We start from the raw sequence: 56,525 nt of genomic DNA, 5'->3' as shown, positions 1-56,525 counted from the left end.
GGCTGGTGCACCAGCAGGTGGGCGTGGAGCTGAAGTGGTACCTGGGCGCCTATCGGCTGTACCTGGAGCACATGCTCGACGAGCTGCTGGGCGATGCTCCGGAAGCGGCGAGCTTCAGCAGCCTGCTCAAGCGAGTGTTCTTCGACATGTCACTGGCCATCGACACCTACGGCGCGGCGCAGCGCCAGGCTCTGGAGGACAGCGAGGCGCGCTTCGCCCGGGCCCTGCGCGGGGCCAATGACGGCATCTGGGACTGGGACCTGGGCAACGACCGCCTCTACGTCTCCGAACGCTGGGCGCGCATGCTCGGCCTCTCCCGCGACAACCTGGGCGAGAGCAGCACCAGCTGGTTCGCCCGCGTGCATCCGGACGACCTGCCCGGCCTGCGCCAGGCCATCGATGCGCACCTGCGCGGCAGCAGCCCGCTGCTCAATCACGAGTACCGCATCCGCCAGCGCGACGGCGGCTATCTCTGGGTGCAGGCGCGCGGGGTGATCACCGACGGGCGCATGGCCGGATCGCAGACCGACATCAGCCAGCGCAAGGCCAGCGAGCACCAGCTCAGCCACGCGGCGCGCCACGACCCACTGACCGGCCTGGCCAACCGCCTGCGCCTGGACGAGTTGCTGCAGCAGGCGCTGATGCGCCAGCGCCGCCCCGGTGCGCGCGAATCCGCGCTGCTGTTCATCGACCTGGACCGCTTCAAGCTGATCAACGACAGCCTCGGTCACGCGGTGGGCGACCGGGTGCTGGTGGAGGTCGCCCAGCGTCTGCTGCGCTGCCTGCGCCTGGGCGATCACCTGGCGCGCTTCGGCGGCGACGAGTTCGTGGTACTGCTGGACGACCTGGCCAGCCTGAACGATGCCGAGCAGGTCGCCCAGCGCATGCTCGATTACCTGCACCTGCCGCTGAACGTGGACGGCCGGACGCTGGTGGTCAGCGCCAGCATCGGCATCACCGGCCTGATCACCGACGGCCAGGCCATCGACACGTTGCAGGCCGCGGACCTGGCGCTGTACCGCGCCAAGGAGGCCGGCAAGGCGCAGTACGCGCGCTTCAGCCAGGAACTGCAGGCTGAGGCGCAGCGCCGGCTCGATCTGGAGAGCGCGCTGGCCCAGGCGCTGCGCAACGAAGAGTTCAGCCTGAACTACCAGCCCATCGTGCGCCTGGACGGCGACGAGGTCCGCTGGGTGGCGGTGGAGGTGCTGCTACGCTGGAGCCGAAATGGCGAGGCGGTGTCGCCGCTGCAGTTCATCCCGGTGCTGGAGGAGTCCGGGGAGATCGTCCGGGTCGGCGACTGGGTGCTGCGCCAGGCCTGCCGGCAGACGGCGCTCTGGCAGCGCGAGGGGCGCAAGGACCTGTACTGCTCGGTGAACCTGTCGAGCCGCCAGCTGCAGCAGCCGGGGTTCGCCGCGCGGGTCCGGCAGATCCTCGCGGAAAGCGGTCTGTCGCCATGCAGCCTGGTGCTGGAAATCACCGAGAGCCTGCTGATGCAGGACGGCGCGGAGACCCTCGCCTGCCTGCGCGAACTGGCCGCCCAGGGCGTGCGCCTGGCGCTGGATGACTTCGGCACCGGCTATTCGTCGCTGGGCTATCTCAAGCGCTACCCGCTGCACATCCTGAAGGTGGACCGCAGCTTCATCACCCGCGTGCCCGACGACCCGGAGCTGAGCGCCATCTGCCGGGCGATCATCGGCCTCGGCCATAGCCTGGGGCTGGAGGTGGTGGCCGAAGGCGTCGAGCGCCAGGCGCACCTGGACTTCCTGCACCAGGAGGGTTGCCGCTATGCCCAGGGCTTCCTGTTCGGCCGGCCGCAGGCGCCGGAAGCACTGTTCGAGAACAGCCCGGAGCTGCCGCGATGAAGCTGAACCTGCCGGTCACCGGACGCCAGGTCGAGGTCCCGGAACACGCCAACATTCTCTCCACCACCGACCTCAAGGGCGCGGTGAGCCACGTCAACCCGGACTTCCTCGCCATCAGCGGCTTCAGCGCCGAGGAGCTGCTGGGGTTCAACCACAACCGCGTACGCCACCCGGACATGCCACCGGCCGCCTTCGCCCACCTGTGGCAGACGCTGCAGGCCGGGCGCAGCTGGATGGGGCTGGTGAAGAACCGCTGCAAGAATGGCGATCACTACTGGGTCAGCGCCTTCGTCACGCCGATCCACCGCAATGGCCGGGTGGTGGAGTACCAGTCGGTGCGCACGCGGCCCAGCGCCGCGCAGGTCGAGGCTGCCGAACAGCTGTACGCGGAGTTGCGGGAGGGCGCGAGCGTGTCCCGGCCGCGTTTGCCGCTGCTGGCGCAGTTGTTGATCGGAATGGGTGTAGCCCAGGGTGTCGGGGGCTTGCTGGCGCTCTTCTCGCCACAGTTGACACTGCCAGGGACCCTGCTCGCGCTGGGGCTCACCGGCGGCTGGGTGTGGCTGCGTCTGCGCCCGCTCGATGCGTTGCTCAAACGCGCCCGGAGCATCGCCGACAACCCGCTGAGCCAGCGTCTGTACTCAGGCCGCGACGATGAGTTCGGCGAACTGGATTTCGCCCTGCGCATGCTGGAAGCGGAAACCGCCGCCGTGGTCGGGCGCATGGCGGATGCCTCGCAGCAACTGGCCGAACATGCCACGGCGCTGGCCGACGCCATGGCCGGCGGCAGCGCGGCCACGCAGTTGCAGCAACGCGAGACCGAGCAGGTGGCCAACGCCATGCACGAGCTCGCGCAGAGCGTGCAGGAGGTGGCCCGTCATGCGCAGCACAGCGCCGTGGCCGCGCAGTGCAGCGAGCGCATCACCCAGTCCGGACATGACGACGTGCGCAGTACCCGTGGCCAGCTCGCCGAACTGGAAGCCGGCGTGCGCCAGGCCTGCGCCGCGGTGGAGGCGCAGCAGACGCACAGCGAGGCGATCTCGCGGATGCTGGAGGTGATCCGCGACGTGGCTGGGCAGACCAACCTGCTGGCGCTCAATGCCGCCATCGAGGCGGCGCGAGCGGGCGACAGCGGGCGCGGCTTCGCGGTGGTCGCCGACGAGGTACGCGCCCTCGCCTCGCGGACCGAGGAGTCCGCGCGGGATATCCAGGGGCTGATCGGCAATCTGCAGCGCGGCGCCGAGGATTCGGTGCGCGCCCTGTGGCACTGCTGCGAGCAGGCGCTGGCCAGCCTGGAGCAGGCCGGCCAGGCCACAGGCACGCTGGAGCGGATCAGCGAGCAGGTGTCGTCGATCCAGCGCATGAGCCTGGAGATCGCCACTGCCATCGAGCAGCAGGGCGCGGCCAGCGAGGAGGTGCAGCGCAGCCTGCAGGCGATTCGTGGATCGGCCGACAGCAATGCAGCCAACGCCGGCACCTGCCAGCGCAGTGCGACGCGCATGGCGGAGCTGGCTGGGGAGTTGCGGCTGCTGGCGGAGCATTTCTGGGAGGGAAGCCAGGCGGGTTAGCGCTTGGCGATGATGTACACGGCGTGGACGATGCCGGGGATGTAACCGAGCAGCGTCAGCAGGATGTTGAGCCAGAACGCGCCGCCGAAACCGACCTGGAGGAACACGCCCAGCGGCGGCAGAAGGATGGCGATGAGGATTCGGATGAGGTCCATGCGATGGCTCCTTGTAAGATTGCCTCGTGCATGGAATGGACCGCCGGCGCGCTGAGCGGGTTCAGAGAATCTGGCTGGCTACGGCGCTCGCCTGTAGGGGCGCCCCATGGGCGCGAATCGCGGACGAAGTCCGCTCCTACAGGTCGAATCCGTGCGTGAACTTCCCTCACCCCAGCCCTCTCCCAGGGGGAGAGGGCGCCGTCCGTACCGGCTGACACCATGGTGTCAGCCTGCACCGAATGGACCCTCTCCCGCGTGCGGGAGAGGGTCAGGGTGAGGGGCCTTTGACCCTCAGAGGAACCAGCGATACTCCCGCGCGCTGACTTCGTTCATGAAGTCCAGGTGGTCGTGGCGCTTGTTCTCGCAGTAGACGAAGACGAACTCACTACCCAGGCCATCCTTCACCACCGGATGGTCTTCCATGGCGGAAACGGCGCCGAGCATGTCGCGGGGGAAGTCGATGCCGCTGGTGCGATCTTCGTTGAGCGGGGCGATGGGTTCACGCTTGGCTTCCAGGCCGTGCTCCATGCCGGTGAGGATCGCCGCCAGCACCAGGTAGGGGTTGGCGTCGGCGCCGGCCAGGCGGTGCTCGATGCGCAGGTTCTTGCCGTCGGACTCGGGGATGCGGATGCATGCATCGCGGTCCTCGAAGCCCCAGCTGGCCTTGCTCGCCGCGTTCACGCGGGAGCCGTAGCGGCGGTAGGCATTGTGGTTGGCGGCGAAGATCGGCATGCAGTGCGGCAGCAGTTCCAGGCAGCCGGCCACGGCGTGACGCAGGGCCTGCTGGTTGTCACCCTCGAGCAGGTTGTTGCCGTCGCGGTCGTAGAGGCTGACGTGCACGTGCATGCCGCTGCCCGGCGCGTGCAGGTAGGGCTTGCTCATGAAGCTGGCGCGGTAGCCGTGCTTGAGCGCCACACCACGGGTGGCGCGGGCGAACAGCGCGGCCTGGTCGGCGGCATGCAGGCCGTCGTCGCAGTGGGCGAAGTTGATCTCGAACTGGCCCGGGCCGATCTCGGCGGTGATCACGTTGGCATCCACGCCCTGCTCGCGGGAGGCCTCGACGATCTCATGGAGCACGTCGGAGAAGCGCGACAGGCGCTCGATGTGCATGTTCGGCTGGTCGTCCTCGTCATCGCACAGCGGGTCGCGCGGGTACTGCGGCAGCCCGGCGTCGAGCTTCTTGTCGAACAGGTAGAACTCCAGCTCGAAGGCCACCACCGGGCGGATGCCCTTGGATTCCAGGCGCTGCATGACGCGGGCGAGCACTTCGCGCGGTTCGAACTCGATGGGCGCGTGGGTGCCGTCGGAACTGATCAGCATCTGGCCCAGCGGCTGGTTCTCCCAGCGCACCGGTTTGAGCGAGCCGGGGATCAGGCGGCGCGGCGCATCCGGGTCGCCGTCGTTGAAGCAGTAGTCGCCGATCGGGTGCAGGCCGCCCTGCGCGCCCAGCAGCACGCAGTTCTGCGGCAGTTTCAGCGGACTGCCGGCAGCGACCTTTTCCAGCATGTCCACGGGGTAGCGCTTGCCGTAGAAGTGGCCGGGAATGTCCAGGCAGATCAGGTCGACATAGCGGATGTCCGGGTATTGCTGGCGGAAGGCGCGGACTTCGCTGAGCAGGTCGGGATAGGTTGGGCGGTTCATTGGGATTGCCTTTTGTTCTCGGGAGCCTGGAGTAATTTCGAGGTGGGACCGTCGCGAGCGAAGGCCAGGCAAGGCGGAAGTCGGCTCGGATGCGGAGTTTAGGCCGCTAAATGAGCAATCCGAGCCGACTTCCAACGCAGCATGGGCGAGCGCAGCAGGTACCGGTCGAAATTCAGGTGAAGATCCAGAGCACCCTTGTCGGTTGGTCGGTGAGGTTGCCGTAGCGGAACTGGCTGTGCGGCGGCAACTGGAAACTGTCGTTGGCATGCAGGGTGACGGTGTCGCCCTCGTACCAGATGGTCAGCTCGCCTTCGAGGACGAAACCGCCCTGCTCCGAACTGTCGTTCAGGTGCCCCTCGCCACTGGTGGCGCCAGGGGCGAGGATGCTGTCGAGCATGGAGAAGCCGCCGGACATGTTCGGCGAAGCGAGGATGTCGGTGACGCCGCCGGCGTAGTACAGGGTGCGGCGATCGGCCGGGCGGGTGACCCAGTCGAGCTCGCGACGGGTGTCGCCGGCATAGAAGTAGGTGGTTGGCACCCCGAGGGCTTCGCTGATGGCGGTGAGGTCGGCCACGGTGGGCTGCGACAGGCCGCGCTCGACCTGGGAGAGGAAGCCCACCGAGCGGCCGATCTGTTCGGCCAGCGCGCCCAGGGTGAGGTTCTTGTGCTTGCGCAGGTCGCGGATCAGCGTGGCAAGGTGTTCGTTGGTGACCGTCTGGGTCATGGCGAAATCCGATTCAGAAAAAGTCGCGCAATCGATACCAGGCCTTGCCGACGGCTTCCAGTGGCGCAGCGAATCGCTGACCGCCGGGGAACCCGGGATTGCGGATGCGTTGATAGAGGTCAAGCTCGTCGCCGCGTCCCAGCATCGCCTCGCTCACCGCGCGGGCGGCGGCCAGGCTCGGCAGCACGCCGTGGCCGGAATAGCCCTGCAGCCAGTACAGCTCGCCGCGCCGGCCGATGTCCGGAGTACGGCGCAGGGTGCAGTCGATGTGGCCGCCCCAGGCGTACTCCAGCTCCACGCCCTTGAGCTGCGGGAATACCCGCTCGATGTAGGGGCGCGTGGCGGCGCGGATATCGCTGGGCATGCCGCCCAGGTAGGTGCAGCCGCCGCCGAACAGCAGGCGGTGGTCGGGGGTCAGGCGGAAGTAGTCGAGGACGAACTGGTTGTCGGTGACGCAGCAGTTCTTCGGCAGCAGCGAGCGTGCCAGCTCTTCGCCCAGGGGCGCGGTGGCGACCTGGTAGGTACCCACCGGCAGGATGCGTTCGGAGACGTCGCGGTCCAGCCCGTCGATATAGGCGTTGCAGGCCAGCACCAGGGAGGCGCAGCGCACGCTGCCATGCTCCGTAGTCACCTCATAGCCGCTGCCGTTCTCGCGGAAGCTCAGGGCGCGGGTCTGCTCGAAGATGCGTCCGCCGGCACGCTCGAAGGCACCCGCCAGGCCGTAGGCCAGCTTGAGCGGGTTCAGGTGGGCGGAATTGGGGTCGTAGAGACCGGCCTGGTAGCGGTCGCTGGCGATCCACTCCGGCAGTTCCTCGCGCGGCACGAAGCGCAAGCCTTCATAGCCCCAGCGGCGGTTGGCCTCGGCCTGCCAGTCGTAGAGCGAGCCGACGCGGCGCTTGAGCACCGCGGTCCACAGGTGGCCGATGCGGTAGTCGCAGTCGAAGCCGTGGCGTTGCGGCAGGTCGCGCAGTTCGTGGGCGGCCCAGAGCATGCCCTGCCAGAGGCGCAGCGCGCCTTCGTGGCCGAGGTCGGCCTCGATCGGACCCAGGTCGCTGGACCAGCCCGGCAGGGCCTGGCCGCCGTTGCGCCCGGAGGCGGCCCAGGCGATGCGGCTGGCTTCGATCATGCAGACCTGGCGTCCGCCTTCGGCGAGTTGCAGGGCCGTGTGCAGGCCACTGAAACCGGCGCCGATCACCAGCACTTCGCACTCCAGCGGCTCGCGCAGGGCCTCGCGCGGCTGGATCAGCTCGGGGTTGGCGCCGGCATAGTAAGTGCCGACCGGCTCGGTCGAACGCAGGAACATGGCCACCTCGTGAAATTGTTTTGTTTATTTTTCATGAAAAATAACAGAACAAATTTCACAAGGCTAGCCCAGCGCATCCCTCATCGACGGAAAGCGGCGTCGAGTATCAGGACGCCAGCACCGCCGTGCTGGATTCCTCTTCACGCTTCTGCCGCATGCTGACCACGATCACCAGCGCCACCAGGATGCCGGCGAGGATCGCCGAGGAGCCGATGGTGCCGAAGTCCAGGCCGCCCTTCTCGTGGGACTTAGTCAGCACGTCGCCCAGGGTCGCGCCGAACGGGCGGGTGAGGACGAAGGCGACCCAGAACAGCAGCACCGAGGACAATCTGGTGAAATAGTGCAGCAGGACCACGACCGCGATCAGGCTGCCGATCAGCAGCGCGCCGCCGGCGAAGCCCAGGCCGGAATCGTCGGCGAGGAAGTCGCCCAGCGCGGTGCCCAGGGTGTTGGAGAAGAGGATCGCCACCCAGTAGAACATCTCGCCCTTGAAGCTGCGGATGTTGTCCACCGACAGCGAGGTGCCGCTGAAGCGCCAGGCTGCGAAGATCGCCACCAGGATGCTCACCAGGATCGCCGAGCCGCTGGCGTAGCCCAGCTCCAGGGTGCGGTCCATGAAGTCCGACATGGTGGTGCCGGCGGTGCTGGTGGAGAGGATCACCAGCCAGTACAGCCAGGGCACATAGCGTTTGCTGGCGAGCTGGCCGATCAGGGTGACGAGGAAGACGCTGATGAGGATCAGCGAGCTGATCGCATAGCCGACGTTCAGTGTCATCGACAGCAGGTCGCCGGCGGTTTCCCCCAGGGTGGTGGCGCAGATTTTCATCACCCAGAAGGCCAGGGTGATCTGTGGCAGTTTGTTCACGGGCAAGACTCCGGAAGTGGGCGGAATGGACGCGCGCCCTTCCCGCCGGCCGCGTCACCGGCACCCGGAGTAACTGTGGGCTCCCCCCAACGACCCCATGGTGCACGGTGGAGAAGACTGAGGTCCGCGCAGTCAAGAAAGGGTCAAGCCGGAATGAAAAATCCATTCGATGCAGGCTTTTCCCGGCCTCCCACAAGTGACAGATGGCCGTCTGTTGCTATGGTTTGAAGGGGGCGATACGCCCGAGAATGCTGTGCTACGCGTATGGGCCGGCGCATGGGGATAGGGATGAATCAGATGATCAAAGCGCAACCGTACTGCAAGAACTGCCGGCTGGCGCCGCCGACCTTGAGCGATGACAAGATCCAGGAGCTGGAGGCGATCATCAAGCCGGGCCACCTGCTCAACAAGGGCGATTTCGTGTTCCGCCAGGGCGACCCGTTCCACAACGTGTACCTGGTCCGCTCCGGCTCGATCAAGACCTTCACCACCAACGAGCAGGGCCTGGAGAAGATCACCGGATTCTATTTCGCCACCGAGATCTTCGGCTTCTCCGGCATGGGCGAAGGCAGCTACCCGGTATCGGCGCAGGCGCTGGAAAGCACGCTGTGCAGCGAGATTCCCTTCAGCCAGCTGGAAGCGCTGTCGAACCAGATTCCGGGGCTTTCGCACCAGATCATGCTGATGATGAGCCGCAAGATCCGTGAGGATCAGCAGATGAAACTGCTGCTCTCAAGGCTGAACTCGGACTCGCGCATTGCCGCCTTCCTGCTGAACATTTCCGCGCACTTCCGCGACCGGGGCTTCTCGGCCACGCGCTTCCGACTGAGCATGTCGCGCAACGAGATCGGCGACTATCTGGGGCTGGCGGTGGAGACCGTGTCGCGCAGCTTCACCCGCCTGCAGAAGCACGGGTTGGTGCGGGTGGACGGGCGGGAGACGGAGATTCTCGATTTCACCGAGCTGTGCGCCCTGGCGGGGGGTGAGGTCGAGCTCTGAGTTCACGGCGAGATTCGTTCGCGAGCAAGCTCGCTCCTACAAGAACAGCCCGCGCAGAACTGGCTTTCGTAGGAGCGGAGCTTCTCCGCGATCACCGCGATAGCGGTGCCATCTCAAACACCGAGCGGCCGGCTGGATTCGCGGACAAGGTCCGCTCCTACGGGAGCGTACCCTGCCAGACTTGAACGCTGGAATTACGTCCCGATCACACCCCCATCATCCTTGGTGATCACCAGCGTCGTGGAGCGCGGGATGCTCTTGCCGTCGCTGGCCGGGAAGCTGATACCCGGATGCTGGATGTTCACCCACATAGTCCTGCCATCCGGGCTCTGGGTGATGCCGGTCAGCTCGCAGCCGCGCGGGCCGACCAGGAAGCGGCGCACCTCGCGGCTGTGCGGGTCGGCGCAGAGCAGCTGGTTGCAGCCCATGACATGCATGGGCTTCTCGGCGTCGTCGTAGTCGGTCTCGATCCACAGGCGGCCGGCGGTGTCGAAGTACAGGCCATCCGGCGAGGAGAAGATGTCGCCGTTGATGCTGCCGACCAGGTTCTCCGGCGCGCCGGAGCCCTTCTGCTCACCGGCCAGCAGGAAGACTTCCCACTGGAAGCGGGTCGCCGTCGGGTCGCCACCGGCCTCGTTCCAGCGCAGGATCTGCCCGTGCAGGTTTTCCTTGCGCGGGTTGGCCGCGTCCACCGGCTGCTTCCTGCCGCGGCCGTCGTTGTTGGTGAGGCTGACGTAGACCTCGCGGGTGCTCTGCTGCACAGCGACCCACTCGGGACGGTCCATCGGGGTGGCGCCCAGCTTGTCGGCGGCGGCGCGGGCGTTGACCAGCACCTCGGCCTGGCTGGCGAAGCCGTTCTCGGCGGTCAGGCCGTTCTGGCCATGCACCAGCGGCAGCCACTGGCCGCTGCCATCGGCGTTGAAGCGGGCGACATAAAGGGTGCCTTCGTCCAGCAGGTCACGGTTGGCGGCGCGGTTGTCCGGGTCGTACGTGCCGGCCGGGACGAACTTGTAGATGTACTCGCCCTTGGTGTCGTCGCCATAGTAGAAGGCCATGCGGTTGTCCGCGCCCAGCGACAGGGTCGAGCACTCGCGGCAGAAGCGGCCGACGGCGGTGCGCTTCTTCGGCGTGGATTTGGGATCGAACGGGTCGATCTCCACCACCCAGCCGAAGCGGTTCGGCTCGTTGACGTGGCCGCCGTGGGCCTGGTCGGCCCTGGGGGTGGCGTCGAAGCGCGCGTCCACCGCCTCCCAGGCGTAGTAGTTGCTGAACTGGCCGTTGGACAGGCCGTAGCGCTTGTGCGAGACGCGCTTGGCGTAGTCGTCCTTGTCGCGGTTGACGAAGTACTGGTGCCAGTTCTCCTCGCAGGCGAGGTAGGTACCCCAGGGCGTGACACCCATGGAGCAGTTGTTCAGGGTGCCGAGCACCTGCCTGGCGTCCGGATCGCTGGCGGTACGCAGCAGGTCGTTGCCGGCCAGCGGGCCGGACAGTTCCAGCGGCGAGCTGCCGGTGATGCGGCGGTTGTAGCTCGAACCCTCGACGCGCTGCCACTGGCCGCTGGCGTTCTTCTTCACCTCGATCACGCTCAGGCCGTGGGCGGCGATTTCCTTGCGCACCTCGCCTTCCGGGCGGCCACGGGAGCCATCGGGGCGGTCTTCGAAGGTCTGGCCCTTGGCGTGCAGCGTCGGGTTGATGTACTCGTGGTTGATCACCAGCAGGCCATGGCTGTCCGGCGCATCCGGGAAAGGGAAGTAGTGCATGCCGTCATGGTTGTCGCCGGCCTGCAGTTCCTGGGCTTTCCAGTCCTCGCTGGCGTCGCCCTTCCAGGCCGGGGAGCCGCTGACCACCGGGTCGCCCCAGGAGAAGAACGGCCGGGCGGTATAGCCTTCGGCGACGATCACCCGGTCGAACTTCGGGTCCTGCTGCACCGGCACGCCCTTGAAGCCCAGCAGCGCGGACGGCACCGGAGCATCGGCGGCGAACAGCGAGCGGCCGGGGAACAGTCCGCCACCGAGAAAGCCGACCGCGCCGAGCACCAGGCTGTTCTTCAGCAGGCGGCGCCGGGCCGGGTCGATCAGCTCGCTCATCGGCACGTTGCCGGAGGGGTTGACCGCCTGGTCATCGAAGGCGGCCAGTCGATCGTGAAAGTCCTGGAATCGTTCGCTCATGGAGGGGTTCCTTCCGCGCGGCCGTCGGCGGGACGGCTCGGGTTGTCAGTAAAAGATATGCGCGGAAGGTTAGGAACGCGGTGTTACGACGGGATGACAGCGCCGCCGGCCCCATCGAGGGAGCCGGCGGCGGGAAGAAAAGCCGCCCCACAGGACCAAGACGACGTCCGGAGGCGGGCGCGAGGGCATTTGCGAAGCAGCGCGGCTCAGGTTTGCAGGCCGCCCTGCTCCGAACATTCGGGGCCCGCCAGGCGGGCCGTCCAGTCTTCCAGCACGCCACTGGTGAGGCGTTGCGCGGCGGTCTTGCGCCAGCGCAGGGAGAGCGCGTCGCAGGCCATCATCAGGCGCAGTCCGGTACGTTCCAGCGGGTGACCGAAGTACCAGTCCAGCAGGCTCGCCACGGAGAGCTGCGGGTAGTGCCGTTGCACCAGTTCCAGCGGTGCGTCGGGTGCAACCATGCCGGCACGACGGACCCGGTAGAACCAGCCGCAGCGCCCCTGCTCCTGCACCTCGAAGGGCAGCTCGGGCAGGTTCCAGCGCCGCGCCAGGCGATAGCTGGGCGAACGCGGCTGGCTCACTTCGATCAGCGCCTCGCCCCAGCGGAACAGGTCGCCGATGCACACCTCGTGTTCATTGAGGCCGAAGGTCGACAGGTTCTCGCCGAAGGCCGGCTGTCGCCAGCGCGTCTGCGGGTGCTGCTTGCGCCAGTGGCGGTAGTGCTCGGCCGGATAGTGGTGCAGCGCGCGGTCCAGGCCGCCATCGCGGCGCAGGTCGGCCCGTGCGTCCCCCGGCAGCCCCTCGGCGCCGAGCCAGACTTCCTGATGCGCTTCCAGCTTGTCGATGTCGCTGAGCAAACCGCCCCAGCTCTCTTCGACTTTGCCTATGAAAACGCCCTGGATGACGATGCCTTCCACCTTTGTCTACCCATCTGAGACAGCGGACAAGCGCTAGAGTAGAGGTCTGGATAGGTGACTATCCATTTCGATTTTCCAGTTTCGTTGATAAGCAGACCTTATGGATTTTCGCCAGCTCCGCTATTTCGTCGCGCTCTATGAGGAAGGCCATGTCGGGCGTTCCGCCGAACGCCTGGCGATTTCCCAGCCGGCGCTGTCGCAGCAGATCCGCCAGTTGGAGCAGAACCTCGACGTGGCGCTGTTCCAGCGCAGCGGCAAGCGCCTGCTGCCCACCGCCGCCGCGCACACGCTGTACAACCACGCGGTGCCGCTGCTGGACGGCCTGGAACGCGCCCGCGAGTCCCTGCGGGCTTATCGCGGGCAGAGCGCGCGGAGCCTGAGCATCGGCGTGTTGCAGACGGTCAACGCCAACCTGGTGCCGCACCTGGTGGAGCGCCTGCACAGCGCGCAGCCGCACGTGCAGGTACGCATCTATGAACTCTCGGGCGTGGAGATCGAGCGACGCCTGCTGGCCGGTCAGCTGGACATCGGCATCGGCTTCCTGCCACCGCGCCAACCGGCGCTGCACGGCGTGGAGCTGTACCCGGACGAGCTGCAACTGGTGATCGCGGCGGACCATCCGCTGAAGGATTTCAAGAAAGTCTCCCTGGCCCAGGCGGCGGAATTGCCGATGCTGTTGCTGGGCGAGGAATTCCGCGCCCGGCAGATCTGGCAGGAGCAACTGGCGGCCATCGGCCGGCGACCACGGGTGCAGGCGGAGCTGAACCATATGAGCGGCATCCTCGACAGCCTGCCGCAGAGCCGCTTCGCCACCGTGCTACCGGGGCGCGCACGACAGATGCACGGCAATCCGAACCTGCTGTGGAAGCCGTTGAGCGAGCCGCGCATTCCGCTGAGCGTGGGGCTGGTGTATCGCGACGCGCAGCGCCAGCAGCCGACGGTGGAGCTGTTGCGGTCGTTGCTCGACGGGGCGGTGTAACGGGGCAGGAGCTCCGGCTCTCGTAGGAGCGGAGCTTCTCCGCGATCACCGCGACAGCGGTGCAATCTCCTGCCACCGGCCTATCGGCCGGATTCGCGGATAAGATCCGCTCCTACGAAAGCAGGCGCATCGCGACACAAAAATCCCAGGCAAGAAAAAACCCCGCTTCTTTCGAAGCGGGGTTTTGCAGACCGATATCCTGACGTCCGTGCTGGCCACCATCCGTGGTGGATTCCCTTGTTTCCGTATTGTCGTTGGCGCTTCCTGCGCAATGTCCTGACTGAGGAAAAGGTTAACCGCGTAAGGACATTTCAGACAGACGCTGATCACCACCAGCGTTTGTAAGCCTAGGCTTACACGTTATCGTGATACCCCGGTTACCAAACCGTATAAAAAAGCCCCGCCGAAGCGGGGCTTTTGCGTAGCGCTTAGAACTGCGCGGCGTCCAGCAGGTACAGCGACTCGCTGCCGGCCTTCACCGAGGCGGTCAGGGAGTGGATGCGCGGCAGCAGGCGGGCGAAGTAGAAGCGCGCGGTGCCCAGCTTGCTGGCGTAGAACTCGTCCTGGCCTTCCTTGCCCAGCGCGGCGCGCGCCATCAGGGCCCACATGTACGCATAGGCGGTGTAGCCGAAGGCGTGCAGGTACTCGACCGAGGCGGCGCCGATCTCGTTCGGGTTGCCCTTGGCACGGTCCAGGACCCAGGCGGTCAGCTCGTCCAGATTCTGCACGGCGGCGTTCAGCGGGCCGGTGAACTCGGAAAGCTCAGCCGACGCCGAAGCGGTGAAGGCGCGAATCTCATCGGTGAACAGCTTGGCGTAGGCGCCGCCGCTGCCGACGATCTTGCGGCCCATCAGGTCCAGCGCCTGGATGCCGTTGGTGCCTTCGTAGATCTGGGTGATGCGGCAGTCGCGCACCAGCTGCTCCTGGCCCCACTCGCGGATGAAGCCGTGGCCGCCGAAGATCTGCTGGCCATGAATGGTGGTTTCCAGGCCCATGTCGGTGAGGAAGGCCTTGGCCACCGGGGTCAGCAGGGCAACCAGTTCCTCGGCGCGCTTGCGGGTGGCCGGCTCTTCGCTGTACTTGGCGGTGTCCAGCTGCATCGCGACGTAGCTGGAGAAGGCGCGGCCGCCCTCGTTCAACGCCTTCATGGTCAGCAGCATGCGGCGCACGTCCGGGTGCACGATGATCGGGTCGGCGGCCTTGTCCTGGGCCACCGGGCCGGTCGGCGCGCGGCTCTGGATGCGCTCACGGGCGTACTCCACGGCGCTCTGGTAGGAGCGCTCGCCAGTGGCCAGGCCCTGGATGCCGACGCCCAGGCGCTCGTAGTTCATCATGGTGAACATGGCGGCCAGGCCCTTGTTCGGCGCATCGACGATCCAGCCGGTGGCGCCGTCGAAGTTCATCACGCAGGTGGCGGAGGCCTTGATGCCCATCTTGTGCTCGATGGAGCCACAGGACACGGCGTTGCGCCCGGCCAGGGAGCCGTCTTCGTTGACCATCACCTTCGGCACCAGGAACAGCGAGATGCCCTTGGAGCCGGCCGGCGCGTCGGGCAGCTTGGCCAGCACCAGGTGGATGATGTTCTCGGTGAGGTCGTGCTCGCCGCCGGTGATGAAGATCTTGGTGCCGGAAATCTTGAAGCTGCCGTCAGCCTGCGGTTCGGCCTTGGTGCGGATCATGCCCAGGTCGGTGCCGGCGTGCGGTTCGGTCAGGCACATGGAACCCGCCCAGGTGCCGGCGTACATGTTCGGCAGGTACTTGGCTTTCAATTCTTCGCTGGCGTGGTTGAGCAGCGACAGGCAGGCGCCGGCGGTCAGCATCGGGTACAGGCCGAAGGACAGGTTGGCCGAGTTGACCATTTCCTCGACCTGGGCGCCGATCACCTTGGGCATGCCCATGCCGCCGAATTCCGGCGCGCCGCCCACGCCCACCCAGCCGCCTTCGGCGTAGGTGCGGTAGGCCTCGGGGAAGCCGGCCGGGGTCTTCACGCCCTCGGCGCTCCAGCTGCAGCCTTCCTCGTCGCCGCTGCGGTTCAGCGGGGCGATCACGCCGCCGGTGACCTTGCCGGCTTCTTCGAGGATCGCGCTGGCGGTCTCGGCGTCGACGGTCTCGGCCAGCGCCGGCAGTTCTGCCCAGAGCTTGGCAACCTCGAAGACCTCATTGAGGACGAATTGCATGTCACGCAGGGGAGCTTTGTAGTCAGCCATGATAAATCCTCGAACGAAAACGACGGCTGATCAGCCAGCCAGCGGTATCAGAATAGGAGGTACGCGAAGGTACGCCGCCGGAGTTTACTCCAACAACTTTTCAGACTTTAAGCGTCATGTTGTGACCAAACAACAATAGATTGGTCACGAAATGTAGCTGTGACGAAAAGGCCCGCACACGGCGGGCCTTCTCGTCTGGCGCGCGATTTACAGGGCGAACTGTTCGGCCGACAGGCGCATCAGTACGTCGGAACCGGCCTCCGCCGCCGCCACGTGAGCCTGGGCGCGCGGCAGCAGGCGGCTGAAGTAGAACTCGGCGGTCACCAGCTTCGCTTGGTAGTAGGCCGCCTCGCCGGCACCCTCCTCCAGCTTCTGTTGGGCGACCAACGCCATGCGCAGCCAGAAGTAACCCAGAGTCACGTAGCCGGAGAACATCAGGTAATCCACCGAGGCGGCGCCGACTTCGTCCGGGTTCTTCATGGCGGCCATGCCGACCTTCTGGGTCAGCTCGCCCCACTGCTTGTTCAGCGCCGCCAGTTGCGCGACCTGCGCTTTCAACTGCGGATGCTCGGCCTGCTGCTGGCAGAGCTGGTGGACCAGCTTGGTAAAGCCCATCAGCAGCTTGCCCTGGCTGCCGAGGACCTTGCGCCCCAGTAGGTCCAGCGCCTGGATGCCGTTGGTGCCCTCGTAGATCGGCGCAATGCGGCAGTCGCGCACCAGCTGTTCCATGCCCCACTCGCGGATGAAGCCGTGGCCGCCGAACACCTGCATGCCGATGTTGGTGACCTCAAGGCCGGTCTCGGTCATGAAGGCCTTGCAGATGGGGGTGAGGAAGGCCAGCAGGTTGGCGGCGCGCTCGCGTTCCTCGGCGTCCTGGGAAAGGTGTTCTATGTCCAGCAGCTGCGCGGTGAAATAGGCCAGCGCGCGGTTGCCTTCGTTGAACGCCTTCATGGTCAGCAGCATGCGGCGCACGTCCGGGTGCACGATGATCGGGTCGGCGGGCTTCTCCGGCGCCTTCGGGCCGGTCAGCGAGCGCATCTGCAGGCGGTCCTGGGCGTAGCGCACGGCGCCCTGGTAGCTGGTCTCGCCGAGGCAGAGTCCCTGCATGCCGGTGCCCAGGCGCGCATGGTTCATCATGGTGAACATGCAGGCCAGGCCCTTGTTGGCCTCGCCGATGAGGAAGCCACGGGCGCCGTCGAAGTTCATCACGCAGGTGGCCGAGGCCTTGATGCCCATCTTGTGCTCGATGGAGCCGCAGGCCACGGCGTTGCGCTCGCCAGCCTCGCCGTTCGCGTCGAGATTGAACTTGGGCACGATGAACAGCGAGATGCCCCTGGTGCCAGCCGGCGCATCGGGCAGCTTGGCCAGCACCAGGTGGATGATGTTCTCGCTCAGGTCGTGTTCGCCGGCGGAGATGAAGATCTTGGTGCCGGTGATCGCGTAGCTGCCGTCGGCGTTGGGCACGGCGCGGGTCTTGATGATGCCCAGGTCGGTGCCGCAGTGCGGCTCGGTGAGGCACATGGTGCCGGTCCAGACCGCGCTGGTCATGCGCGGCAGGTAGGTGTTCTTCTGCTCCTCGCTGCCGTGGGCGTGGATGGCGGCCATGGCGCCCTTGGTCAGGCCGGGGTACATGCCCCAGGAGCAGTTGGACGCGCCGATCATCTCGCTGACCAGCAGGCCGAGGGACGGCGGCAGGCCCTGGCCGCCGTATTCCGGATCGCTGGAGATGCCGTTCCAGCCGGCCTCGACGTACTGGGCGAACGCCTCCTTGAAGCCCTCGGGGGTGGTCACAGTGCCGTTGTCGAAGTGGCAGCCTTCCTCGTCGCCGGAGCGGTTCAGCGGGGCGAGTACCTGCTCGCAGAACTTGGCGCCCTCTTCGAGGATGGCGGCGAACATGTCCGGGGTGGCGTCGGTGGCGCCGAGAGCTTGGTAACGGCCGGTGAAGTCGAAGACTTCGTCGGTGAGGAAGCGCACGTCGCGCAGGGGGGCCTTGTACTCGGGCATCGCGAATCTCCGTTCGGTTCAGGGCGCCAGAGTGGCGCGGAAACCTCGAACCTAAAGCTGCGCGGATGCCCGGGCAATCAGGCTGCACGCGCTGAATGCGCAGCCATAAGCAGGCATCACCCCGTGCGTACCGCGCCGCGGTGGGCCTGCCCGTGCACCGCCACCCGGTTGCGGCCGCCGCTCTTGGCCGAATACAGCGCCTGGTCGGCGCCCTTGATCACTTCTTCCGGGCTGCGCCGCTCGCCGTCGCGCTCGGCGACGCCGACGCTGATGGTCACCGAGACCGTCTGCGCTTCCCTGCCGCTGCGCCTGCTGCGACCCTGGCGATCGTCCCTGGGCCGGTTGCCACGGTCGCGCAGCTGCACCGCGTAGCCCTCGATGGCCCGGCGCACCGCGTCCAGGTGCGGCAGGCACTCCTCCACCGATTTGCCGGAGAACACCAGGGTGAATTCCTCGCCACCGTAGCGATACGCCTTGCTACCCCCACCGGTGCGCCGCAGCTGGCTGGCGACCATACGCAGTACCTGGTCGCCGACGTCGTGGCCGTGGCTGTCGTTGAATTTCTTGAAGTGGTCCACGTCGATCATCGCCAGCACGTACTGCTGACCCAGGCGCTGGAAGCGCTCGTTCAGCGCGCGGCGTCCGGGCAGACCGGTGAGCTCGTCGCGGAAAGCCATCTGGTACGCCTCGTGGGCCACCGCACCGGCCAGGTTGAGCATCACCAGGCTGGTCATCACGGTCAGTGCGTGGGGCAGGATGAACACCTTCGGCAGCATCCACAGCAGACCTGCCAGCCCCACCAGTTGCGCGGCGTGCAGCGGCCGCGGCTGGCGCAGGTAGGCGGCGAGCAGGGCGATGAAGGCGAGGATGAAGCCGAAGTAGGACAATTGCGCCAGGCTCATCCAGCGCCCGTGCAGCGAGGGCCAGTGGACGTCGCTGAGCAGCTCCGCCAGCCCCTGCGGGAAACGTTGCGCCAGCGCCGTCGCCGTCGCAGCCACCGCCAGCAGCACGGCGCTGCGGGCCAGCAGATCCTGCAGCGGCTGCATGCGTTCCTGCCAGATGCCGTACATCCCGTAGAGCAGCGGCAGCAGCACGCAGCACAGGTGGAACACCAGCGCCGCGTCCGCTCGGGTCGCGTGTTGGAGGCGGTAATAATCGACCTGGGTATCGAGCAGGAAGTAGGCGATGTACAGCACCCCCAGCATGAACAGTTGGCGCTGGCGGCCGTAGACCAGGCACAGCGCGCCCCCGAGCAACAGCAACAGGGTCGGCAGGACGTTGAACAGCGAAGTGAAGAATTCGGACAGTTCGGCCAGGGAGCCGGCGACGATGCCAGCCGGAATCAGCAGCAGGGGGGCAAGGAAGTGGCTGAGCCGGTAGGGGGCCGTAGGTCGCACAAGGAGTTCCGACGCGTGGGCGCCGGACTCGAGGTCAGCGGACCGGCAAGTGGCGTAATAATGGCACCTTCCAGCGGTAATTGCGTGCTCACGGACACGAAAAAGCCCGCCATCCGGCGGGCTTTTTCCTGTTCAGCAGACGGACGGCGAACCGCCCCTCCATGGCGCTGATCAGTAACCGAGGGCGAAATCTTCCTCGGCCAGGTCCATCAGGTTGTTGGCGCCGGACAGCATGGCACCGACGTGCGCGCGGGTGCGCGGCAGGATGCGCTGGAAGTAGAAGCGCGCGGTCTTCAGCTTGGCCTGGTAGAAAGCCTCTTCGCTGGTACCGGCGGCCAGCTTCTCGGCAGCCAGGCGAGCCATGTCGGCCCAGAAGTAGGCCAGGCAGGCGTAGCCGGAGTACATCAGGTAGTCCACCGAAGCGGCACCGACTTCCTCGCGGTCCTTCATGGCGGCCATGCCGACCTTCATGGTCAGTTCGCCCCACTCCTTGTTCAGCGCGGCCAGGGGTGCAACGAACTCCTTCACGGCTTCGTTGGCTTCGTTGGCCTGGCAGAACTTGTGCACGATCTTGGTGAAGCCCTTGAGCGCTTCGCCCTGGGTCATCAGGATCTTGCGGCCCAGCAGGTCCAGCGCCTGAACGCCGGTGGTGCCTTCGTACAGCATGGAGATGCGGCTGTCGCGGACGTTCTGTTCCATGCCGTGCTCGGCGATGAAGCCGTGGCCGCCATAGATCTGCACGCCGTGGTTGGCGGCTTCGAAGCCCACTTCGGTCATGAACGCCTTGGCGATCGGAGTCAGGAAGGCCAGCATCGCATCAGCGGCTTTCTTCTGCTCTTCGTCCTGGCTGCGCTGCACGATGTCCACCTGCTTGGCGGCGAAGTACAGCATGGCGCGGTTGCCTTCGGCGAAGGCCTTGGCGGTCAGCAGCATGCGGCGCACGTCCGGATGCACGATGATCGGGTCGGCGGCTTTTTCCGGGGCTTTCGGGCCAGTCAGCGAACGCATCTGCAGACGCTCGCGAGCGTAGGCGATGCCACCCTGGAAACCGATCTCGGCGTGGGCCAGGCCTTGCAGCGCGGTACCCAGGCGAGCGGTGTTCATGAAGGTGAACATGCAGTTCAGGCCCTTGTTCGGCGGGCCGATCAGGAAGCCGGTGGCGGCGTCGAAGTTCATCACGCAGGTGGCGTTGCCGTGGATGCCCATCTTGTGCTCGATGGAGCCACAGGAAACGGCGTTGCGCTCGCCTACGCCGCCTTCGGCGTTGGGCAGGAACTTCGGCACGATGAACAGCGAGATGCCCTTGGTGCCCTGCGGGGCGTCGGGCAGGCGGGCCAGCACGATGTGGACGATGTTGTCGGCCATGTCGTGTTCGCCAGCGGAGATGAAGATCTTGGTGCCGGTGACCTTGTAGGTGCCGTCAGCCTGCGGCTCGGCCTTGGTGCGCAGCATGCCCAGGTCGGTGCCGCAATGCGGCTCGGTCAGGCACATGGTGCCGGTCCACTCGCCGGAAACCAGCTTGGTCAGGTAGGTCTGCTGCTGCTCCGGGGTGCCGTGGGCGTGCAGGGTGTTCATGGCGCCATGGGACAGGCCCGGGTACATGCCCCAGGACCAGTTGGCCTGGCCAACCATCTCACTGATGGCCATGCCGAGGGATTCGGGCAGACCCTGACCGCCGTGCTCGACGTCATGGGCCAGACTCGGCCAGCCGCCTTCGACGAACTGCTGGTAGGCCTCCTTGAAGCCGGTCGGGGTCTTCACGCCTTCCGGGCTCCACTTGCAGCCTTCCAGGTCGCCAACGCGGTTCAGCGGAGCGATTACCTGTTCGCAGAACTTGGCACCCTCTTCGAGGATGGCATTGACCATATCCGGGGTGGCGTCTTGAGCGCCCGGCAGATTCTGGTAGTGCGCTTCGTAGCCCAGCAGCTCGTCGCGAACGAAACGGATATCACGCAAGGGGGCCTTGTAATCAGGCATAGCGGTAAACCTCTACGAAGGGTTCTGGTTAATGGGCGACCGGTCGTTGCGGTCGCAGTGCGGGATCGTTCCCGGCCGCCCAGTCGGTGCGCGCACGCATCCCGACAGTCAAACAGGCGTTTGAAACATACGTTTACGCCATACCCTTGTCAAGCATGCAGACCGACCACCCGGTCACGCTCGCAGGGCTACCGCCGGAGGGCCTTCGCGCCGCCGTCCTGAGATTGATTAAAGCCCATGGCAGAGCGGCCGGCGCGTCGCAAGGACAGCCGGCAGGGCGGGAAGAAAATACGGAGGGAAAGCGAACGTCAGGCGCGGATATCGATGAGGGTGCCGAGGGTTTCGTCGGCCGCCTGGATGACTTTGGCGCCGGCCTCGACCTCGCGCTGGCCGCGGCGCAGGTCCACCAGGTGACCCGCCAGGGCGTCGCTTGCGCCGCTGCGGGCGCTGGCTATCTGAGCGCCGGCCTGGTCGACGCGCTGCTGTCCGCTCTGGACCGAGCTCAGGCCCACGGCAAATGCATTACCGGAGATTTCCATCGGTGCGTCTCCCTGGACAAAAGCAGCCAATGGCCACCATTCAAGCAGACTTCCGCGCGCCCGGCCAGGCGTTGTTACAGATCGAGAATGCTCAGGTCCAGATGGGCGGCGACAGCGGAGGGCGTCGCCGGCGACAGGCGGGGCACCCGGCCGATGCAGGGCGCCGGCAGCCGTTCGGCCAGGGTCGCCAGGTTCTCCTCCAGGCGCGACGTGCTCGGGTCGACGATGTTCGCCACCCAGCCGGCCAGTTGCAGGCCATCCCGCTGGATCGCCTCGGCACTGAGCACCGCATGGTTGATGCAGCCCAGGCGCACGCCGACCACCAGGATCACCGGCAGGCCAAGGGCGATCGCCAGGTCAGACAGGCTTTCCTCTCCCGACAACGGCACCCGCCAACCGCCCGCCCCTTCCACCACCGTGAAGTCGGCGCCCAACTGGAGCACCGAGCGCACGGCCGGGGCCAGCGTCTCGACCTGCAGCTTCACGCCCTTCTCCCGCGCGGCGAGGTGCGGCGCGATGGCGGGCTGGAAGGCGAAGGGGTTCACCTGGTCGTAGGCCAGCGGCAGGCTGCATTCGGCCAGCAGCGCCAGCGCGTCCTCGTTGCGCAGTCCCTCGGGCGTCCGCTCGCAACCGGAGGCCACCGGCTTGGCTGCCGCCGTGGACAATCCGGCCAGCCGCGCTGCATGGAGCAGGCCGGCGGCGAGGGTGGTCTTGCCGATCTCGGTGTCGGTGCCGGTAATGAAGTAGGCGTGGGACATAGGTACCTCGGTGCTTTTCCGCAGGTGCGGACTGCGTCCGGGATCAGCCATCGACTCAATGGCCATCGCGGACAGCGTCCGCTCCTACTAAGAATAGATTTTGCGCAGGACGGCGTAGACCACCCGGTAGGTGGCCGGCAGTCCCTGGGGCTGGCGGAATTGTTCATAAGCGGTGATCAGCGCGCGCACCCGCTCGCGCCCGGTCAGCCCGTCGGGCCGGCCGGGGTTGAGGTTGTGCGCGCCGAGCGCCTTGAGTTCATGGGTGAGGCTGCGCAAATCGGGGAAATGCAGGACGCGGTCCTCGGTGCGCAGCTCCAGCACCTCCAGCCCGCTGGCGGCGCAATGCCGCTGGTAGTCCTCGAACGCGCGGAAGCGGTTCACATGGACGAAGCCATCCACCGCCTGCCAGGCACTGCGCAGCTCGCCCAGGGTGCCGATGCACAGGCTGCTGAACGCCAGCACGCCGTTCGGACGCAGCACCCGCCGTGCTTCGCTCAGCACCGAGGGCAGGTCCGCGCACCATTGCAGCGCCAGGCTGGAGAACAACAGGTCGCACGCCCCGTCGCGCAGCGGCAGATGCTCGGCGTCGCCACCGATGAAATGCTCAGCGCCACCCAGATCGCGGGCATGGCGCAGCATGCCTTCGGCGATGTCGACGGCCAGGCCATGGGCCTGTGGATAGTGCTCCGCCAGGGCGCGGGTGAAATAGCCGGTGCCGCTGCCCAGGTCGACCCAGCGCTGCGGCACCAGCTCGTTCGGCAACCGCTGCAGGAGTTGCGAGCCGACCGCGCGTTGCAGGTCGGCCACCGCATCGTAGGTCTCTGCGGCGCGGGAGAAGGAAGCGGCGACCTGACGCTTGTCAGGCAGCACGCTGTGACTGCTTTCAGGCATCGTCGCCCTCGTGGATGAATCTCAGGATGGCGGCGGCCGTTTCGTCCGGCTGTTCCAGCGGCAGGCCGTGGCTGGCGTCGGGCACCAGGCTGACCTCGACGTCCGGCAGCCATTCCAGCAGGGCGTCGGCGGCGGAGGCCGGCACCAGGGCGTCGTTGCCGGCGAACAGGTGCAACTGCGGGCCGGGATAGCGGCTCAGGGCGGCACGGGTATCGAGCTGGCCGAGCAACTGCAGGCCGGCGGTCAGGCCAGCGGCATCCAGTTGCGGCAGCGCCACCTGCAGTTGCCGCGCCAGGGTGCGGGCGTCACGCGCGCCCTGGCTGACCAGCAGGGTGAAGCGCTTGCGCACCAGCTGCGGCTCCAGCAGGAAGGCTTCGAAGAAATCTTCGAACACCTCATTGGCCATGGCTTCGGGCCAATCTTCGCGACGACGGAAGCAGGGGTTGCTGGCCAGGGTGACCAGCCCTCGGCAGGATTCGCCGCGCCGCGCCGCCAGCTCGGCGGCGAGCATGCCGCCCAGCGACCAGCCGGCGATCCAGGCGTCATGGGGGACGTTGTCGTCCAGTTCGTCGAGCCAGACGCCGGGGTCGGCATCGGTCGGCAACGGCTCGACCTGCACGTTCAGGTGCGGCGCCTGCTCCAGCAGCGCATCGCGCAGCGGTTCCAGCGGGGCGCTGCCCAGGCCCCAGCCCGGCAGCAGGATCAGTTGGTCACGCATCATCGCCCTCCTCGGCATCGATCTCTGCCAGAAGGCTAGACGACACGCGCTGCCAGCTTTCCGCCAGCGCCACGAGCAGGCGGTCGACCTGCGCCTCGCTGTGCGAGGCGGAAAGCGTCACGCGCAGGCGCGCGGTGCCGGCCGGCACGGTCGGCGGGCGGATGGCGCCGACCAGTATGCCGTGCTCGCGCAGCTCAGCCGACAGGGCCATGGCCTGGCGGCTGCCGCCGATGAAGATCGGCTGGATCGGCGTCGGGCTGTCCATCAGGCGCAGGCCGATGGCCTCGGCGCCGCTGCGGAAGCGGGCGATCAGCGCATTGAGATGGTCGCGGCGCCAGCTTTCGGCGCGCAGCAGCTCCAGGCTCTTCAGCGTGGCGCAGGCCACGGCCGGCGGCTGGCTGGTGGTGTAGATGTAGGGGCGGGCGAACTGGATCAGCGTCTCGATCAGTTCCTCGCTGCCGGCGACGAAGGCGCCCGCGGTGCCAAAGGCCTTGCCGAGGGTGCCGACCAGCACCGGCACATCGTCCATGCCCAGCCCAAAATGTTCGACGATGCCGCCGCCAGTCGCGCCCAGCGGGCCGAAGCCGTGGGCATCGTCGACCATCATCCAGGCGCCCTGCTTTCGAGCCGTCGCGCAAAGACTGGGCAGGTCGGCCAGATCGCCGTCCATGCTGAACACGCCATCGGTCACCACCAGGGTGTTGCCTTCGGCCTTGTCCAGGCGCGCGGCGAGGCTGGCGGCATCGTTGTGCAGGTAGCGCGAGAAGCGCGCGCCGGAGAGCAGGCCTGCGTCCAGCAACGAGGCGTGGTTGAGGCGGTCTTCCAGCACGCTGTCGCCCTTGCCCACCAGGGCGGTGACTGTGCCGAGGTTGGCCATGTAACCGGTGGAGAACAGCAGCGCACGCGGGCGGCCGGTGAACTCCGCGAGTGCCAGCTCCAGCTCGTGGTGCGGGCCGCAATGGCCGTTGACCAGGTGCGAAGCGCCACCGCCCACGCCCCAGCGCTCGGCGCCGGCGCGCAGGGCGGCGATCACCTCGGGGTGATTGGCCAGGCCCAGGTAATCATTGGAACAGAAGGCCAGCATCGGCTGGCCATCGATGAGCACATCCGGCCCCTGCGGGGATTCCAGCAGCGGGCGGCGGCGGTAAAGGTCCTCCGCCTGGCGCTGGGCCAGGCGGGCGGCGAGATCGAAAGACATACGCAACCCCGAATCGGCGACGGTCCTCCGGGAAGAGGACCTGTAGGAGCGAGCTTGCTCGCGAACAAGCGTCCAGGGCACTCAGCTGCTGTGCGGTTCGCGAGCAAGGACTGGGCGTCCCCCTCGCTCCTACATAGAAAAGCAGATCAGGCCGAAGCCGCGTTGTAGAACAGCTGGGAGTCGCGTTGTTCCACCAGCGCCTGCTCGATAGCGGCCTGGTGCACCTCGTCGGCATGCTCCTCGCGCTCCTCGGGCTTGATGCCCAGGCGCGCGAACAGCTGCATGTCCTTCTCGGCCTGCGGGTTCTTGGTGGTCAGCAGCTTCTCGCCGTAGAAGATCGAGTTGGCGCCGGCCATGAAGGCCAGGGCCTGCATCTGCTCGTTCATCTGCTCGCGGCCGGCGGACAGGCGCACGTGGGATTTCGGCATCAGGATGCGGGCGACGGCCAGGGTGCGGATGAAGTCGAACGGATCGACGTCTTTCTCCTCGGCCAGCGGAGTGCCCTTCACCTTGACCAGCATGTTGATCGGCACCGATTCCGGGTGCTCGGGCAGGTTGGCCAGCTGGATCAGCAGGCCGGCGCGGTCGTCCACCGACTCGCCCATGCCCAGGATGCCGCCGGAGCAGATCTTCATCCCCGCCTCGCGCACGTACGCCAGGGTCTGCAGGCGCTCGCCGTAGGTGCGGGTGGTGATGATGTTGCCGTAGAACTCCGGCGAGGTATCGAGGTTGTGGTTGTAGTAGTCCAGGCCCGCTTCGGCCAGTGCCTTGGTCTGCTCCTGGTCCAGGCGCCCCAGGGTCATGCAGGTTTCCAGGCCGAGCTTCTTCACGCCCTTCACCATTTCCAGCACGTAGGGCATGTCCTTGGCCGATGGGTGCTTCCACGCCGCGCCCATGCAGAAGCGGGTGGAACCGATGGCCTTGGCTTCGGCTGCTGCTTCCAGCACCTTCTGCACTTCCATCAGTTTTTCCTTGTCCAGGCCGGTGTTGTAGTGGCCGGACTGCGGGCAATATTTGCAGTCTTCCGGGCAGGCGCCGGTCTTGATCGACAGCAGGGTGGAAACCTGTACGCGGTTCGGGTCGAAGTGCGCGCGGTGCACGGTCTGCGCCTGGAACAGCAGGTCGTTGAACGGCTGTTCGAACAGGGCACGGACTTCGGCAAGGGTCCAGTCGTGGCGGGTTAGCTGGGCTGCAGTGGCACTCATGGGCATTTCCTTTCGACGCTGTCGGGGGCGCCTTTTTGTCTAGTGAGCCGGCAGCACGCCACCGGGATTCAGGCTAAAGGCATCATATTGGGAGCTGTGACGCTGTCAACCAGTAACGCGACACAGGTCTACAAGTGATCACTTATTGATCAATACAATTTTCATGCGCCGCGATTCGCTGAACCCGGCGCTCCAGACACGCTCCAATCCAGCAGGACATTCAGGAGTCACCCCCACGATGGGAACAGAAGGATTCTTCGACAGCCTCGGCCAGATGGTCGGCAAGGCCATCCGCTTCATCGTCGATCTGCTGTCGGGCGTGCTCGGCGGCCTGTGGCGCGCCATGGACGATTTCTTCCACGGCCTGGCGCGCGCCGTCGGAATCGACGTCTCGATCTTCAGCTTCGTCCTGCTCTTCCTCGGCCTGCTGCTGCTCTACAGTGGCATCCGCGCCTTCCTGCGGCGCTCGATATTCGGCGGGCTGATCAGGACGGTGCTGGGGCTGCTGGTCCTGAGCTGGCTGATCCACTGACAGCGGCCGCCCATGGAGGGGCGGAATGCGGTTCTCCCAATGGAATCCCATCCGGCAATGGCGCCCCCTCTGGTGGCGCCCACGCGTGCGATGCCTGTTGTGTGGCGCGATGACGGAACAGGCCGAGCTGCCACTGTGTGCGGGTTGCGACGATGACCTGCCCTGGCTCACCGGGCACTGCGCGATCTGTGCCCTGCCGCTGCCGGTCGTCGGCCTCGCCTGCGGGCAATGCCTGCGCCGCGCCCCCGCCTTCCAGCGCGTCGAAACGCCCCTGCGCTACGGCTTTCCGGTCGACGCCCTGATCACCCGCTTCAAGCACCAGGCCAACGCGCCCTTCGGCCGGCTGCTCGCGCAATTGCTGGCGCGCCACCTGAAACATGCCTTCGACGAGGGACTGCCGCGTCCGGATCGTCTCGTACCCGTGCCGCTGTCATGCCAACGCGAGCACCAGCGTGGCTTCAACCAGGCCGCCCTGCTGGCCGCCTGGCTGGCCGAACCCCTGGGTCTGCCTGTGGATAACCGCTTGCTGCGGCGCATCCGGGACACCCCCGCGCAGCAGGGCCTGGACGCCGCCGCGCGCAAACGCAACCTGCGCCACGCCTTCGCCCTGGCCGACGGCGCACGGGTCGAAGGCCTGCACCTGGCGCTGGTGGACGACGTGCTGACCACCGGGGCCACCGCCCAGTTCATCGCCCGCGCACTGCGCAAGGCTGGTGCCCGGCGGGTCGACGTCTACTGCCTGGCACGCACGCCGGCCCCGGAATAGACGACCGCTCGTCCACATTCCCGGCAATTTTCCCTTGCGTTTTGCCGGCTGGCGACGGAGCCTCGCCGCATACCAATAAGCACTCGCGAAACCATGACCACCCTCAGCCTGCTGACCCAGCACGTCACCCGCCGCCCGCAACGCATCGCCCTGCTCGCGCAGATCGCCCAGCTCGGTTCGATCACCCACGCCGCCAAGGCGGCCGGCATGAGCTACAAGACCGCCTGGGACGCCATCGACGAACTGAACAACCTGTCCGACCGCCCACTGGTGGAACGCAGTGTCGGCGGCAAGGGCGGCGGCGGCGCGCGCCTGACCGCCGACGGCGAACGCCTGCTGGCGCTCTACCAGCGCCTGGAAGCCCTGCGCGAACACATCGTCGAACACGTCGAGCACCGGGCCGACCTGGAGCTGATCGGCCGCCTGATGATGCGCACCAGCGCACGCAACCAGTTGCACGGACATATCTGCGCCATCGAGCACGCCGGGCTCAACGACCTGGTGTGCATCGAGCTGCCCGGCGGTTCGCGCATCCAGGCGCGGGTCACCCGCGAAAGCACCGAGAAGCTGGAGCTGCGCGACGGCCAGCCGGTGGTGGCGCTGATGAAGGCAGGCTGGCTGTATGTCGACCTGCCGCACATTCCCTGTCCGGAAGGGCTGAACGCACTGGAAGGGCACATCGACGACATCCGCGAGGCGGACGACGGCCCCAGTGAAGTGCGCATCCAGCTGCCCAGCGGGCAGATGCTCTGCGCCCTGACCGATCCGGAGCGCGTCGAAATCCTGCGCCTGAAGCCCGGTGCCCAGGTGCGCGCGCAGTTCTCCCCGGCTCAGGTGATCCTCGGCACGCCGCTGTAGTTTCCCTGCCATACATCAAGCCCCGCGACAGCGCGCCGCGCTCCAATGATCGCCAGAGACTCCCGCCCCTTCCGGGCGGGCCTTGCGGTTCAGCCACACTGGAGCCCCACCATGCGCCGCCTGCTCAGCCTGTTCGCCCTACCCCTGCTGCTGTCCCTGCCCCTGGCTGGCCACGCCGGCCCCGACGTGCTGCGCATAGGCGCCAGCCAGGCGCTGATGCCCACGCTGGAGCCGCTGGTGGACCGCTACCAGCTCGACACCCACAACAAGGTGCTGCTGATCAGCGGTGGCGACGAGCAGCTCGGTGAACAGGTGCGCCAGGGCACACCCTATGACCTGTTGCTCAGCGCGCAACCTGCGCCGCTCGACCACCTGCACCAGCAGGGCCACGGCGAGAAGCCCTACCCTGTCGGCTGCACCACGCAGCCCATGCAGGAACTGACCCTGGTGCGCGGCGAACGGCGCGCACTGGCCACGCACTTCCTCGACTACCTGAAACAGCACGACTGCAACGAACACTGAGGCAAATCGCCCACGGGGTTACACTAGGCGGCCTGCACACTGCCCGGATCGCTGCCATGTCCCATCCCTTCTCCGACCTCACGCCCGACCTGGTTCTGGATGCAGTGGAAAGCATCGGCTTCCTCAGTGACGCCCGCGTGCTGGCGCTCAACAGTTACGAGAACCGCGTCTACCAGGTGGGCATCGAAGACGGCGAACCGCTGATCGCCAAGTTCTACCGTCCGGGGCGCTGGACCAACGAGGCGATCCTCGAAGAACACGCCTACTCCGCCGAACTGGCCGAATGCGAGGTGCCGGTGGTGGCGCCGCTGGTCCACCAGGGCAAGACCCTGTTCGAACACGCGGGCTTCCGCTTCACCCTGTTCCCCCGTCGTGGCGGCCGCGCGCCGGAGCCGGGCAACCTCGACCAGCTCTATCGCCTGGGCCAACTGCTCGGCCGCCTGCACGCCGTGGGCGCCAACCGCCCCTTCGAGCACCGTGAAGCGCTCACGCCGGAGAACTTCGGCCATGAGTCCCTGGCGACCCTGCTGGAAGGCAATTTCATCCCCAGGAGCCTGCTGCCGGCCTACGAATCCGTGGCCCGCGACCTGCTGAAGAAAATCGACGAGCTTTACGCGCGCGTGAGCTACACGCCCATCCGCATGCATGGCGACTGCCACCCCGGCAACCTGCTGTGCCGCGACGAGACCTTCCACGTCGTGGACCTCGACGACTGCCGCATGGGCCCCGCCGTACAGGATCTGTGGATGATGCTCGCGGGCGAGCGCCAGGAGCGCCTCGGACAGCTCTCGGAACTGGTCGACGGCTACCAGGAATTCCACGACTTCGATCCGCGCGAGCTGCCGCTGATCGAAGGCCTGCGCGCCCTGCGCCTGATGCACTACAGCGCCTGGCTGGCGCGCCGCTGGGACGACCCGGCGTTCCCGCCGAGCTTCCCCTGGTTCGGTAGCGAGCGTTACTGGGGCGACCAGGTGCTGGTACTGCGCGAGCAACTGGCGGCGCTGGATGAGGAGCCGTTGCGGTTGTTCTGAGCCTAGGCCGGCGTTCATTGCCGGCCTGCTGACCGGATCGCGGACGGAGTCAGCTCCTGCACCGCAGCGGGCATACGACCGTTCGCGGCTCCCCAACCCCTGCCGGAGCGAGCTTGCTCGCGAACCGCATGACACCGGAGCGACCGGGAAACCCGTTCGCGAGCAAGCTCGCTCCTACGAAGAGCTCGCCCCCGTAAAGCCAACGTTACGCACATTCACTGCTCCCCAGTCGTCGGTCACCTCCCCGACACAGACAAGCCCCTGCGCGCACCCTAGAATTAGCCAGCCACTCATTAGCTGCCTAACCAAGGATGTTCCATGGCTACCGCCAATCCCCGCCGGGGCTATGCCCTGGGCCTGACTGCCTATGTCATCTGGGGGCTCTTCCCGATCTACTTCAAACTGCTCGAACGTATCCCCGCGCTGGAAATCATCACCCATCGCGCCATCTGGTCCGCGGTGTTCGGCGCCCTGCTCCTGCTGGTGTGGAAGCATCCCGGCTGGTGGCGCGAGCTGCGCGAGAATCCCAAGCGCATCGCCGTGCTCACCGCCAGCGGCCTGTTGATCGCCAGCAACTGGCTGGTCTACGTCTGGGCGGTGAACAACGGCCACATGATCGAGGCGAGCCTGGGTTACTACATCAACCCGCTGATCAACGTCCTGCTGGGTCTGGTGATCCTGCGCGAGCGCCTGCGCCCGCTGCAGTGGGTCGCCGTGGGCCTCGCCGCATTGGGCGTGGCGCAGCAACTGTGGCAACTGGGCAGCGTGCCCTGGGTATCGCTGGCGCTGGCGCTGACCTTCGGCTTCTACGGGCTGATCCGCAAGCAGGCACCGGTGGCCGCACTGCCGGGGCTGGTGGTGGAAACCTGGATCCTGCTGCCGCTGGCGATCGGTTACCTCGTGCTGTTTGCCAACGGACCGAGCGTGCATGCGGACTTCTGGACTACCCAGGATGCCCTCTGGCTGGCCGCTGCAGGCCCGATCACCCTGGTGCCGCTGGTCTGCTTCAATGCCGCCGCCCGCCACCTGCCTTACGCCACCCTGGGCTTCCTGCAATACCTGGCGCCGACCCTGGTGCTGCTGCAGGCCATCTTCCTGTTCGGTGAGCACCTGGACAGCACCCGCCTGGTGTCCTTCGGCTGCATCTGGCTGGCGCTGGTGGTGTACAGCATGGACATCTGGTATCGCCTGTCCCGCGGCAACTGATCAATCCTTGACCACCCCACTGAAAGCCCCGCCTTTCGGGGCTTTCAGCAAGCCACCACCAGACTATCCACAGCACCATCCCGCACAAACGGGGATAAGCGCCTCGCACGTGCCCTTATCCCCAACCCCGATGCCTCAACGCTGATCCCTCGATTCGCGGGCGGGCCCTTCGATCACTTTTCGCTCAATCCTCGCAAAACCACGGTACTCCTGGCATACCGACGGATTCCCAGTGTTTTTCCACAGGCTAATCCCCGTCTACTGTGAATCTTCCGGGGAGTGCTGGCCGGATCTTGGACAACTCTTCACAAGCCGCGCAGACAAAGGCTTACAGCCATCAGCCCACGGCCTTTCCACAGACTCATCCAGAGGTTTTGTGCACAGCGACGGGGCGGCGCGTCCTGCGCACCTGCTCCCATGGCGGGGACAGAAGAACCGCTCAGAAAACGAGCAACGCCAGCAAAGCCTCGTCACCAGTGGCGTGCAGCGGGTTATCAACAGAAAGCTCACGGACCGATCCACGCGATCTGTGCACAGCGGCGAGACCAACAGTGGATAAGCGCTGATGGGCGAGTCTCAATGAAAATGGGCCCTCCATGAATCCAGTCACAGAGAGCCCACAGACTTACCCACAAGGAGACGATGGAAGGGCGGCGAATCAATCCCCGCTGTGGAAATTCATTTCCACCATCAGGTCGTCCGCCAGCTCCTCCAGACGCGTCTGCAGGGTTTCCAGCGGCAAGGTCAGCGGCACCGCCAGAAGGGCCTCGGCATGGAACAGCGGTTCGCTGCTCATCGGCGCCGGCAGGACTTCGGTGGTCAGGCGCTCCAGGTTGACGCCATGTTCGGTGAGCAGACGCGTGATATCGCGGACAATGCCTGGACGATCGTTGCCAACCAGGTCTAGGTGGATCGGCTTCCAGTTGCACGCCGGCTCAATACCGCTTTCCGCCAGCAGCACGCGAATGCCGAAGGCCGACAGGCCTTGCAGGCCCTCGACCAGTTCGTCGTAGCCCTCGGCGGGAACCGCCACCCGCAGGATGCCGGCGAACTGCCCGGCCATGCGTGACATGCGGCTTTCCAGCCAGTTGCCGCCATGGGCGGCGATGCACTGGGCGATGCGCTCCACCAGGCCGGGCTGGTCCGGGGCGATGACCGTGAGAACGAGGTGATCCATGGTGCAGCCTCCGTCAGGCGGAAAGATCCAGCCAGTAGGTGTAGAACTTCTCGTCGCGCTGGTAGCCCAGGCGCTCGTAGAGCGACTGGCCGGCGCGGTTGGTCTTGGCGGTTTCCAGCATCAGGCCGCAGGCGCCCGTGGCCTCGGCATGGGCGCGGCCGGCGTTCATCAGTGCCTCGCCATAACCGTCGCGGCGGGCAGCCGGCATCACGTAGAGGTCGCTGACCAGCCAGGCCGGCTGCAGCGTCAGTGAGGCGAAGAAGGGATAGAGCTGGACGAAGCCCACGGCCACGCCGTCAATGCTGCGCGCGATGAACACGGTGGACTGGCCCTGCTCGATGCGCGCCTGGAGAAAGCTACGGATCGCCGCATGGGGCGCGGGCACCTCGTAGAAGTCGAGGTAGCCGGAGAACAGCGGCACCAGGTCGTCGAGATCGGCGGGGGTGGCAAGTGTCACGGACATGCGGGATTCTCCAGGACGGAGAAAGCAGTATAGGCAGGGCGTGCGACGCTGGCTGCGACGGGGTGCCACAGGTACCGGATCAAGTCATTCGTATACAGTTTAAAGATTTATATGGAACAACCCATAAGAACTTTGCGAACATATTAAGCGCTACGTGACTGAGATGCGTACTTTGGTCTAACCGCGACGCAAGCCCACTGATTTTTCCCATGGCATCATGTAGTATTCCGCGGCTCGGACTACAAGGCGATTTGCCTGTGTCCTGAGCTGGTCCTGAGCAGAGTGAGGCAAGCAATGACTGAACGCGTTCAAGTCGGTGGCCTGCAGGTCGCCAAAGTCCTGTTCGACTTCGTAAACAACGAAGCCATTCCCGGCACCGGCGTCGACGCCGGCAAGTTCTGGGCAGGTGTGGAAACCGTAATCAACGATCTGGCCCCCAAGAACAAAGCCCTGCTCGCCAAGCGCGACGACCTCCAGGCGAAGATCGACGGCTGGCACCAGGCCCGCGCCGGTCAAGCGCACGATGCGGTCGCCTACAAGGCCTTCCTGCAGGAAATCGGATACCTGCTGCCGGAAGCGGCTGACTTCCAGGCCAGCACCCAGAATGTCGACGAAGAAATCGCCCGCATGGCCGGCCCGCAGCTGGTGGTGCCGGTGATGAACGCGCGCTTCGCCCTGAACGCCTCGAACGCCCGTTGGGGTTCGCTGTACGACGCACTGTACGGCACCGACGCGATCAGCGAGGAGAACGGCGCCGAAAAGGGCAAGGGCTACAACAAGGTCCGTGGCGACAAGGTCATCGCCTTCGCCCGCGCCTTCCTCGATGAAGCCGCACCGCTGGAATCCGGCTCCCACATCGACGCCACCGCTTACACCGTGAAGAACGGCGCGCTGGCCGTCACCCTGAAGAACGGTAGCGACACCGGCCTGAAGAACGCCGAGCAGTTCCTCGGCTTCCAGGGCGACGCCGCCAAGCCGCAAGCTGTGCTGCTCAAGCACAACGGCCTGCACTTCGAAATCCAGATCGACCCCACCAGCCCGATCGGCCAGACCGACGCCGCTGGCGTGAAAGACGTGCTGATGGAGTCCGCGCTGACCACCATCATGGACTGCGAAGACTCGGTCGCTGCCGTCGACGCCGACGACAAGGTCGTGGTCTACCGCAACTGGCTGGGCCTGATGAAAGGCGACCTGGCCGAGTCCGTGACCAAGGGCGGCAACACCTTCACCCGCACCATGAACCCGGACCGCGTCTACACCAAGGCCGACGGCTCGGAGCTGACCCTGCATGGCCGCTCCCTGCTGTTCGTGCGTAACGTCGGCCACCTGATGACCAACCCGGCGATCCTCGACGCCCAGGGCAACGAAGTACCCGAAGGCATCCAGGACGGCCTGTTCACCGGCCTGATCGCGCTGCACAACCTCAAGGGCAACACCACCCGCAAGAACAGCCGCACCGGCTCGATGTACGTGGTGAAGCCGAAGATGCACGGCCCGGAAGAAGTGGCCTTCGCCGCCGAAATCTTCAGCCGCGTCGAAGACGTGCTGGGCATGCCGCGCAACACCATGAAGGTCGGCATCATGGACGAAGAGCGCCGCACCACCGTCAACCTGAAGTCCTGCATCAAGGCGGCCGCCGAACGCGTGGTGTTCATCAACACCGGCTTCCTCGACCGCACCGGTGACGAGATCCACACCTCCATGGAAGCCGGCGCCATGGTGCGCAAGGGCGCCATGAAGAACGAGAAGTGGATCGGCGCCTACGAGAACAACAACGTCGACGTCGGCCTGGCCACCGGCCTGCAGGGCAAGGCGCAGATCGGCAAGGGCATGTGGGCCATGCCGGACCTGATGGCCGCCATGCTCGAGCAGAAGATCGCTCACCCGCTGGCCGGCGCCAACACCGCCTGGGTTCCGTCGCCGACCGCCGCCACCCTGCACGCGCTGCACTACCACAAGGTCGACGTGTACGCCCGCCAGGCCGAACTGGCCAAGCGCGTACCGGCCTCGGTGGACGACATCCTGACCATTCCGCTGGCGCAGAACACCAACTGGAGCGCGGAAGAGATCAAGAACGAGCTGGACAACAACGCCCAGGGCATCCTCGGCTACGTGGTTCGCTGGATCGACCAGGGCGTCGGCTGCTCCAAGGTGCCGGACATCAACGACGTGGGCCTGATGGAAGACCGCGCCACCCTGCGCATCTCCAGCCAGCTGCTGGCCAACTGGCTGCGCCACGGCGTGGTCACCCAGGAGCAGGTGCTGGAAAGCCTCAAGCGCATGGCTTCGGTGGTGGACCGTCAGAACGCCAACGACCCGCTGTACCGCCCGATGGCGCCGAACTTCGATGACAACGTGGCCTTCCAGGCCGCGCTGGAACTGGTCATCGAGGGCACCAAGCAGCCCAACGGCTACACCGAGCCGGTCCTGCACCGCCGCCGCCGCGAGTTCAAGGCCAAGAACGGTCTGTAAGAACTTCGCGCTGCGATGAAAGAACCGCCCTTCGGGGCGGTTTTTTTATGGCCTCTGAAAACGAGGGGACCATCGCGGACGGAGTCCGCTCCTACGTCGAGTGCAAAAACGCACCGTAGGAGCAACTGTCTGCGCATTCGTAGGGCGTACAACCGTTCGCGGTTGTACGCCGATACACCAGGATCGTCAGTTGGTGCATTGGTCGAGTTCGAAGCGCCAGCCGGTTGCAGTCCGGGCAGCCGTAAGCCAAGGTCAAACGGCGTATAACTTCGAACGTTATACGCCCTACGTCCCGATCAGGCTCCCGTAGGAGCGGACCTTGTCCGCGAATCCTTCAGCGTGCACCGATTTCGCGGAGAAGCTCCGCTCCTACAAGAGCCCAAAAGAGAACCAAAGGCACGGATTCGTCTCCATCGCGAGTCTTCTTCTCGTAGGAGCTAACTTCGTCCGCGATGCCCGTCGCCGCACCAGATCCCCATACGTAACGCCTGTGCACAATTTTTGTGTACAAAATCCCCATTCATGCCCCAATCACACATCAGAAAACCTGACCTTTAAGTCAATGATAAATCTGGAGAAATCTTTTCCTGATCGATCGGACAGGCACAAAGCCCGCACCAAATCAGGGCTCCTGCCAGGTCAACCATCGAGACCGGAAAGGCATCGGGAAGCGCCCGGCGCGGACTGGCACGGATTTGGCTTTTGCATACAAACCCAAAAAGCCGTGCATACAAAATCCGAGTAGCCCATGAATTCCAGTCCCACTCATCTGTCCGGCGTTTCCTCCATCCAACCTGTCGACAGCGCGGCGTCCAGCAACGATACCGCGCCAACCCTGAGCCCGCGTCTGTACAGCGCCGACCTCGCCCCGACCAAGGCCCAGGGCCGCAGCTGGGGGCGCTACAGCCTGTTCGCGCTGTGGACCAACGACGTGCACAACATCGCCAACTACTCCTTCGCCATCGGGCTCTTCGCCCTCGGCATGAGTGGTGCGCAGATCCTCGCCGCCTTCGCCCTCGGCGCGCTGGTGATCTACGGGCTGATGAACCTGTCCGGCTACATGGGCCAGAAGACCGGCCTGCCCTATCCGGTGATGTGCCGGATCAGCTTCGGCATCCATGGCGCCCAGGTTCCGGCGCTGATCCGCGCGGTAATCGCCATCGCCTGGTTCGGCATCCAGACCTACCTCGCCTCGGTGGTCCTGCGCGTGCTGCTCACCGCCATCGCTCCCGACCTCAAGTCCTACGACCAGAACTCGATCCTCGGCCTCTCCACCCTGGGCTGGATCACCTTCCTCGGCATCTGGTGCGTGCAACTGGCGATCTTCGCCTACGGCATGGAGATGGTGCGGCGCTACGAGTCCTTCGCCGGCCCGATCATCCTCATCGCCTTCGCCACCCTGGCGGGCTGGATGTACTGGCGCAGCGGCCTGTCGATCTCCTGGTCCAGCGGCAACGCGCCGGCCGGATCGACGATGTGGCTGAAAGTGTTCGGCGCCGCCGCGCTCTGGGTGTCGCTGTACGGCACCATGATCCTCAACTTCTGCGACTTCACCCGTAACTGCCCGGACCGCCGCACCATCAGCGTGGGCAACTTCTGGGGCCTGCCGGTGAACATGCTGGGCTTCGCGCTGATCGCCGTGGTGCTGGCCGGCGCGCAATTCAGCATCGACGGCAAGCTGGTGCAGGGGCCGACCGAGATCGTCGCCGCCATCCCCAACACCGCGGGCCTGGTGCTGGCCTGCCTGGCATTCCTGATCGTCACCGTGGCGGTGAACATCATGGCCAACTTCGTCGCCCCGGCCTACGTGCTCACCAACCTCGCGCCGAACCTGCTGAACTTCCGCCGCGCCGGCCTGCTCAGCGCCACCATCGCGGTGCTGATCCTGCCCTGGCACCTGTACAACAGCCCGGCGGTGATCGTGTATTTCCTCGGCGGCCTGGGTGCCCTGCTCGGCCCGCTGTACGGCATCATCGTCACCGACTACTACCTGGTGCGCCGTGGCCGGGTGAACCTGCCGGAGCTCTACAGCGAAAGCCGCGAGGCCGCCTACCATTACCGTGGCGGCGTGAACCTGCGCGCCGTGGCGGCCTTCATCCCGGCGGCGCTGATCGCCATCGTGCTGGCGCTGGTGCCGGCCTTCGACGCGCTGTCGCAGTTCTCCTGGTTCTTCGGCGCCGGCCTGGGGGCGCTGATCCACTACGCCCTGGCCGACCGCAAGCGCAGCTATGCGGAGGTTTCCGGTGAGCCCATCGCGGTGGATGCGGCGCACCACTGATCGGCCGACAAGACAAGGGCCGCCCTCGGGCGGCCTTTTCGTTCAGGGCGCCAGCAGGAAATCCAGCACCGCGCCCTCGAACTCGCGGGGAAACTCGATGTTCGACAGGTGCACCGCCGGCAGCGTCAGCAGGCGCGCCCCAGGGATCGCCTCGGCGATCAGCTCGCTGTGGCTGGCGGCGGTCACGGTGTCGAACTGCCCGGCGATCACCAGTGTCGGCAGGCGAACCGCCTTCAGCGCTTCCCGCAGATCGGCCCCCTGCACGGCGGCAAAGGAGCCGGCCAGGCCATGCCGGTTGGTCGCCAGCAGCGTGGCGCGGAATGGCTCCACTTCCGGCCGCCGCTGCGCCAGCCAGGACGCCGGGAACCAGTTGGCGAGGAAGGTGGCGGCGGTGTCTTGCAGGTCTTCCGCGTCCAGCACCTCGGCAATGCGCGCGTCCCACTGCTCCTGCGGCCCGAGCCAGGCCGAAGTGTTCGCCAGCACCAGCCGCTCGACGCGTTGCGGCGCATTCACCGCCAGCCACTGGCCAACGAATCCGCCGAGCGAGAGACCGAGGAAATGCGCGCGCTTTACGCCGAGAGCATCCAGCAGCTCGATCACGTCCTCGCCCAACTGCCCCAGCGCATAAGGCCCCGGCGGTACGCTGGAGGCGCCATGGCCGCGGGCGTCATAGCGCAGCACGCGGAAGTGTTCGGTGAAAGCGGCGACCTGCCCATCCCACATGTGCAGGTCGGTGCCGATGGAGTTGGACAGCACCAGCAGCGGCAGCTCGGCGGCGCCGTCGAGGCGGTAGGCGATGCGGGCGTTGTCGCGGGTGGTCAGGTAGTGCAGCGAGCTCATGGGAGCGTCTCCTCGAGTGAATGTGGAGACGAAGGTAGTTGCGGCGGGATTCCGAAGAAATTACAAAGACCTGAACCATTTTGTCAGGAAAGCTGACATGCACGATTTCACCCTGCACGACCTGCACTGCTTCGACGCCGTCGTCGAGGCGGGCGGCTTCCAGGCCGCGGCGCAGCGACTGCACCGCTCGCACCCGGCGGTATTTGCCGCCGTCGCCCGGCTGGAGCAGCAATTGGGCTTCGAGCTGCTGGACCGCAGCGGCTATCGGGTCGGCCTGACCGCCGCCGGGGCGTCCTTCCACCGCCGCGCCCAGGGCCTGCTCCGCGAGCTGGGCAACCTGCGCGACCACGCCGCCCACCTGGCGGCCGGCGAGGAAAGCGAACTGCGCGTGGTGCTCGGCGACTTCTGTCCACGTCCGGCGCTGTTGGAAAAGCTCGCGCGTTTCTTCGCCGAGGAGCCGCAGACGCGCCTGCAACTTTATTTCGAGAGCGTCAGCGGCCCGCTGGAGCGGCTACTGGATGGCGATGCCGACCTGATCCTGCACCGCGTGGACAAGGCCGACCCGCGCCTGGAATGGATCGACCTGGGCGACGTCGATTTCGTCCCGGTGATCGCACCAACGCTGCTTCCGGATAGGGAAAACGTCGCCCCCGAGCACCTGCGCGCGCTCACCCAGTGCGTGATGCGCGACAGCGCCCGGCACTCGCCGCCGGTGGACTACTTCACCCTCGACGGCGCGCCGCAATGCACGGTGCCGGACCAGGCGATGAAGAAGGAACTGGTGCTGCACGGCCTGGCCTGGGGCCACCTGCCGCGTCACCTGATTGAAGAAGAACTGGCTGCTGGGCGCCTGCGCGACCTCAGCGGTGCGCAGCTGCCCGGCCGCCGCGAGCAGCTGGTCGCCGCGCGTCGCCGTGACCGCTCCCACGGGCCGGTGGCGCAGCGGCTCTGGCGCTTTCTCCAGCAAGCCTGATCAGCTGCGGCTCATCGGCCCGCGCACCGGCTGCTCGCGCATGTGGCTGATGGCGCTGACCGGCGCACCGGCGGCCAGCAGGGCCTCGCGCTGCTGCAGGATCGGCGTGCGGGCGATGGCGCGTTCGAACGGGTTGAGCTTCTGGAACGCCGGCAGCGCGAAGGCGGCGTCCAGCATCGCCGCCAGCTTCGGCCAGCGCTGGGCGTCCAGCTCGTAACGGGCGAACTGCGCATTGCGCATGAAGCAGGCGACGCTGATGTCGGCGATGGAGAGCTCGCCGAACAGCCAGCCGCTGGCCGGCAGCTGCGCCTCCAGGTAATCGAACACCGCCGGCAGGTCCTGCTGGTAGGTCTTCTCCAGCAGCGCCGCGTCCGGCTCGCGGCCCCACACGCCACGGCCGATCACCAGCTGGTCGAACAGTTGCCAGATCACCACCTGGCCCATACGGGCGTCGGCGAACTCCTCGATCCAGCGCGCGCGGGCGCGCTCGGCGATGTCCGCCGGGTACAACGCGGGCCGTGGATAACGCTCCTCCAGGTACTGGCAGATCACCGAGGAATCGTTGAGCACCAGGTCGCCGTCCACCAGCACCGGCACCTGGCGCAATGGGCTCAGGCGCTCGAACTCGGCGTTCCCGTAGAAGGGCACGACGGAATCGACGCGGTACTCCACGCCCTTGAGTTCGAGCATGACCAGCGCCTTGCGCACGTAGGGCGAGAGGTAGGAGCCAATGATCAGCAGGGGTTCGCGCATACCGGTTATCCGCCAGAAGGAAGAGGATCGATTGTAGAACGCCGTCGATCCATCGGCGATCGACCGATAAAAGCCGACGAGCGTGATTGCAGCGCCAGCGGCAGTCTGCGATCATTTGCGAATAGTTCTCGTTATTAAATTAGTGCCCGACCTGGGCATGGGGGAGCAAGGGGTGTCGGCCGTCCGGATTGGCAATGGCGAACGCGTTGGAGTGCTGTACCGCGATCATCGCGACTGGCTGACCGCCTGGCTCAACCGCAGCCTGGGCTGCGTGCAGCGCGCCGAAGACCTGAGCCAGGACACCTTCGTCCGCGTGCTCGGCCGCCGCGAGCTGCCGTCCCTGCGCGAACCCCGGGCCTTCCTGGTGACCATCGCCAAGGGTCTGCTGGTGGACCACTGGCGCCGCGTAGCGCTGGAACAGACCTACCTGGAAGAGCTGCACCACCTGCCCGAGGCCGTGCAGCCTTCGGCGGAAGAGCACTGCCTGATCCTCGCCGACCTGCGCGAAATCGACCGCCTGCTGGGCAGCCTGTCCACCCGTGCGCGCCGGGCCTTCCTGCTCAACCGCCTGGACGGCCTGGGCCACGCCGAGATCGCCGAGCTGCTCGGTGTCTCCGTGCCGCGCGTGCGCCAGTACATCGCCCAGGGCCTGCGCCAGTGCTACATCGCGCTGTACGGAACGCCGACATGAAGGGGCCGGTTTCCCTGCGCGTGCTTGACGAGGCCATCAGCTGGCAGTTGCGCCTGGGCTCCGGCGAGACTCATCCGGATGACGAGGCCGCCTTCAGCCGCTGGCATGCCGAACACAGCGAGCACGCACGGGCCTGGAGCCAGCTGGGGATGCTCGACCGCAGCCTCGCCGGCGCCGCGCCCCTGGCGGCGCGCAACGCCCTGCTGCGCTCACCGCGGGAGGCACGGCAGAAGGCCCGCCGACTGGCGGGCAGCGGCCTGTCGCTGCTGCTGGTCGGCGCGCTGGCTCTCGGCGTGGGCAACCGCTACCTGCCCGTGCAGTACGCCTTCTCCGACCTGCTCACCGGCACCGGCGAACAACGCGAGCTGCGCCTGCCCGACAACACCCTGGTCAAGCTCAACAGCCGCACCGCCGTGGACTTGCGCTTCGACGCCGAGCAGCGGCGCATCGTGTTGCTCAGCGGCGAGATCCTGGTGGAAACCGCCCATGGTGACAGCCGGCCCTTCATCGTCGAGACCCGCGACGGACGCTTGCGCGCCCTGGGCACGCGCTTCCTGGTGGAGCGCGACGGCGACGACGGCACCCTGCTCAGCGTCCTGCACTCGGCGGTTGCCGCACGCCCCGAACAGCGGGAGGAGGAGAAGGTCATCGCCCAGGGCCAGCACGTGCGCGTAAGGCCTGACGGACTCGGCCCGGTAGAGGCCAACAGCGCCGTCGCCGACGCCTGGACCCACGGCATGCTGGTGGTGGACAACGTGCGCCTGGCCGAGCTGGTCGAGCGCCTGTCGCGGGAAAGTCCGGGCTACCTGGGCATCGACCCGGCGGTGGCCGACCTGCGCATCACCGGCAGCTTCCCGCTGCACGACATCGGCCTGGCCCTGAGCTCGCTGGAGCCAAGCCTGCCGGTGCGGATCGAGAAGCACGGCCCCTGGTGGTCGCGCGTAGTACCGAGCCACTGAGGTCTGTTTTTTAGGAGCAACTGTCTTCTTCTGTGACTCGGTACCGGGATTTCACTCTCCCTAACCCTAGCGCAGGAGTATCCATGTAGGAGCGGACCTTGTCCGCGAATCCTCAATCCCCACAAGAGCATCGCGGAGAAGCTCCGCTCCTACGAAAGCCCACTCCGCGAATCGCCCGAAACCCGCAACGAAAAAAATTTCACCCAGCCCTATCACTTTTCCAATCTCGTTCGGCAAGGAGGCATCGAGAAACGTTTCCAGGAGTCGTTGTCCATGCGCCGCCCGTTCGACCTTTCGCTCCGCCCCTGCCTGCTGGCCACCGCCATCCTGCTGGCCACCACCTCGGCCATCGCCGCCGAAGCCGTGCGTGACTACCAACTGCCAGCCGGCCCGCTGTCCAGCACCCTCAACCGCATCGCCGCCGAAGGCGGCCTGAGCCTGAGCCTGGACCCGGCATTGGCCCAGGGCCGCAGCGCCCACGCGGTGCAAGGCCGCTTCGATACCGTCGGCGCGCTGCGCCAGGCACTGCAAGGCACCGGGCTGGAACTGGTGGAAAGCGGCTCGGGCAGCTACAGCCTGCGCCCGGCGCCGAACGACACCCTGTCGATGTCCGCCACCACCATCAGCGCCGCCCAGGAAGACCCGGACGGCCCGGCGGTCGGCTACGTCGCCACTCGCTCGCGCATCGGCACCAAGACCGATACGCCGATCCTGGAAACCGCCAAGTCGATCTCCGTGGCCACCCGTGAGCAGATGCAGGACCGTGCGGTACAGAATATCGACGACGCCGTGCGCTACATGCCCGGCACCGTCGCCAGCAGCTTCGGCAGCGATACCCGCTCCGACTGGCTGCTCGTGCGCGGCTTCAAGCCCACCCAATTCCTCGACGGCCTGCCGATGGCCACCGGCATCTATGCCAACCCGAAGCTGGAAACCTGGGACCTGGAGCGCGTCGCCATGCTGCGCGGCCCGGCCTCCTCGGTCTACGGCCAGACCCCGCCCGGCGGCCTGCTGGACATGAGCAGCCTGCGCCCGCAGGCCGAGCAGTCCAATACCGTGCAGGTGCAGGGCGGCAACTACAACCACAAGCAGATCAACTTCGACAGCACCGGCCCGCTGGATGAGCAGGGCAACCTGCTCTATCGCGTCAGCGGCGTGGCGCGCGACAGCAACACGCAGATCGACCACATCCCGGACAAGCGCTACAACCTCGCGCCGAGCCTGACCTGGAACGCGGACGACGACACCAGGCTGACCTTCCTCAGCCAGTTCACCCGCGACGATACCGGCATCACCACCCAGTTCCTGCCGCTCAAGGGCACCAAGTACGACGCGCCCTTCGGCGACATCTCGCACCACAAGAACCTGGGCGACCCGGACTGGGAAAACTACGACCGCACCACCTGGTGGCTGGGCTACAGCCTCGAGCACCGCCTGAACGACGTCTGGCAGTTCCGCCAGAACCTGCGCTACATGAAGAACGACCTGTCGTTCGATGCCCTGACTCCGGGCGGCTACCTGGAAACCGTCAGCGACGACGGCACCCTCAACCGCGTCAGCACCTCGGTGGACGAGGACGTCACCCAGTTCGTGGTGGACAACAACTTCCAGGCCGACTTCCACACCGGCGCGCTCGCGCACACCGTGCTGCTGGGCCTGGACCACAACCGCAACAACACCAACTACCTGGCGATCTACGGCTACAACGTTCCGCCGACCAACGTGAACGATCCGATCTACGGCCAGCCCATCGTCCGTCCGCCGCGCTCCGATGCCTACTACGACTACAACCAGAAGACCTTCCAGAGCGGCGCCTACGTGCAGGACCAGATCGCCCTCGACAACTGGCGCCTGACCCTCGGCGGCCGCCAGGACTGGGTGCACACCGGCACCGAATTCCACAACAAGGGCGACGCCACCAGCACCGAGTCGGACAGCAAGTTCAGCGGCAACGCCGCGCTGAGCTACCTCTTCGACAATGGTGTGGCGCCGTACCTGTCCTATGCCGAGTCGTTCCAGCCGGCCAGTGGCGCCGACGTCTCCGCCACCGAGTCGTTCAAGCCCACCGAAGGCAAGCAGTGGGAACTGGGCGTGAAGTACCAGCCGCCGGGCAGCGATACCCTGCTGACCGCCGCCGTCTACGACCTGCGGCAGAAGAACGTGAGCGTGACCGACAACGTCGGCGGCGTCTCCGTCACCAGCCAGACCGGCGAAGTGAAGGTCACTGGCCTGGAGCTGGAGGCCAACTCCAACCTGAGCGAAAACCTCAAGCTGATCGGCAGCTACAGCTACACCGACACCGAGGTGAAGAAGGGTATCTACGCCGGCAACCGCCTGCAGCGGGTGCCGCGCAACCAGGCCGCACTGTGGGCCGACTACACCTGGCACGCCGGCACCCTCGACGGTTTCGGCGTCGGCTACGGCGTGCGCTACGTGGGCGACACCTATGGCGACCAGGCCAACACCTACGACGGCTACACGGGTTCCTACACCCTGTACGACGCCGCGGTGCACTACGACCTGGGCAAACTCTCCAGCGGCCTCGATGGCGCCTCGGTCCAGGTCAACGCCAGCAACCTGTTCAACAAGGACTACATCTCCACCTGCGACGGCTACTACTGCTACTACGGCGACCAGCGCAAGGTGGTGGCGAGCCTGACCTACAAGTGGTGACGAGCGGACGGACTCGATTGCCGAGTAATTCCGGCGCGCGGTTCGCCCTTTCTCTTCAGGGAGAAGCCGGGGCGTGGAACCTTGGCTCTTGTAGGATGGGTTGAGCGAAGCGAAACCCATCAATACTGTGCACCGACAGCATGGGTATCGCTTCGCTCCACCCATCCTACGAGTTGCGGCAACACGAGACCTGCTGCACGGTTCCTGTAAGGTCCACATCGCGCCGGAGAGCATCGCGGACGGAGTCCGCTCCTACGCAACTGCCATCCCGCCGTGCTGCCGGGTAACCCTCAGCGGCGCACTTCCCCCCAGACCACGCTGGCATCGTCATGGATCTTCAGGCGCGGATGTTCCAGCGCCTGGCCATCGGCGGACTCCAGCGCGCGCAGCTCGTCGATCAGCGCCTCCACCCCGCGCTCCGGCAGCGCCGCGAACAGCGCATCCAGGTCATAGCGGCGGAACTCCAGCAGGCGGTCGAAGCCGTCGGTCACCAGCATGAACGCCTTCAGCCGCGCGGGGTCGAGCACGCGCCGCTGCACTTGCCCCAGCCAGCGGTCGGTCGGATCGAGCACCCAGTAACCCTGCACCGTGTTGGCCAGCGCCCGGTTGCGCCGCACCCATTCGCGGCTGGCCTGGAACAGCTGGGCGTGGCTCCAGTCCGGATGCCTCTCGCGCAGCGCCAGCAGGCGCTCCACCGATTGCCGGTCCAGTTCCTCCAGCGGCGTGTCGCCGAAGCTCTCCACACGGCCGTCGTCCCAGGCCAGGTGGATGCGGCTGTCGCACAGGTTGAGCAATTCCAGCGCGCCGTCGTCCAGCACCCGCAGCAGGCTCAGGCAGGCCGTGGGCAGGTCCAGCTCCGCTGTGGCGGCAACCCCCGCGTCACGCCGGAAGTCCTCGGCGATGCCCTGCTGCAAGGCCTGCAACAAGGCCCCGGTCGGCAGCCCCGGCTGGTCCTCCAGCAGGCGCTGCAGGTGACCATTGGCGCACTGCGCCAGCCAGCGCGCATCGCTCTGCACATCCACCAGCCCCGGCCCCAGGCTGGTGGCGCCGTCCAGCACCCAGGCCGCGCCCGCGGTATAGCCGATGGCGTCGTCATTGACTGGCGAACCCTGGCGGCACGCCGCCCCCAGTAGTTGTATGGTTGTCACGCGCTTCACTCCTCCATATCGCCGAACGCCAAGCCCGGCGTACAGTCTCAGCCAATTCCGGACCCGCCAAGGAGAGCCCCATGTCCACCACCCTGCGCGCCCTGCCCCTGCTGCTCGCCGGCCTGTTGCTGGCTGGCGGCGCCGACGCCGCCAGCGTGAAGTACTTCGACCTGCCCAAGGGCTCCGGCCCGCACGATGTCGCCCCCACGGAGGACGGCAAGGTCTGGTACACCGCGCAGCACGCCGGCGCGCTCGGCCGGCTCGACCCGCAGACCGGCGCCACCGAGCAGGTCGACCTGGGCAAGGGCTCCGCGCCCCACGGCGTGGTCGCCGGGCCCGATGGCGACGCCTGGATCACCGACGGCGGGCTCAATGCCATTGTCCACGTCGACCGCGAACGCCTGGGCGTGGAAGTCATTCCGCTGCCCAAGGAGGCGGCCAAGGCGAACCTCAATACTGGTGTATTCGATGACGATGGCATTCTGTGGTTCACCGGCCAGAACGGTTTCTACGGCCGCCTCGACCCCACGACCCGCGAACTCAAGGTCTGGTCCGCGCCCAAGGGCAAGGGACCCTATGGCATCGCCGTGACGCCCGACGGCGAACTCTGGTACGCCTCGCTGGCCGGCGACTACATCGGTCATATCGACCCGGTCGGTGACAAGGTCACCCGCATCGATACGCCCAGCGCCGGCAGCGGCCCGCGCCGGCTGTGGTCCGACTCGGTCGGGCGGCTGTGGATCAGCCAGTGGAGCGACGGCCGGCTGGCACGCTTCGATCCGGACAACAACCAGTGGAAAACCTGGAAGCTGCCGGGCGATCATCCGCAGCCCTATGCCCTCTACGTCGACGCCATGGACCAGGTCTGGCTGAGCGACTTCGCCAGCAACGCCATCCTGCGCTTCGACCCGCAGAGCGAACGATTCACCGCCTATCCGAGCGACCGCGAGCACGCCAACGTGCGCCAGTTGCTGGGCCGACCGGGCGAGGTCTGGGGCGCCGAATCCGGCACCGACCGCCTGGTGGTCATCCACGAATGAACGCCGAGGAGAACCCATGAGCGTCCGTCCCATCCTGTTCCACGCCGCCGCCTCGCCCTTCGTGCGCAAGGTCATGGTCCTGCTGCACGAGACCGGTCAGCTCGACCAGGTCGAACTCTACGCCGCCGTCCACACCCCCATCGCGCCGGACGCCGGCGTGCTGCGGGACAACCCCGCCGGCAAGATTCCCGCCCTGCGCCTGGCCGACGGCCAGGACCTGCACGACAGCCGGGTGATCTTCGAATACCTCGACCAGCAGCACAGCGGCGAACCGCTGATTCCCCGTGAAGGCCCGGCCCGCTGGCGCCGCCTGACCCTGGCCTCGCTGGCCGACGCGGTGCTGGATGCCGCCGTGCTGATCCGCTACGAGACCGCCATGCGTCCGCCGGAAAAGCACTGGGACACCTGGCTCGACAACCAGCAGCTGAAGATCGTCCGCACCCTCGCCTACTTCGACGGCCCGGCCCACGCCGAACTGGCCGAACGCTTCGACGTCGCCGCCATCGGCGTGGCCTGCGCCCTGGGCTACCTGGACTTCCGCCAACCGCACTGGGACTGGCGCGCCGAGTACCCGCGGCTGGCCAAGTGGTTCGCCGAGGTCAGCCAGCGGCCGTCGCTGCAGGCGACCGTGCCGGCCTGATACCCATTACGCAATGCCACCGGAGGAGCGAGCCGGCGAACTCCAGCCCCGCCATCCGGCACCGCCCAGCTCCCTCTCCCTCTGGGAGAGGGTTGGGGTGAGGGGCAAGGCCCAGTGCCCAAAGTCATGAGCAACACCGACTCGACGCACCACCCGCCGCTGAAATCGCTCATCGCGCACCACCCGCGTGCCCTTCACTTCCCCGAACAACCCGGCGATCCGCCGCGCCAGCCGCCGTCCCACCTCACGCTCTTCGCGCAATCCACGCCAGGCGCTCATCACTTCTTCCCCAGGCGGTAGAGCGGCAGCGCCAGCAACAGGCCCATCTGCGCAACGCCCATGCACATCTCCAGGAAGGAGCGCACATGGGGATTGTGCGCCGCATCCTCCACCCCGCTGAGCTGCTCCCACAGTCCGCTCGGCAGCAGCAAGGCAAGGTGCGCCAGCGGCTTGCCGCTGGCGACCAGCAGAGCAATCCAGTCGAAGCGACCGAGCAGCATCAGCACCGGCAGGCACAGTCCGGCGAGCAGCAGGCCGGCCAGCAGGCACAGGGAAAAACGCATCGGATTCGGCATCTCGATTCTCCTCAGCGCTGCACGCGCACTTCGTCCAGGGAAAACTCCAGGTCATCGCCGCGCGCCGGCTTGCCGATGCCGTACCAGTCCAGCCGGCGGGTCAGCACCATCACGCCACCGAGCACACCGAACAGCAGCAGCGAGCCCATCAGCAACGCGTAGTCCTCGGCGCTGAGCAGCGCGTAGAGCATCCCGTAGAGCCCGGCGAGCCCGGCGCTGAAGCCGGCGCCGCGCCCCAGGCTGTGCAGCACATGACAGAGGTAGAAGCCGATCAGCCCGACGCAGGCGCTGGCGGAAATCAGGTAGGCCAGCTCGAAGCCCAGGTGCTCGGAAAGCGACAACAGCAGCAGGTAGAACAGCGCCAGCGCCATGCCCACCAGGGCGTACTGCACCGGGTGCACCGCCAGGCGCTTGAGCACCTCGAAGAGGAAGAAGCCGGCGAAGGTGAGGCCGATGAACAGCAGCGCGTACTTCACCGCGCGGTCGGTCTTCAGGTACTGGTCCACCGGGTCCACCAGCGCCACGCCGAAACGGTGCTGGCCAAACCCGCTGCACTCGGCTGGAGCGGCGGCAGCGAGGTCCGGGTCATCCGCAGTCACTGCCCGGGCGGTGTCGGCCTGGGACGGCGCCGTGCAGGCTTTGAGCTGTTCTTCCAGGTTGGTGGCGAAGAAGCTGGTACGCCAGCGCGCGCTGAACCCCTGGTCGCTGGTGCTGCGCTCGGTGGGCAGGAACTCGCCGCCGAAGCTCGGGTGCGGCCAGTCCGAAACCAGGTTGACCTGGCTGTCGCGGCCGACCGGGATGATGTCCAGGCGACTGCTGCCCAGCAGCGACAGCTCGAAGGCATAGTCGAAGCGTTGCTCACGGTCGCTCGCCTTGAACGGCAGGACGGCGTGCACGCCGTTGCCGAGGAACTGGCTCTGGGTGCCGGGCTGGAAATCGCGCAGCTCACCTTCGACCTTCAGTTTCGGCGCGTTCTCGATGCCGCGCACATCACTGATGCCGACCGCCAGCAGGGGGGCGTCGAAGCGATAGCTGTCCAGGTCGCTGCCGATGCCGTAGTTGGCGGGCAGCACGAAGCCGCCGCTGATCTTGCTGTCGGCGTGGTACAGGCGCGCCTCGTAGATGCCGCGATGGCGTACTTCGGTGCGCATCTGCCCGTCGAGCAGGAAGGTCTCCGGCAGGAAGAACAGGCGGCCGCGCACCTCGCGCTCCTGCAGCACGCGCTGCTGGCTGCCCTTGTCGATACGCCAGCTGCGCACGGTGCGGCTGTAAGGCACGATCACCAGCGGCCCGGTGAGTTGCTGGCTGTAGCTGGCGCTGCGGGCGATGTCCTGCAGGACCTCGTCGCGATAGTTCTGCCGCTCGTCGACCAGGCCGTCGATCATCAGCAGGGGGATCAGCAGGAGGACGATCAAGAGCGCAATGGCGCCGAGCTTGAGGCCGAGTTGGCGATTCATGGGGAGGGCTCTCCGTGGGATGGGGACGGGGAGAGCTTGGGGCGCGGCCGTGGGGGTACCGGGGGTGGGATGTGGAGACTGTGTGGAGTTTGTGTGGAGGCTGGCGCTGCCGTAGGGCGTACAACCGTTCGCGGTTGTACGCCGCTGCACCTCGTCTCATCAGCGGCTCCAGAGTCGAACTCGGAGTGCTCTGGGATCAAGGCCAAACGGTATATAACGCGGAGCGTTATACACCCTACACAGAGATCGACAGACGCGCCCGAACCCCACCGTCGGCGTTCTCGACGCGCAGCTCACCGTCATGCAGCGCCGCCACCTCGGCCACGAAGTTGAGCCCGAGCCCGGTGCTCTTGCGCCCGCTGGACGGACGCGGCAGGGAGTAGAAACGCTCGGTCAGGCGCGGCAAGGCGAAGTCGGGGATCGCCTCGCCCTGGTTGAACAGCTCGACGCGCCAGCCGTTACCCTCCGGCTGCGCGTCGAAGCGGATGGTGCCGCCCGCCGGGGTGAAATCCAGCGCATTGTCCAGCAGGTTCCCCAGCGCCTGACGCAGCAGGAAACGCTCGCCCAGCACGCTCACCCCAGGCGGAATATCGTTCGCCAATCGCACCGCCTGCACCCGCGCCAGGCGCTCGGCGATCAACTCATCGGCCAGCTCGTGCAGGGCCACCGGCACCCGCTCCTCCAGGCCCTGGCGCTGCTCCACCTGGGCCAGGTTCAGCAGGCGCTCGATCAACTGCTGCAGGCGCTCGCTTTCCCCGGCGATGTTGCCGACAAAGCGCGCCCGCTGCTCGGCCGGCATCTCGCCTTCGAGCAGTTCCGCCGCGCCCCGGATCGCCGCCAGCGGGCTTTTCAGTTCGTGGGTCAGGGTGTGCACGTAACGCTCGACGTAAGCCTTGCCCTCCAGTTGCACACGCATGCGCTCCACCGCGCCGGCCAGCTGCGCCATCTCGCCACCCCGGTAGCGCGGCAGCTCGGCGCGCTGCCCTTCGCTGACCGCCTGGGCGTAGCGGGTCAGGCGCTCCAGGGAGCGGCTGAGCCACCAGGACAGCAACGCGCCGACCAGCAGACCGAGAACGATCAGGCCCGCGCCCAGCCAGGCGAGACGGCGTTGCGAGCGGTCGATGTAGGGTTGCAGGGTGCGGTTGGGCTTGGAGACCGAAACCACGCCGATGACCTTCTCGCCGTCACGGATGGGCGCGGCGACGTACATCACCGAGGATTCCGGATCGTCCGCCGACTCGCGGCTGGAGCGTGCGCCGTACTGGCCGCGCAGGGTCAGGTAGACGTCGTTCCAGCGCGAATAATCCTGGCCTACCGCCTGGCCGAGGGAATCCAGCAGGACGATACCGCGCGCATCGGTGACGTAGATGCGGTGGTTCACCGCCGTCTTGTTCACCCCCCAGATGTCCGCCTGCGGGCTGCGCGCACCGTAGGCGCGAAGCATCTCGGGCAACCGGCTCTGGTCGAGGGTGCCGTTCTTCACGTCGGCCTGCAGCACCTCGGCCAGCAGGTTGGCGGTGTCCACCAGGGTCTCCTCGCTGGACTGGCGCACGCCGGGACGGATCTCGTCCATCACGGTGCGCAGAACGAACCAGCCGGTCAGCCCGACGAAGAAGAAGTAGACCAGGAAGATCCGCAGCGACAGGCGCATCAGCTCTTGTCCGGCGCGTAGCTGTAGCCCAGGCCGCGATGGGTCTGGATCGGCTCGGCGGTGGCGGCGACCTGGCGCAGCTTGGCGCGCAGGCTCTTGATGTGGCTGTCGACGTTGCGCTCGTAGCCGGCGTCGGCGGCCACGCCCAGCGCATCGAGCAACTGTTCGCGGCTGAATACCCGTTCCGGGCGCGCCAGCAGGGTCTGCAGCAGGCGGAATTCGTGGCGAGTCAGCGCCAGCGCCTGGCCATGGTAGCGGATCAGCACCCGCTCCTCGTCCACCTCGAACGGACCGTTGCCGGCAGCGGCGCTGGCGGGCGCCACGCGCGGCGCGGTGCGCTTGAGGATGGCCCTCACCCGCGCGGCGACTTCGCGCGGGCTGAACGGCTTGACCACATAGTCGTCGGCGCCGATCTCCAGGCCCACGACACGGTCGATCTCGGCGTCGCGGGCGGTGAGGAAGATCACCGGCACCTCGGAGAAGCGCCGCAGCCGTTTGCAGGCTTCGAAACCGCTGATGTCCGGCAGGCCGACGTCGAGGATGACCAGGTCGAAGGCCTCGCGCTGCAACCGCTCCAGCGCCGCGCCGGCCAGGCTCAGCCAGGAGGTCTCGAAGCCCTCGGCCTGCAGCGCGTAGAGCAGCGTGTCGGCGATGGCGGCTTCATCTTCGACGATGAGGATGTGCGGCATGAGATTCCGGCTCCGTGGAAACTGCCGGCACGGTGCCGCAAGCCCGGCACCGCGTCAATCGCGGCCTCAGCCGCCGGAGCAGTTCGGCTTGCCGGCGCTGAAGCGTTCGCCGGGGTCGACCGCGACGTGGAATTTGCGCAGGCCCTTGGTGCCCATCAGGAAGGGGTAGTTGAAGTGGCTGCGGTCGGTGAGGTTGACCTCGATGGTGCGCTGGTCGCCGCCCAGGCACACCGGCAGCTCGATCACCGGGCGCTGGCTGAGGCCGGGGTTGCTGTCTTCCTCCTCGTCCTCGGCGGCGCCTTCGGCGCGGTTCTTGATCTTCGAGATGCGCAGCAGCTTGTGCTCGTACACCGAGTCGCCGCCGTCCTTGGTGGCCAGCTTGAAGCGCACCCAGTCCTCGCCGTCGCGCTGGAAGATCTGGATGTCCTTGGCCGACAGCGACGAGGTGTAGGCGCCGGTGTCCATCTTCGCCTGCAGCGTCTGGTCGAGTTCGGGCAGGCTGACCCATTCGTAGCGGCCATAGAGCTTGGGTTCAGCGGCCAGCACCAGGCTGGGCAGGGCGAGCAGGGAAAGCAGGGCGAGGGCGCGTTTCACGCGGAGTCTCCGGGGTGGGGCATGTGCGCATAGGACTAGCACGACGGCCCTTGGTTCGCCATAGCATCCCGCTTGGGCCACGGGAATTGTCTGCGTATCATGGCCGCGCCATCGTCGCACAAGGAATCGGATCTCCATGCGGGCACTCTCCAAGCACACACTGGCCGGCCTCATCGCCAGCCTCCTGTTGCTGTTCAACACCCTGGTCCTGATCGGCCCGATGCTGCTGATCGCCCTGCTCAAGCTGGTGGTCCCCGGCCAGGCAGCCAAGGACGCCTGCTCGCGCGGGGTGATGTGGATCGCCGAGACCTGGGCCGAGATCGACAAGGCCATCTTCGCGCTGATGACCCCGACCGTCTGGGACATCCGCGGCGGCGACGACCTGCGCGGCGACACCTCCTATCTGGTGATCAGCAACCACCAGTCCTGGGTCGACATCCCGGCGCTGGTGCAGGCGTTCAACCGCAAGACGCCCTACTTCAAGTTCTTCCTGAAGAAGGAACTGATCTGGGTACCCTTCCTCGGCCTGGCCTTCTGGGCGCTCGACTACCCCTTCATGAAGCGCTACAGCAAGGCCTTCCTGGAGAAGCACCCGGAGCTCAAGGGCAAGGACCTGGAGATCACCAGGGCCGCCTGCGAGAAGTTCAAGCGCATGCCGGTGACCGTGGTGAACTACCTCGAAGGCACCCGCTTCACCCCGGCCAAGCAGGCCCAGCAGCAGTCGCCCTACCAGAACCTGCTGCGGCCCAAGGCAGGCGGCGTGGCCTTCGTGCTGGCGGCCCTCGGCGAGCAGCTCGATACCCTGCTGGACGTCACCCTGGTCTACCCCAAGGGCCCGCGGCCGGGCTTCTGGGACCTGCTGTGCGGGCGCGTGCCACGGGTGATCGTGGATATCCAGGCGCGCGAGATCGACCCTGCGCTGTGGCAGGGCGATTACGAGAACGACCCGGAATTCCGCCAGTACGTGCAGGCCTGGGTATCACGCCTGTGGGAAGAGAAGGACGCGCGTATCGAGGCGCTGCGCGAGGAATTCTGACGCGGGGCTCATGCCCCGCGTCCGCTGACCGCAGGAGCCTTCAGCGCTGGCGATGCGGGCATACCCCAGAGACCGCCGAGGGTGCCGAGCAACTGGCTGCTCAGGCCCTGTTCGGTGAAGTAGTCGAGGATCACCCCGGCGAAGCGGCCGATCATCGACTGGTCCATGCCCAGCACACCGAAGATCTGGTCGACGTCCTGCAGGTTGTTGATCCCGCCGAGCAGTGCCGCAGCACCGCCCAGTCCACCCAGCATTCCCCCCAGGTCACCCATGGAACCGCTGCCGGCGAGTTGCTGTGCGTTCGGCATGGCCCTCTGCAGCTGGGTGCTGTCGGTTTCCTTCAGGGTATTCAGGGCCAGCCCCAGCAAGGCGCCGGTGCCGCCGATGGCCTGCTGTTCGGTAACGCCCAGTTGATGGGTCAGGTTGGCCAGCAGGGCGTTGGCCGTCTGCGCGGGCGCTTCAGCCGCGGGCGCCGGGTCGGCGGTCTCGGTGAAGGTGGCGGCGAACACAGGGGATACGGCCAGCCCGGCGGCGGCCAGGACAGCGGCGGATTTGGCGAACATCGACGGCTCCGGAGAGGATGCCCGGCCCCGAACAGGGACCGGGTCGTCGATATGACAAAGCAGGCCGACGGCGGTTCCGCGCCGTCCGGCGGCCCGTTAACTCAGGCGCCTGCGCCCCAGAGCCCACTCAGGCTGCTCAGCAGCTGGCTGTTCACGCCCTGCTTGCCGAAGTAGTCCAGCAGCACGCCGGCGAACTTGCCGGTCATGCTCTGGTCCATGCCCAGCGCACCGAAGGCCTTGTTCACGTCGCCCAGGCTGCTGACATTGCCCAGCATGCTGCCGGCCGCCGAGTTGCCGAGCTGGCCACCCAGGCCGCCCAGTGCATTGGCGCCGGACAGCTTGTCGAGGCCGGGAACGGCCTGCAGCAGCTGCGAATAGTCGCCGCCGCTGAGTTTGTTCTTGGCCAGGCCCAGCAGCGCACCGGTGCCGCCCACGGCTTGTTCGTCGCTGACCCCGAGTTGGCCGGTCAGGGCGCCGAGCAGGCCACTGGTCTGCGGCGTGGTGGCGACCTGGGCGGTGCTCCCGCCGGTGGCGCCGGACACCGCCTTGGCGGCGTCGCCGAGGTTGAAGGCAAATGCGGAAGATGCCGCCAGCACAGTGGCCAGGGCGAGGGTGACTCGGGGTTTGACGGACATCGCTGTCTCCTCTGGGAATTCCGGCAAGCGACCGGACGCCATATCGACCGGTCGGGGGTGACATCGTTCCGCCATGCCGGGCGTTTGCGGCGAAACCCGGCACGCCATCGCAAGCGCGGAAAAAAGTGACCGGTAAAGGTCTAGCACAGCGGTTCCGGAGTGGGGAAGCTGATCCACTGGAGCGCGTTGCGAACCGCCGGCGGCGATCCGCACGTGGATTTCCCCAGTCGCGCCAAGATTCCCTAAGCTAGAGCCATTCCTGACCGATGGATCGACCATGAGCGAACCCTTCACCCTGACGCCCCGCGTGGCCCGCCTGCTGCCCTGGCTGGTGGCCATCGCCTTCTTCATGCAGGCCCTGGACGGCACCATCCTCAACACCGCGCTGCCGAGCATGGCCCGTTCGCTCAACGAAGACCCGCTACGCATGCAGGGCGTGGTGATCGCCTACCTGCTCACGGTAGCGCTGCTGATCCCCTCCTCCGGGTGGATTTCCGACCGCTTCGGCACGCGCCGGGTATTCCTCTTCGCGATCTTCCTGTTCAGCCTCGGCTCGCTGCTCTGCGCACTGTCGCCGACCCTTGGCACCCTGGTCGGCGCGCGGGTGGTGCAGGGTATCGGCGGTGCACTGATGATGCCGGTGGGGCGCCTGGTGATCCTGCGGGTCTACCCGCGCAGCGAACTGGTGCGGATTCTCAGCTTCGTCACCATCCCCGGCCTGCTCGGCCCGCTGGCCGGCCCGACCATGGGCGGCTGGCTGGTGGAATACGCCAGCTGGCACTGGATCTTCCTGATCAACCTGCCGGTGGGGCTGGTCGGCTTCCTCGTCGCCCTGCGCCTGATGCCGGACCTGCGCGGCGTGCGCGCCACGCGCTTCGACAGCGTCGGCTTCCTGCTCTTCGGCGGCGCCATGGTGCTGATCACCATCGCCCTGGAGGGCCTGGGCGAGCTGCACATGCCCCACGTGCGCGTGGTCCTGCTGCTGGTGGGCGGCCTGGTCCTGCTGGCGGCCTACTGGCTGCGTGCGCTGCGCATCGAGGCGCCGCTGTTCCATCCCTCGCTGTTCCGCACCCGCACCTTCGCCGTGGGCGTGCTGGGCAACCTGTTCGCCCGCCTGGGCAGTGGCTCGCTGCCCTTCCTCACGCCGCTGCTGCTGCAAGTGGGGCTGGGCTACTCACCGGCCAAGGCGGGGATGACCATGATCCCGATGGCGCTGGCGGCCATGGTGATCAAGTCGCTGGCCAAGCCGCTGCTGGAGCTGTTCGGCTACCGCAGGCTGCTGGTGGGCAACACGCTGCTGCTGGGCGCGATGATCGCCAGCCTCGGCCTGGTGGACCAGGACGTTTCCTACCCGCTGCTGCTGGTTCAGCTGGCGGTGCTGGGCGGGATCAACTCGCTGCAGTTCACCGCGATGAATACCCTGACCCTGATCGACCTGCGCGACGACAACGCCAGCGCCGGCAACAGCCTGCTTTCGGTGGTCATGCAGCTGTCCATCGGCCTGGGCGTGGCCTGTGCGGCAGCGCTGCTGGGCGGCTTCAATGGCGATCTGGAAAGTGCCCAGGGCGACGTGCTGTCAGCTTTCCACGCGACCTATCTGAGCGTCGGACTGATGTCGATGCTGGCGGCGGCGATCTTCTTCCAGCTCAACTCAGAGGACGGCCGCACCACGCCGCGCCGGGTCGATCCGGAGAACGACGTCAGCGAGCACTGATCAGGGCTTGCAGCTGGGCGCCAGGGTCTGGGTCTTGGACGAGTCCACCGTGCCCATGTGCTCCAGGCTGCGACGGCCGAGCAGTACCGGGAATTCCTGGGCCTGGCGGTCGCGCAGGGAGAACTGCTCGCGATAGACCTTGTTGCCCAGGCACACGTCCATCAGCACTACCGGGCTGCGCTCGACGCCATTGGCCGAGTGGAACTTCAGGACACGCTCGATCTTGCGCTCGAAGGGCAGGCGCAGTTCCTTGCCGGTCGCGGGGTCGGTGACCATCACGTCGTACTGCACCCAGCGCTCGTTGTTCTTCTTGATCCGGGTGATGTTGCGCGCGTCCATCGTGGACGTCTGTGCGCCGGTATCCAGCCGGGCCTTGAGCGCGGTTTCCTCGGGCATCAGCTTGATCGTCTCGGTCCAGCCCCAGCTACTGGGCTGGGCCGGCTGGACGGGCTGAGCCGGCTCGTCGGCCGCAACGGCGCAGGTGCCGGTAAAGGCGAACAGACCAAGGACCAGCAGGCGG

General features: G+C 66.7%; 50 protein-coding genes (2 of these 50 only partly in view). 20 read left to right on the top strand and 30 right to left on the bottom strand.

Features of this window, described 5'->3' with window-relative positions; all coding sequences use genetic code 11:
• A protein-coding gene (locus ACAW63_RS07470; protein ID WP_371232778.1) for a putative bifunctional diguanylate cyclase/phosphodiesterase crosses the window boundary here: on the top strand, window positions 1-1,862 show its 3' portion. 319 nt of this gene lie to the left of the window's left edge; only the last 1,862 of its 2,181 coding nucleotides appear in the window; its start codon lies beyond the left edge, outside the window; the stop codon is at window positions 1,860-1,862.
• A complete protein-coding gene (locus tag ACAW63_RS07465) occupies window positions 1,859-3,427 on the top strand; it encodes a PAS domain-containing methyl-accepting chemotaxis protein (protein WP_371232776.1) in 1,569 nt (522 codons plus the stop codon). The genes ACAW63_RS07470 and ACAW63_RS07465 overlap by 4 nt, the downstream gene beginning before the upstream one ends.
• Here the strand turns inward: ACAW63_RS07465 and ACAW63_RS07460 are convergent.
• The 5 genes from ACAW63_RS07460 to ACAW63_RS07440 all read right to left on the bottom strand — a co-directional run bounded on the left by ACAW63_RS07460 (window position 3,424) and on the right by ACAW63_RS07440 (window position 8,115).
• Entirely contained in the window at window positions 3,424-3,582 is a 159-nt protein-coding gene (locus ACAW63_RS07460; RefSeq protein WP_003084988.1) for a YqaE/Pmp3 family membrane protein, read from the bottom strand. The genes ACAW63_RS07465 and ACAW63_RS07460 overlap by 4 nt on opposite strands.
• Before the next feature lie 291 nt (window positions 3,583-3,873).
• The gene (locus tag ACAW63_RS07455; RefSeq protein WP_371232774.1) at window positions 3,874-5,223 is read right to left on the bottom strand and encodes a glutamine synthetase family protein; all 1,350 of its coding nucleotides are present in this window, start codon (window positions 5,221-5,223) and stop codon (window positions 3,874-3,876) included.
• Between the two features lie 172 nt (window positions 5,224-5,395).
• Window positions 5,396-5,947: a helix-turn-helix domain-containing protein gene (locus ACAW63_RS07450; protein WP_371232772.1), complete on the bottom strand. Its 552-nt coding sequence runs from the start codon at window positions 5,945-5,947 to the stop codon at window positions 5,396-5,398.
• Between the two features lie 13 nt (window positions 5,948-5,960).
• The gene (locus ACAW63_RS07445; RefSeq protein WP_371232771.1) at window positions 5,961-7,250 is read right to left on the bottom strand and encodes an NAD(P)/FAD-dependent oxidoreductase; all 1,290 of its coding nucleotides are present in this window, start codon (window positions 7,248-7,250) and stop codon (window positions 5,961-5,963) included.
• A 106-nt stretch (window positions 7,251-7,356) separates the two neighbouring features.
• On the bottom strand, window positions 7,357-8,115 hold the full coding sequence (locus ACAW63_RS07440) for a hypothetical protein (protein ID WP_371232770.1): 759 nt from the start codon (window positions 8,113-8,115) through the stop codon (window positions 7,357-7,359).
• A 288-nt stretch (window positions 8,116-8,403) separates the two neighbouring features.
• Here ACAW63_RS07440 and fnr point away from each other — a divergent pair, with 288 nt between their 5' ends.
• Entirely contained in the window at window positions 8,404-9,114 is a 711-nt protein-coding gene (gene fnr, locus ACAW63_RS07435; protein WP_275609892.1) for a fumarate/nitrate reduction transcriptional regulator Fnr, read from the top strand.
• Window positions 9,115-9,308: 194 nt separating this feature from the next.
• Here the strand turns inward: fnr and ACAW63_RS07430 are convergent, their stop codons facing one another.
• The gene (locus tag ACAW63_RS07430; RefSeq protein WP_371232767.1) at window positions 9,309-11,282 is read right to left on the bottom strand and encodes a PhoX family phosphatase; all 1,974 of its coding nucleotides are present in this window, start codon (window positions 11,280-11,282) and stop codon (window positions 9,309-9,311) included.
• A 206-nt stretch (window positions 11,283-11,488) separates the two neighbouring features.
• Window positions 11,489-12,196 (bottom strand): MOSC domain-containing protein, encoded by a 708-nt coding sequence (locus ACAW63_RS07425; RefSeq protein ID WP_371232765.1) that lies wholly within the window; start codon window positions 12,194-12,196, stop codon window positions 11,489-11,491.
• A 100-nt stretch (window positions 12,197-12,296) separates the two neighbouring features.
• Between ACAW63_RS07425 and ACAW63_RS07420 the strand changes: the two genes are divergently transcribed.
• Complete coding sequence (locus ACAW63_RS07420; RefSeq protein WP_371232763.1) at window positions 12,297-13,175, top strand: LysR family transcriptional regulator; 879 nt, start codon at window positions 12,297-12,299, stop codon at window positions 13,173-13,175.
• 428 nt (window positions 13,176-13,603) lie between these two features.
• Here the strand turns inward: ACAW63_RS07420 and ACAW63_RS07415 are convergent, their stop codons facing one another.
• The 10 genes from ACAW63_RS07415 to bioB form a co-directional block, all read right to left on the bottom strand.
• Window positions 13,604-15,382 carry an acyl-CoA dehydrogenase C-terminal domain-containing protein gene (locus ACAW63_RS07415; RefSeq protein WP_371232761.1) on the bottom strand — a complete coding sequence of 593 codons (1,779 nt, stop codon included), beginning with the start codon at window positions 15,380-15,382 and terminating at the stop codon, window positions 13,604-13,606.
• 207 nt (window positions 15,383-15,589) lie between these two features.
• Window positions 15,590-17,386, bottom strand: coding sequence for an acyl-CoA dehydrogenase C-terminal domain-containing protein (locus ACAW63_RS07410; RefSeq protein ID WP_371232760.1), 1,797 nt, complete (start codon window positions 17,384-17,386; stop codon window positions 15,590-15,592).
• Window positions 17,387-17,502: 116 nt separating this feature from the next.
• Window positions 17,503-18,783 carry a diguanylate cyclase gene (locus ACAW63_RS07405; RefSeq protein ID WP_371232758.1) on the bottom strand — a complete coding sequence of 427 codons (1,281 nt, stop codon included), beginning with the start codon at window positions 18,781-18,783 and terminating at the stop codon, window positions 17,503-17,505.
• 171 nt (window positions 18,784-18,954) lie between these two features.
• Window positions 18,955-20,760 carry a phenylacyl-CoA dehydrogenase gene (locus tag ACAW63_RS07400; protein ID WP_371232756.1) on the bottom strand — a complete coding sequence of 602 codons (1,806 nt, stop codon included), beginning with the start codon at window positions 20,758-20,760 and terminating at the stop codon, window positions 18,955-18,957.
• Between the two features lie 308 nt (window positions 20,761-21,068).
• Window positions 21,069-21,299, bottom strand: coding sequence for a hypothetical protein (locus ACAW63_RS07395; protein WP_371232754.1), 231 nt, complete (start codon window positions 21,297-21,299; stop codon window positions 21,069-21,071).
• A gap of 74 nt (window positions 21,300-21,373) precedes the next feature.
• A complete protein-coding gene (gene bioD, locus ACAW63_RS07390; RefSeq protein WP_331315819.1) occupies window positions 21,374-22,057 on the bottom strand; it encodes a dethiobiotin synthase in 684 nt (227 codons plus the stop codon).
• An 87-nt stretch (window positions 22,058-22,144) separates the two neighbouring features.
• The gene (gene bioC, locus ACAW63_RS07385; protein ID WP_331315817.1) at window positions 22,145-22,948 is read right to left on the bottom strand and encodes a malonyl-ACP O-methyltransferase BioC; all 804 of its coding nucleotides are present in this window, start codon (window positions 22,946-22,948) and stop codon (window positions 22,145-22,147) included.
• Window positions 22,941-23,666, bottom strand: a complete 726-nt coding sequence (locus ACAW63_RS07380) for an alpha/beta fold hydrolase (protein ID WP_331315815.1) — start codon at window positions 23,664-23,666, stop codon at window positions 22,941-22,943. Before ACAW63_RS07380 ends, bioC begins: the two co-directional genes overlap by 8 nt.
• Complete coding sequence (gene bioF / locus ACAW63_RS07375) at window positions 23,659-24,864, bottom strand: 8-amino-7-oxononanoate synthase (protein ID WP_371232752.1); 1,206 nt, start codon at window positions 24,862-24,864, stop codon at window positions 23,659-23,661. The genes ACAW63_RS07380 and bioF overlap by 8 nt, the downstream gene beginning before the upstream one ends.
• Window positions 24,865-25,010: 146 nt before the next feature.
• Complete coding sequence (gene bioB, locus ACAW63_RS07370) at window positions 25,011-26,069, bottom strand: biotin synthase BioB (protein ID WP_371232750.1); 1,059 nt, start codon at window positions 26,067-26,069, stop codon at window positions 25,011-25,013.
• Between the two features lie 238 nt (window positions 26,070-26,307).
• On the opposite strand from bioB, the gene ACAW63_RS07365 reads away from it, so the two are divergent.
• From ACAW63_RS07365 to rarD, 6 genes are all read left to right on the top strand, one after another.
• Window positions 26,308-26,601 carry a hypothetical protein gene (locus ACAW63_RS07365; RefSeq protein ID WP_371232748.1) on the top strand — a complete coding sequence of 98 codons (294 nt, stop codon included), beginning with the start codon at window positions 26,308-26,310 and terminating at the stop codon, window positions 26,599-26,601.
• A gap of 109 nt (window positions 26,602-26,710) precedes the next feature.
• A complete protein-coding gene (locus ACAW63_RS07360; protein ID WP_371232746.1) occupies window positions 26,711-27,367 on the top strand; it encodes a ComF family protein in 657 nt (218 codons plus the stop codon).
• A 93-nt stretch (window positions 27,368-27,460) separates the two neighbouring features.
• Window positions 27,461-28,225: a TOBE domain-containing protein gene (locus ACAW63_RS07355; protein ID WP_371232744.1), complete on the top strand. Its 765-nt coding sequence runs from the start codon at window positions 27,461-27,463 to the stop codon at window positions 28,223-28,225.
• A gap of 111 nt (window positions 28,226-28,336) precedes the next feature.
• Window positions 28,337-28,747 (top strand): substrate-binding domain-containing protein, encoded by a 411-nt coding sequence (locus ACAW63_RS07350; protein WP_371232742.1) that lies wholly within the window; start codon window positions 28,337-28,339, stop codon window positions 28,745-28,747.
• Between the two features lie 56 nt (window positions 28,748-28,803).
• Window positions 28,804-29,778 (top strand): serine/threonine protein kinase, encoded by a 975-nt coding sequence (locus ACAW63_RS07345; protein ID WP_371232740.1) that lies wholly within the window; start codon window positions 28,804-28,806, stop codon window positions 29,776-29,778.
• Between the two features lie 318 nt (window positions 29,779-30,096).
• Window positions 30,097-30,984, top strand: coding sequence for an EamA family transporter RarD (gene rarD / locus ACAW63_RS07340; RefSeq protein WP_371232738.1), 888 nt, complete (start codon window positions 30,097-30,099; stop codon window positions 30,982-30,984).
• A gap of 658 nt (window positions 30,985-31,642) precedes the next feature.
• Here rarD and ACAW63_RS07335 read toward each other — a convergent pair.
• Both ACAW63_RS07335 and ACAW63_RS07330 read right to left on the bottom strand, forming a co-directional pair.
• Window positions 31,643-32,161: a glycine cleavage system protein R gene (locus tag ACAW63_RS07335; protein ID WP_371232736.1), complete on the bottom strand. Its 519-nt coding sequence runs from the start codon at window positions 32,159-32,161 to the stop codon at window positions 31,643-31,645.
• Window positions 32,162-32,174: 13 nt separating this feature from the next.
• Window positions 32,175-32,624: an N-acetyltransferase family protein gene (locus ACAW63_RS07330; protein WP_371232734.1), complete on the bottom strand. Its 450-nt coding sequence runs from the start codon at window positions 32,622-32,624 to the stop codon at window positions 32,175-32,177.
• 294 nt (window positions 32,625-32,918) lie between these two features.
• Here ACAW63_RS07330 and ACAW63_RS07325 point away from each other — a divergent pair, with 294 nt between their 5' ends.
• On the top strand, window positions 32,919-35,096 hold the full coding sequence (locus ACAW63_RS07325) for a malate synthase G (protein WP_371232733.1): 2,178 nt from the start codon (window positions 32,919-32,921) through the stop codon (window positions 35,094-35,096).
• 748 nt (window positions 35,097-35,844) lie between these two features.
• Window positions 35,845-37,374 carry an NCS1 family nucleobase:cation symporter-1 gene (locus ACAW63_RS07320; protein ID WP_371232732.1) on the top strand — a complete coding sequence of 510 codons (1,530 nt, stop codon included), beginning with the start codon at window positions 35,845-35,847 and terminating at the stop codon, window positions 37,372-37,374.
• Window positions 37,375-37,416: 42 nt separating this feature from the next.
• Here ACAW63_RS07320 and pcaD read toward each other — a convergent pair whose 3' ends face one another.
• On the bottom strand, window positions 37,417-38,214 hold the full coding sequence (gene pcaD / locus ACAW63_RS07315; protein WP_371232731.1) for a 3-oxoadipate enol-lactonase: 798 nt from the start codon (window positions 38,212-38,214) through the stop codon (window positions 37,417-37,419).
• 97 nt (window positions 38,215-38,311) lie between these two features.
• Here pcaD and ACAW63_RS07310 point away from each other — a divergent pair, with 97 nt between their 5' ends.
• Window positions 38,312-39,187: a LysR family transcriptional regulator gene (locus ACAW63_RS07310; protein ID WP_371232729.1), complete on the top strand. Its 876-nt coding sequence runs from the start codon at window positions 38,312-38,314 to the stop codon at window positions 39,185-39,187.
• Here the strand turns inward: ACAW63_RS07310 and ACAW63_RS07305 are convergent, their stop codons facing one another.
• Window positions 39,188-39,940, bottom strand: a complete 753-nt coding sequence (locus ACAW63_RS07305; protein ID WP_371232728.1) for a glutathione S-transferase family protein — start codon at window positions 39,938-39,940, stop codon at window positions 39,188-39,190.
• A 172-nt stretch (window positions 39,941-40,112) separates the two neighbouring features.
• On the opposite strand from ACAW63_RS07305, the gene ACAW63_RS07300 reads away from it, so the two are divergent.
• From ACAW63_RS07300 to ACAW63_RS07290, 3 genes are all read left to right on the top strand, one after another.
• A complete protein-coding gene (locus ACAW63_RS07300) occupies window positions 40,113-40,631 on the top strand; it encodes an RNA polymerase sigma factor (RefSeq protein WP_371232726.1) in 519 nt (172 codons plus the stop codon).
• Window positions 40,628-41,590 carry a FecR domain-containing protein gene (locus ACAW63_RS07295; protein WP_371232724.1) on the top strand — a complete coding sequence of 321 codons (963 nt, stop codon included), beginning with the start codon at window positions 40,628-40,630 and terminating at the stop codon, window positions 41,588-41,590. Before ACAW63_RS07300 ends, ACAW63_RS07295 begins: the two co-directional genes overlap by 4 nt.
• A gap of 273 nt (window positions 41,591-41,863) precedes the next feature.
• Window positions 41,864-44,263, top strand: coding sequence for a TonB-dependent siderophore receptor (locus ACAW63_RS07290; protein ID WP_371232722.1), 2,400 nt, complete (start codon window positions 41,864-41,866; stop codon window positions 44,261-44,263).
• Window positions 44,264-44,553: 290 nt separating this feature from the next.
• Here ACAW63_RS07290 and ACAW63_RS07285 read toward each other — a convergent pair whose 3' ends face one another.
• Window positions 44,554-45,411, bottom strand: coding sequence for a protein phosphatase 2C domain-containing protein (locus ACAW63_RS07285; RefSeq protein WP_371232720.1), 858 nt, complete (start codon window positions 45,409-45,411; stop codon window positions 44,554-44,556).
• 80 nt (window positions 45,412-45,491) lie between these two features.
• On the opposite strand from ACAW63_RS07285, the gene ACAW63_RS07280 reads away from it, so the two are divergent.
• Window positions 45,492-46,451, top strand: coding sequence for a lyase (locus ACAW63_RS07280; protein ID WP_371232718.1), 960 nt, complete (start codon window positions 45,492-45,494; stop codon window positions 46,449-46,451).
• A gap of 16 nt (window positions 46,452-46,467) precedes the next feature.
• Window positions 46,468-47,091 (top strand): glutathione S-transferase family protein, encoded by a 624-nt coding sequence (locus tag ACAW63_RS07275; protein ID WP_331315765.1) that lies wholly within the window; start codon window positions 46,468-46,470, stop codon window positions 47,089-47,091.
• A gap of 278 nt (window positions 47,092-47,369) precedes the next feature.
• Here ACAW63_RS07275 and ACAW63_RS07270 read toward each other — a convergent pair whose 3' ends face one another.
• The 5 genes from ACAW63_RS07270 to ACAW63_RS07250 form a co-directional block, all read right to left on the bottom strand.
• Entirely contained in the window at window positions 47,370-47,666 is a 297-nt protein-coding gene (locus ACAW63_RS07270) for a hypothetical protein (protein WP_371232716.1), read from the bottom strand.
• Between the two features lie 11 nt (window positions 47,667-47,677).
• Window positions 47,678-49,123, bottom strand: a complete 1,446-nt coding sequence (gene creD, locus ACAW63_RS07265) for a cell envelope integrity protein CreD (protein ID WP_371232714.1) — start codon at window positions 49,121-49,123, stop codon at window positions 47,678-47,680.
• Window positions 49,124-49,358: 235 nt separating this feature from the next.
• The gene (gene creC, locus ACAW63_RS07260; RefSeq protein WP_371232712.1) at window positions 49,359-50,774 is read right to left on the bottom strand and encodes a two-component system sensor histidine kinase CreC; all 1,416 of its coding nucleotides are present in this window, start codon (window positions 50,772-50,774) and stop codon (window positions 49,359-49,361) included.
• Window positions 50,774-51,463: a two-component system response regulator CreB gene (gene creB, locus ACAW63_RS07255; RefSeq protein WP_371232710.1), complete on the bottom strand. Its 690-nt coding sequence runs from the start codon at window positions 51,461-51,463 to the stop codon at window positions 50,774-50,776. Before creB ends, creC begins: the two co-directional genes overlap by 1 nt.
• Window positions 51,464-51,529: 66 nt before the next feature.
• Window positions 51,530-52,057: an ATP-dependent zinc protease gene (locus ACAW63_RS07250; protein ID WP_275609856.1), complete on the bottom strand. Its 528-nt coding sequence runs from the start codon at window positions 52,055-52,057 to the stop codon at window positions 51,530-51,532.
• A gap of 136 nt (window positions 52,058-52,193) precedes the next feature.
• On the opposite strand from ACAW63_RS07250, the gene ACAW63_RS07245 reads away from it, so the two are divergent.
• Window positions 52,194-53,093 (top strand): acyltransferase, encoded by a 900-nt coding sequence (locus tag ACAW63_RS07245; RefSeq protein ID WP_371232708.1) that lies wholly within the window; start codon window positions 52,194-52,196, stop codon window positions 53,091-53,093.
• A gap of 8 nt (window positions 53,094-53,101) precedes the next feature.
• On the opposite strand, the gene ACAW63_RS07240 is transcribed toward ACAW63_RS07245, so the two are convergent.
• The gene (locus ACAW63_RS07240) at window positions 53,102-53,656 is read right to left on the bottom strand and encodes a DUF2780 domain-containing protein (protein WP_371232706.1); all 555 of its coding nucleotides are present in this window, start codon (window positions 53,654-53,656) and stop codon (window positions 53,102-53,104) included.
• A gap of 101 nt (window positions 53,657-53,757) precedes the next feature.
• Window positions 53,758-54,291, bottom strand: coding sequence for a DUF2780 domain-containing protein (locus ACAW63_RS07235; protein WP_371232704.1), 534 nt, complete (start codon window positions 54,289-54,291; stop codon window positions 53,758-53,760).
• A 277-nt stretch (window positions 54,292-54,568) separates the two neighbouring features.
• Here ACAW63_RS07235 and mdtD point away from each other — a divergent pair, with 277 nt between their 5' ends.
• Window positions 54,569-56,005 carry a multidrug transporter subunit MdtD gene (gene mdtD, locus ACAW63_RS07230; RefSeq protein ID WP_371232702.1) on the top strand — a complete coding sequence of 479 codons (1,437 nt, stop codon included), beginning with the start codon at window positions 54,569-54,571 and terminating at the stop codon, window positions 56,003-56,005.
• On the opposite strand, the gene ACAW63_RS07225 is transcribed toward mdtD, so the two are convergent.
• A protein-coding gene (locus ACAW63_RS07225; RefSeq protein WP_371232701.1) for an ATP-dependent zinc protease crosses the window boundary here: on the bottom strand, window positions 56,006-56,525 show its 3' portion. 17 nt of this gene lie beyond the right edge of the window; only the last 520 of its 537 coding nucleotides appear in the window; the start codon falls outside the window, past its right edge; its stop codon occupies window positions 56,006-56,008.

Origin of the sequence: Pseudomonas sp. QE6 (assembly GCF_041379005.1) — a bacterium.
GTDB lineage: Bacteria > Pseudomonadota > Gammaproteobacteria > Pseudomonadales > Pseudomonadaceae > Pseudomonas.
Note: the sequence above shows the minus strand (reverse complement) of the source record. Positions and strands in the feature narration are given on the sequence as shown.

Excerpts from the sequence above, each read along its gene's own strand:
- ACAW63_RS07465 (WP_371232776.1), top strand. The coding sequence starts at position 1,859 with ATGAAGCTGAACCTGCCGGTCACCGGACGCCAGGTCGAGGTCCCGGAA.
- ACAW63_RS07460 (WP_003084988.1), bottom strand. The coding sequence starts at position 3,582 with ATGGACCTCATCCGAATCCTCATCGCCATCCTTCTGCCGCCGCTGGGC.
- ACAW63_RS07455 (WP_371232774.1), bottom strand. The coding sequence starts at position 5,223 with ATGAACCGCCCAACCTATCCCGACCTGCTCAGCGAAGTCCGCGCCTTC.
- ACAW63_RS07450 (WP_371232772.1), bottom strand. The coding sequence starts at position 5,947 with ATGACCCAGACGGTCACCAACGAACACCTTGCCACGCTGATCCGCGAC.
- ACAW63_RS07445 (WP_371232771.1), bottom strand. The coding sequence starts at position 7,250 with ATGTTCCTGCGTTCGACCGAGCCGGTCGGCACTTACTATGCCGGCGCC.
- fnr (WP_275609892.1), top strand. The coding sequence starts at position 8,404 with ATGAATCAGATGATCAAAGCGCAACCGTACTGCAAGAACTGCCGGCTG.
- ACAW63_RS07430 (WP_371232767.1), bottom strand. The coding sequence starts at position 11,282 with ATGAGCGAACGATTCCAGGACTTTCACGATCGACTGGCCGCCTTCGAT.
- ACAW63_RS07420 (WP_371232763.1), top strand. The coding sequence starts at position 12,297 with ATGGATTTTCGCCAGCTCCGCTATTTCGTCGCGCTCTATGAGGAAGGC.
- ACAW63_RS07415 (WP_371232761.1), bottom strand. The coding sequence starts at position 15,382 with ATGGCTGACTACAAAGCTCCCCTGCGTGACATGCAATTCGTCCTCAAT.
- ACAW63_RS07410 (WP_371232760.1), bottom strand. The coding sequence starts at position 17,386 with ATGCCCGAGTACAAGGCCCCCCTGCGCGACGTGCGCTTCCTCACCGAC.
- ACAW63_RS07400 (WP_371232756.1), bottom strand. The coding sequence starts at position 20,760 with ATGCCTGATTACAAGGCCCCCTTGCGTGATATCCGTTTCGTTCGCGAC.
- ACAW63_RS07395 (WP_371232754.1), bottom strand. The coding sequence starts at position 21,299 with ATGGAAATCTCCGGTAATGCATTTGCCGTGGGCCTGAGCTCGGTCCAG.
- bioD (WP_331315819.1), bottom strand. The coding sequence starts at position 22,057 with ATGTCCCACGCCTACTTCATTACCGGCACCGACACCGAGATCGGCAAG.
- bioC (WP_331315817.1), bottom strand. The coding sequence starts at position 22,948 with ATGCCTGAAAGCAGTCACAGCGTGCTGCCTGACAAGCGTCAGGTCGCC.
- ACAW63_RS07380 (WP_331315815.1), bottom strand. The coding sequence starts at position 23,666 with ATGCGTGACCAACTGATCCTGCTGCCGGGCTGGGGCCTGGGCAGCGCC.
- bioF (WP_371232752.1), bottom strand. The coding sequence starts at position 24,864 with ATGTCTTTCGATCTCGCCGCCCGCCTGGCCCAGCGCCAGGCGGAGGAC.
- bioB (WP_371232750.1), bottom strand. The coding sequence starts at position 26,069 with ATGAGTGCCACTGCAGCCCAGCTAACCCGCCACGACTGGACCCTTGCC.
- ACAW63_RS07365 (WP_371232748.1), top strand. The coding sequence starts at position 26,308 with ATGGGAACAGAAGGATTCTTCGACAGCCTCGGCCAGATGGTCGGCAAG.
- ACAW63_RS07360 (WP_371232746.1), top strand. The coding sequence starts at position 26,711 with ATGACGGAACAGGCCGAGCTGCCACTGTGTGCGGGTTGCGACGATGAC.
- ACAW63_RS07355 (WP_371232744.1), top strand. The coding sequence starts at position 27,461 with ATGACCACCCTCAGCCTGCTGACCCAGCACGTCACCCGCCGCCCGCAA.
- ACAW63_RS07350 (WP_371232742.1), top strand. The coding sequence starts at position 28,337 with ATGCGCCGCCTGCTCAGCCTGTTCGCCCTACCCCTGCTGCTGTCCCTG.
- ACAW63_RS07345 (WP_371232740.1), top strand. The coding sequence starts at position 28,804 with ATGTCCCATCCCTTCTCCGACCTCACGCCCGACCTGGTTCTGGATGCA.
- rarD (WP_371232738.1), top strand. The coding sequence starts at position 30,097 with ATGGCTACCGCCAATCCCCGCCGGGGCTATGCCCTGGGCCTGACTGCC.
- ACAW63_RS07335 (WP_371232736.1), bottom strand. The coding sequence starts at position 32,161 with ATGGATCACCTCGTTCTCACGGTCATCGCCCCGGACCAGCCCGGCCTG.
- ACAW63_RS07330 (WP_371232734.1), bottom strand. The coding sequence starts at position 32,624 with ATGTCCGTGACACTTGCCACCCCCGCCGATCTCGACGACCTGGTGCCG.
- ACAW63_RS07325 (WP_371232733.1), top strand. The coding sequence starts at position 32,919 with ATGACTGAACGCGTTCAAGTCGGTGGCCTGCAGGTCGCCAAAGTCCTG.
- ACAW63_RS07320 (WP_371232732.1), top strand. The coding sequence starts at position 35,845 with ATGAATTCCAGTCCCACTCATCTGTCCGGCGTTTCCTCCATCCAACCT.
- pcaD (WP_371232731.1), bottom strand. The coding sequence starts at position 38,214 with ATGAGCTCGCTGCACTACCTGACCACCCGCGACAACGCCCGCATCGCC.
- ACAW63_RS07310 (WP_371232729.1), top strand. The coding sequence starts at position 38,312 with ATGCACGATTTCACCCTGCACGACCTGCACTGCTTCGACGCCGTCGTC.
- ACAW63_RS07305 (WP_371232728.1), bottom strand. The coding sequence starts at position 39,940 with ATGCGCGAACCCCTGCTGATCATTGGCTCCTACCTCTCGCCCTACGTG.
- ACAW63_RS07295 (WP_371232724.1), top strand. The coding sequence starts at position 40,628 with ATGAAGGGGCCGGTTTCCCTGCGCGTGCTTGACGAGGCCATCAGCTGG.
- ACAW63_RS07290 (WP_371232722.1), top strand. The coding sequence starts at position 41,864 with ATGCGCCGCCCGTTCGACCTTTCGCTCCGCCCCTGCCTGCTGGCCACC.
- ACAW63_RS07280 (WP_371232718.1), top strand. The coding sequence starts at position 45,492 with ATGTCCACCACCCTGCGCGCCCTGCCCCTGCTGCTCGCCGGCCTGTTG.
- ACAW63_RS07275 (WP_331315765.1), top strand. The coding sequence starts at position 46,468 with ATGAGCGTCCGTCCCATCCTGTTCCACGCCGCCGCCTCGCCCTTCGTG.
- ACAW63_RS07270 (WP_371232716.1), bottom strand. The coding sequence starts at position 47,666 with ATGCCGAATCCGATGCGTTTTTCCCTGTGCCTGCTGGCCGGCCTGCTG.
- creD (WP_371232714.1), bottom strand. The coding sequence starts at position 49,123 with ATGAATCGCCAACTCGGCCTCAAGCTCGGCGCCATTGCGCTCTTGATC.
- creC (WP_371232712.1), bottom strand. The coding sequence starts at position 50,774 with ATGCGCCTGTCGCTGCGGATCTTCCTGGTCTACTTCTTCTTCGTCGGG.
- creB (WP_371232710.1), bottom strand. The coding sequence starts at position 51,463 with ATGCCGCACATCCTCATCGTCGAAGATGAAGCCGCCATCGCCGACACG.
- ACAW63_RS07245 (WP_371232708.1), top strand. The coding sequence starts at position 52,194 with ATGCGGGCACTCTCCAAGCACACACTGGCCGGCCTCATCGCCAGCCTC.
- ACAW63_RS07240 (WP_371232706.1), bottom strand. The coding sequence starts at position 53,656 with ATGTTCGCCAAATCCGCCGCTGTCCTGGCCGCCGCCGGGCTGGCCGTA.
- ACAW63_RS07235 (WP_371232704.1), bottom strand. The coding sequence starts at position 54,291 with ATGTCCGTCAAACCCCGAGTCACCCTCGCCCTGGCCACTGTGCTGGCG.
- mdtD (WP_371232702.1), top strand. The coding sequence starts at position 54,569 with ATGAGCGAACCCTTCACCCTGACGCCCCGCGTGGCCCGCCTGCTGCCC.